The sequence below is a fragment of the Mesorhizobium sp. RCC_202 genome, assembly GCF_041355295.1.
Lineage (GTDB): Bacteria > Pseudomonadota > Alphaproteobacteria > Rhizobiales > Rhizobiaceae > Mesorhizobium.
This window is the reverse complement of sequence record NZ_JBFUPO010000012.1, coordinates 108,776-165,065: the sequence shown is the minus strand read 5'-3', so window position 1 is coordinate 165,065 and position 56,290 is coordinate 108,776. Positions and strand designations below refer to the sequence as shown.

Genomic DNA, 56,290 nt, shown 5'->3' with positions numbered 1-56,290 from the left:
CGGGTCGAACGGCGATAGCGTCACGCCATCGGTGTAATCGTCGACATTGTTGTTGAAGTAGGCGGCCTTGAGCCGCAGTGCGTCGCCGGCCTCGACGATGTCGTTCTGCTTGTAGTTGATGCCGAACTCGACGGTCTTGCCGGTTTCGGGCTTGAGGTTCGGGTTGGGCAGGAACGGGAAACTGACGCCTGCCGGATGGTTGCCGCTGATCAGCGTCTCGGTCAGCGAAGGCGACCGGTAGCCCTCGGCATAGGTGCCGTAGAACTGCAGGCCGGCGAGGCCGGCGCTTTCGAAGGGCGAGACGCCGACGGTGATGCGCGGCGACACCCGGTCGCCGGAGGTTTCGTGCGTGTCATCCTTCAGGCTGTAATTGTCGTAGCGCAGGCCGGTGACGAGCTCGAGCCATTCCCAGGTCAGCTTGTCCTGGACGTAGCCGCCGGAGACGTTGCGCTTGCCGCCGGGCGTATAGAAGCTGTCGCCACCGGCCGTGCCGCCGGTGTCTACATTGTCGCCGACCCAGTCGCCGCCATAGGTCAATTCATGGGCGATGCCGGCGGTCTCGAAGCGCGAGGTATTCCAGATGTCGATGCCCGTCGTACCGACGTCGAAGGTGGAGGTCGAACCCGGTGGAAGCGCGACGGGCAGGCCGGTCACGGGATCGAAGCGGTTCTGCGGGACAAGCGTCGTCAGGCCGAGCTCGGTTCTGTTGTAGGAGGCGTTGATGTGGAGGTCGAGCCAGCTCTTGGCTTCGTCGGCGATGTTGTAGCGGGCGGTGAACGTGTTCGACTTCAAGTCCGCGTCGTTCGCCGGCACGCCGCCGCTGGTTTCGGTCCAGCCGTCTTTCGAACCGACCCAGCCAAGCTTCAGGTCGCTGTTTTCGCTCGGGCGGATCGTGGTCTTGAGCAGGCCGCTCAGCACGTCGAAACCGGTGCCGGCAACCGTGTCGCCATTGCCGTTTTTGTAGTTGTCGTAGTCGCGATAGACGATGTTGCCGAGAACGTCCCAATTGTCGTTGATCTTGTAGGCGCCGGTGGCGCTGGTGGTCCAGCCCTTGCCATTGCTCTCATAGCGCCCGGTCAGCGAGCCGGCCCATGTCTCGCCCGGCTTGAGGAAGTCCTCGGCGTCCTTGGTGTCGAAGAAGACGACGCCGCCAATGGCGCCGGAGCCATAGGTGTTGGCGACCGGGCCGCGGATCACGTCGACGGACTTGATCAGTTCGGGATCGACATAGAAGGTCGACTGCGTGCCGTGGTCCGAGCGCTGGAAGTCCTGCCTGGCACCGTCGACGATGACGGCGACGCGGCCGAAATCCTGCAGGCCTCGGATGTTGATGCTGGAGCTGACGCGGCGGGCGTCGGCCTGCACCGTGACACCTGGAACACCCAGCAGCATCTCGTTCGGCGTCGTCGCCATGCGCCGATCGAGCTGTTCCTGCCCGACATGGCTGGCTGAGGCCAGCGACTGGATCGCGCTTTCGCCGGTGCGGCTGATGATGAGAATCTTGTCGAGCAGGGTGACGTTGCCGGAAGGCTTCTCGTCGGTTTTCTTTTTCTGACCAGCATGCTGGCTGTTTGCCGGCTGCGCAGCCTGCTGTGCTTTTGCCGCTGGCGCGCCAAGAGCGACTGCCGCCGAACCGGCCATCAAGACGGCCATTGCCTTTGCCAACGATCGGAAGCCCGGGCCTACGCTATCGTCGCCCGTCCGTCCCCAAGTCACCAACCCCATGCCCCAACTCCAATTTCCAGGCTCGCAGCTGGCTGGCCGGGGGCTCGCTCGCATTTTTGATCGTGTCCGGCGTCTTAAATGTTGACTCATTTAGTCCGGTAATGCACTGACTAGTAAACATGATCATTCTAGTCAAGAAATGAATCGGCATTTACGTGAGGTCCGGCCACATGGCCGGCATAGGAAAGGGACCGACCCGATGAACACGCACAATCCCAACGATTTCCGCTATCGCGTTCGCCGTCCGGAAGACACGCAACTGCGTTACGAACGGGTGCCGCTGGCAGTGCGTACGCTCTCCAGCAACACGCTGTTCCAGGGCGAGCATGAGATCGGCATCGAGCATCACGGCGCCCTCTACCGCCTGAAGATCACCCGCCAGGGCAAACTGATCCTCAACAAGTGAGAGTCAGCAGGCGCTAGACGAGCAGACATCAGGCATTACAGGTGAGCGATATGGATGAGCGCGTGAGGCTGTCGCCGGAGGACATCCGGCGAGCGCGGGAAGACAATCCGCAAATGCGGGAGCGCGATCTCTCGGTGGAATTGGGCATTTCCGAAGCGGAGCTGGTCGCGGCGCATTGCGGCTTTGGCGTGGTGCGCGTCGAGCCGCGCGTCAACGACCTTTTGACCGGCCTCGAAGCAGTCGGCGAGGTGATGGCGCTGACACGCAACGAAAGCGCCGTGCATGAAAAGATCGGCGTCTACGACAAGGTCGTCACCGGCAACCACAACGCCATGGTTTTAGGCGAAAACATCGACCTGCGCATCTTCCCGAAGGTCTGGGCGCATGGCTTTGCCGTCGAGAAGCGCGACGGCGGCGAGATCCGCCGCAGCCTGCAGTTCTTCGATGCCGCGGGCGAGGCTGTGCACAAGGTGCATCTGCGGCCGGCGTCCAATCTCTATGCCTATCAGAAGCTGGTCGCGAGCCTCGAATCGTCGAACCAGGAACCGACCGTCGCGGTCTTCCCAAGTGCGGCCGATGGAGAGGGCGAAGGCCAGGGTTCGATTGCCTCGATCGACGATTTGCGCGACCGCTGGAGCCGCATGACCGACGTGCATCAGTTCTTCGGCATGCTGAAGACGCTGAAGCTCAGCCACCGCGAAGCAGTGCGCATGGTCGGCCAGGACTACGCCTGGCCGCTCGACAACGACGCCGTCGGCGCCATGTTCCGCCACGCTGCCGAAGGCGAGATGCCGATCATGTGCTTCGTGGGAAATCGCGGCTGCATCCAGATCCATTCCGGCCCGATCAAGGCGGTCAAGCCGATGGGGCCGTGGATCAACGTGCTCGACGAGACCTTCCACCTTCATCTCAGAACCGATCACATCCACGAGGTCTGGGCGGTGCGCAAACCGACCAAGGACGGCCATGTCACCTCGCTCGAGGTCTATGACGCCGATGGCGGCATGATCATCCAGTTCTTCGGAAAGCGCCACGAAGGCGAGAGCGAGCGCGAGGACTGGCGTTTTCTCGCCGAGAACCTGCCAAGCCCGACCGCTGCATAAGGTAAGACCCAATGCGTGTCCTATTCGACTTTCGCCCGGCGCTTGCGCCGTTGTTCGGCGTTCTCTTCGCTTTCACCGCGTTGCCCGCCGGCGCCAATGAAGGAACGGCCGTCTTTGCCGACACCTCGCGGATCGCTTCGATCGGCGGCTCGATCACCGAGGTCGTCTATGCGCTGGGGCAGGAGGGCCATCTCGTCGCCCGGGATTCGACCAGCACCTATCCGCAAGCCGCGCTGAAGCTGCCCGATGTCGGCTATATGCGCGCGCTGTCGCCGGAAGGCGTGCTGTCGGTCAATCCGTCTGGAATCCTCGCGTTGCATGGCAGCGGCCCGCGCGAAGCGATCGATGTGCTGAAGAAATCGAGCGTGCCCTTCATCGAAGTGCCCGAGCATTACAGCCATGAAGGCATCCTCGAAAAGATCCGCGTCGTCGGCAAGGCGCTTGACGTCGCCGCCAAGGCCGAGAAGCTCGCGACCGAGATGGATGCGAAGCTGACCGCGGTGGAAAAGCAGACGGCCTCGATCAAGGAGCGCAAGCGCATCCTGTTCGTGCTGTCGACGCAGGGCGGCAAGATCCTTGCCGCCGGCAGCGACAGCGCCGCCGACGGCATCATCAAGCTCGCCGGCGCGGTCAACGCGGTCGAGGGCTTCTCCGGCTACAAGTCGATGACGGACGAGGCGATCGCCACCGCCAGACCGGACGTCCTCCTGACCATGAAGAACGCCGGCCCGCCGATCTCCGAGGACGAGCTGTTCGCCAACCCGGCGATCGCCTCGACAGCGGCGGGCGCCGCCCGCAAGGTGATCACCATGGACGGCGGCTATCTGCTCGGCTTCGGCCCGCGTACCGCTGAAGCGGTCCACGATCTCGCCGTCTCGTTGTACGGCAACCAGGTTACGGACTGAGCGGCGATGGCCGAACAGTCTGTTGTTGGTGCCGCGGGCCGTGTGATGGCAGCCGATGGCGACCGCTCGACACGAGCAAGGTTTGTCATCCTGCTTCTATGCCTGGCGTTGGCGCTGTCCGTTTTGCTGTCGCTGACGTCGGGCGCTTCCGATGCCTCGGCCGTGCGCGTCATCCGCGACTGGTTCACCGGCGCCATGCCGGCGGATGCCGCACTTGCAGCGCGCGACCGGCTGATCGTCTATGACATCCGCATGCCGCGCGTCCTGCTCGGCGTGCTGATCGGCGCCGCGCTCGCTGTTTGCGGCGCGGTCATGCAGGGGCTGTTCCGTAATCCGCTTGCCGATCCCGGCCTGATCGGCGTTTCCGCCGGCTCGAGCCTAGGCGCGGTGGCGATCATCGTGCTCGGCACGACCTGGCTTGCGCCGGTCACGCTTGTGCTGGGCACGCTTGCGCTGCCGTTGGCCGCCTTCATTGGTGGTCTTGCGGTGACCTTCCTGCTCTATGCCATTGCGACACGGCAGGGCCAGACATCGGTCGCCACCATGCTGCTTGCCGGCATCGCCATCAGCGCTTTGGCCATGGCGCTGACCGGCGTCCTCATCTTCATGGCCGACGACCGGCAGTTGCGCGACCTGACGTTCTGGCAGCTCGGCTCGCTGGCCGGCGCGACATGGCCGAAGATCGCCACCGTCGGCCCGGTGATCGTGCTGGCATTGTCGGCGATGCCGTTCCTGTCGCGCGGCCTCAACGCGCTGGCGCTCGGCGAGGCGACCGCCGCCCATCTCGGCATTCCAGTGCAGCGGCTGAAATACACGGCCATCGTCGGCGTGTCGGCGGCGGTCGGCGCATCGGTCGCCGTCAGCGGCGGCATCGGCTTCATCGGCATCGTCGTGCCGCATGTCCTGCGGCTGGCAATCGGCCCGGACAATCGCTATTTGCTGCCGGCATCGGCCTTGCTCGGCGCCTCGATGCTGCTCCTCGCCGACGCCGTCGCCCGTACCATCGTAGCGCCGGCCGAGCTGCCGATCGGCATCGTCACCGCTGTCGCCGGCGCGCCGTTTTTCCTGTGGATCCTGCTGCGCAAGCGCGGCGTCGTCGATTTGTGAGGTGCCGATGATCGAAGCACGCGACATCTCGGTGGCGCTCGGCGGCAAGCGGATCGTGTCGCATGTCGATTTCGCCGCGCGTCCCGGTGAGGTCTCGGCCATTGTCGGGCCGAACGGCTCCGGCAAGACGACCTTGCTCAAGGCGCTGACCGGCGAGCTTTCCTATACCGGTACCGTGACGCTCAACGGCCGCGATCTGTCGGCCATGAAGCCGGTGGAGGCCGCGACGCTGCGCGCGGTGCTGCCGCAATCGACGATACTGTCCTTTCCGTTCACCGTGCGCGAGATCGTGCGGCTCGGGCTGATCGGCGGACGCGCCGGCGTGCTGCCCGGCGAGGATCAGCGCCTGCCGGAGCGGGCGCTGGCGCGGGTCGATCTCGACGGCTTTGCCGGCCGCTTCTACCAGGAACTGTCAGGCGGCGAGCAGCAGCGCGTGCAGCTTGCCCGCGTGCTTTGCCAGGTGTGGGCGCCGGTGCTGGAGGGGAGGCCGCGCTATCTTTTCCTCGACGAGCCGGTGTCCAGCCTCGACGTCAAGCACCAGCTGATCATCATGAACATCGCCCGCGACTTTGCCCGGCGCGGCGGCGGCGTGGTGGCGATCCTGCACGACCTCAATCTGACGGCCATGTATGCCGACCGGATTTTTGTGCTGCGTAACGGCGAGCTTGCCGCTGACGGCTCCCCGGCGGACGTACTGAATGACGAGCTGATCGAAAAGGTGTTCGACTGCCGGCTTAAGGTCGGCGCGCTGCCGTCAGGAAATGTGCCGTTCGTACTGCCGCAATCGGCCGCGTAGGCTTGGCGGCGAGCACGGTTTCCCGCCTTCGTCATCCACGGGCGAAGCGGACGCGGAGACCCGAGGATCCATGCCGTGACATCGGCCGAAGAATGCAGCGATCCAGAACGAGCGCTGGCGCCGACGCGGCTGGTTCTGGCTCGCCGCGGCGCTCGAACGTCACGGAATGGATTCTAGGGTCTGCGCTGCGTCGCTGCGCTCCTTGCTCCGCCCTAGAATGATGAAATCGAGGGTGGCGACGCACCCTGGGAACCCGGGAAGTTATGGGCGACGGCGTTCTCGAGAATCAAGCGCCGGGGCTCGATCAAGCCGCCGGGGCGCGCTGTTCCAGGAGGTCGATGCCGAGCAGGTGGCGCACGTTCGGGCGCGCCGCGACGAGATCGGCGATCGTGTAGCGGGACAGCACGGCGAAGAAGGCGTTGAGCGCCTCGCGCAGCGCCGAATTCAAGGCGCAGCTGTCGACCAGCGGGCATTCGGCGGCGTCGTTCTCGAAGCATTCGGCCATGGCGAAGCTCTCTTCGGTCACACGCACGACATCGAACAGATTGATCTGTTCGGCCGGGCGTCCAAGCCGCACGCCGCCGTTGCGGCCGCGCACCGTCTCGACCAGGCGGGCCTCGACCAGCGGCTGCAGGATCTTGAACAGGAACAGTTCCGACACCGAATAGGCGGCGGCGATCTCGGGGATGCGGCTCAGCCGTTCGGTGTTGGCGGCGCAATACATCAGAATGCGCATCGCATAGTTGGTCTGGCGCGTCAGCCGCATGGTATCCTCGCGAAACATTAGCTTGCGGCGAATATGGCCTATAGTTTGGAATAATTCCAGACTACAGCCGCGTAATGCTGAATTTACGCGTCAACTTTTTTCGCCCCAGATATCGGGAAGGCCGGAAACAGCGCCGCTGCCAGCAAATGTGCATTTCGGCAAGGCAGCCCCTAGATAGTCTCGCAAGACAAAGAGGAGCGGCCTGTCCATGTCCCAATCCGCCACGGCCCTGACGCCGGTGCGATTCGATACCGATGCGCAGGCAAAGCTATCGGCGCTGCGGCGCGTCAAATTCATCGCGGGCGCAGCACTCGCTCTTTGCGTTGCCGTGTTTGCGGCGGCAAAGTCCTTCCAGGGCGCCCATCCGTGGCTCGGCTTTGTCGCCGCCTTTGCCGAGGCGGCAACCATCGGCGGTCTGGCCGACTGGTATGCGGTGGTGGCGCTGTTCAGGCGGCCGCTCGGTCTGCCTATACCGCATACCGCCATCATTCCGGAAAACCAGCACCGCATCGCCGACAATCTCGGCCGTTTCATCGAAGCCAACTTCCTGGCCCCGGAGCCGGTCCGCGAAAAGCTCGCCGAGGTCGACTTCGCCGCTCTCGTCGCCGACTGGCTGGGCGACGCCGAACGCGCCGCCGGCCTGTCGCGATTCGTCGCCCGGCTGGTGCCGCAGACGCTGACGGCGGTGGAGCAATCCGGCTTGCGCGATTTCGTAACCAGCCGCATGCTGGAGCAGATCGAGAAGGTGCCGCTGGCGCCGCTCGCGGCCGACCTTCTGTCGGCGCTGACCGACGACCGCCGCCACCAGAAGCTGTTCGATGAATTCACCCGTGTCGTCGGGCGTTTCCTGAACGACGAACAGGCGCTCGAGACGATGCGCGAAAAGATCCGCGAGGAATTGCCCTCGCTGTTCAACCTGTTTCGCGCCGACGCCTATCTGTTGAAGAAGATCGTCGCCTCGGCCGGATCGTTGCTGGAGGAGGTGCGGGCCGATCCGGACCATCCGATGCGCGCCGAATTCGACCGCTTTGCGCTCTCCTTCATCGAAAAACTCAGGAATTCCAAGCAATATGCCAGGCGCGCCGAAAAGCTGAAGCGCGATTTCCTGGCTCGACCCGAGGTGAGGGCGCTGGCCGGCGATGCGTGGGCAAGCCTGCGGCTGTTCATCGAACAGGACGTCAATGCGCCCAAGTCGGTGATCCGCGAGCATCTCGCCAATATGTTCGTCGAAGTCGGCCGGCATCTGGCCGACGACGCCCAGATCAGGGCCGACATGAACCAGGGTTTCGTCGTCGCGCTGGCTTCCTTCGTCGAAAGCCAGAAAAGCGGCGTGTCGACATTCATCGCCGACCAGGTCAAGCGCTGGGATCTGGGTCAACTGACGCGGCTGATCGAGATCAACATCGGCAAGGACCTGCAATATATCCGCTTCAACGGCATGATCATCGGTGGGCTCGCGGGCCTGGCGCTTTATACGGCCGAGCGGCTGTTTCTCGTCAATTGACGTGGATCGACCGTGCACTATTCTCCATCAAGGGCGCCGCATGGCGGCTTAAAGGGAGGCACAGCATGGCAAAACAACCGGATTCCGACTCTTTTCTGGACATGTTCAGCAGGTTCGGCCGCGACCTCAAGCTGCCGAATGTCGACGTTCAGGCGATCCTCGACCATCATCGCAAGAACCTCGAGGCGCTCGAAAAATCGGCCAGGGCAAGTGCGGCCGGCGCGTCCTCGGTGCTGGCGCGGCAGCATGAGATGGTGCAGGACGCCATGCACGAGATCACCCGGATGGCGCAGAACTACCAGGCGCCCGGCAACCCACAGGATGTGATGGGCAAGCAGGCGGAATTTGCGCGCAGATCGTTCGAGACGACCCTGAAGAATGCCAGCGAAGTGGCTGACCTGGTGCGCAAATCCAGCACCGAATCGATCGAGATCCTGCGCGACCGGATCAGGGACGCGATGGCGGAAGTCCGCGCCGGCTACGGGAAGAAATAGCATACCCGGCGTTCCCGGCTCCAAATCGATGTCGAGGCCGACATGCAACCGACCTCAAGCGCCGCGCGTTCTCGGCTTGCCCTAAAAGCATCAACTCTACCGGCGAAAATTGCGGCCGCGAATTGACAGAACCCGGCGCTTCATGATCGGGGATGCAGGCAGGAGTGATGGGAAAGCAGGAATGACGGAAAAACGGCCGAAAACGCCGCCGACCTTCGAACAGTTGCGGGCGATGGCCGGGCACGAGCTCGGCGTCTCCGACTGGACGATTGTCGACCAGCGGCGCATCGACCAGTTCGCCGAATGCACGGGCGATCATCAGTGGATCCATGTCGATACCGAGCGGGCAAGGCGGCAGAGCCCGTTCCGCACTACGATCGCGCATGGCTATCTGACGCTGTCGATCATCGGCGCGCTGGCGCTCGAAATGGGCATCGTGCCGGAAAACACCCAGGCCGCCTTCAACTACGGCTTCGACAAGGTGCGCTTCCTGGCGCCGGTGAGGGCGGGCGCGCGCATTAGGCTGCGCACGACGCTGCTTTCCATGGAGGATCGCGGACCCGGCCAGTATTTGATGCGGGCGGAGAACACCGTCGAGATCGAGGGCGAGCAGAAGCCCGCGCTGACCGCCGAGACGCTGGTGATGTTGTACGAGCGCCGCAAGCGGGCAACCTCATAAGGTCTGCCGATATTCAGGCTCAGGCAGCCTTTCTGCGGGATGAGGCCATCGCATTTTCGACTGCCCGGAAGACGCGTTCGTCTCCGCATTGGGCGGCGTTGAAGCGCATGAAGCGGCCGGCGCTGTGCGACAGGCTGAACGCATTGCCGGGCGCCAGCACGACATTGTCCGAAAGCGCGTGGCGAGCGACTTCCGCCGCGTCGATGCCGTCGGGCAGGCGGCACCACAGGAACATGCCGCTGGGTTGATCGATCCAGGGCAGGATGTCCATGGCCTTCAGCCTGCCGGCTGTTTCGGCCATGGTGCGCGACAGCCGGGCGCGCAACTGCTCGACATGCTTGCGGTAGCTGCCGTCCTTCAGGAGCGTCAGCACAAGCTCCGCCGACAGGCGCGCGCCGCCGAAGGTGGTGGCGATCTTGAGGTCGGTCAGCCCTTCCATCCAGTCACGGGGTGCCGCGATGAAGCCGCAGCGCACCGAGGCCGACAGCGTCTTGGAAAAGGAACCGATATGGACGACGCGTTGCAACCCGTCGAATGCCGCAAGCCGTGGGGCATGGGTGTGCTCGAAATCGGCGAAAATGTCGTCCTCGACGATGGTGAGTTCGGCCTGGTCGGCAAGCTTCAGCAACCGGTGCGCGACGACCGGCGACAGGATGGCGCCGGTCGGGTTGTGGATGCCGGAATTGGTGATGTAGAGGCGTGGCCGGTGCTCGGCTAGCGCCTGCGCGAACAGTTCGATGTCCGGCCCCGAAGGCGTGTAGGGCACGCCGACGACCTTGGCCTGATGGGCGCGCAACAGCGCATGGAAATTGAAATAGCAGGGATCGTCGACCAGCACCGCGTCGCCTGGTTCGAGCAGGAAACGGCACAGGAGGTCGATGGCCTGGGTGCCGCAATCGGTCAGCATGATCTGGTCGGGCGAAACCTCGATGCCATGTTCGGCCATGCGCCGTGCCAGCAACTGGCGCAGTGGCGGCAGACCGAGCGGCGTGCCGTAGTCGGCCAGCGCGGTGTCATCGGCGCGGGCAGTGGTTCGCAGCGCCCGGCGCAAGGCGACTTGCGGCATCCACGAGGCCGGCAGCCAGCCGCAACCGGGTTTCAGCATGTCCTCGCCGGCTTCCAGCGACTGCCGCGACACCCAGAGCGGATCGATCGCCCTGTCGAGGCGCGGGCCGATCTCGGCTAGCGACAGCGGTGCGAGCTGGCCGGCGGCGTAGAAACCGGAGCCCGGGCGCGAGCGGATCGTGCCTTCCGCGGCCAGACGCTCATAGGCTTCGACCACGGTGGATTTCGAAACCTGCAGCGATTTGGCCAAAGCCCGGATCGATGGCAAACGGGCGCCGGGCGTCAGCGCGCGCGCCGCGATGCGTTGGCGGATCGTCGCCATCACGCTTTCGACAAGCGTGCCTGTGTCGCCGTTTTTATAAGCCTGTTCCGTCATCTGTACTGCCCGCAATATCATTACAGTTTTGTAGAATTGTACCCCATTGTCTCTGGCGAAGCCACAGGCCGTGTCCGATAGAGGCCGAAACGATGGAGCCTCGAATGGACAAGACAGCGAGCGGCTGGCTAAACGGTTTCCTTGGCGTGCTGATCTTCAGCGGTTCACTGCCAGCGACGCATGTGGCGGTGGCGGATTTCGATCCGACATTTTTGACCGCGGCCCGCGCGGCGATCGCCGGGCTGCTTGGCCTGGCCATGCTGCTGGTCTTTCGCCAGAAACGGCCGGAGCGCAGTGACCTGGTCTCGTTGGTGGTCGTGGCGCTTGGCGTGGTCGTCGGCTTTCCGCTGCTGACGGCGCTGGCGCTGAAGCATGTCACCACCGCTCATTCCATCATCTTCGTCGGGCTGCTGCCGCTGGCGACCGCGATCTTCGGCGTGTTGCGCGGCGGCGATCGTCCGCGTCCGGCGTTCTGGCTGTTCTCCTGCATCGGCAGTGCCCTGGTCGCGGGCTTTGCCCTGTCGCAAGGCGTGACCGCGTCGCCGCTCGGCGATGGCCTTATGCTCGGCGCCATCATCGTGTGCGGTCTCGGCTATGCAGAAGGGGCGGCACTGTCGCGCAGGCTCGGCGGCTGGCAAGTGATCTGCTGGGCGCTGGTGCTGTCGCTGCCGGTCATGCTGGTGCTGAGTTTTGCGACGCTGCCGCCGACGCTCGCCAATATCGGCTCCGGCGCGTGGATCGGCCTGGCTTACGTCTCGCTGTTCAGCATGCTGATCGGCTTCATCTTCTGGTACCGGGGCCTCGCGCAAGGCGGCATCGCCGCGGTCGGCCAGTTGCAACTGCTGCAGCCTTTCTTCGGCCTGGCGCTAGCGGCGACACTGCTGCACGAGCAGATCAGCCTGATGATGGTGGTCGTCACGCTTGGCGTGGTGGCGTGCGTGCTCGGGGCGAAGAAGTTCGCGCGGTAGGGCCCGCTAGAACTTCGTCACCACCCCAATCCCAATCCCCTCGAAACCGCCCATCGCCATCAGCGCTGCCGGCGCTTCATCGAGGCTGATCCTTTTGCCGACCAGCAGCTCTGGCTTCAGCTTGCCGGTGCGGATCATCTCCATCATCGCGGAATAGCGGTAGGCCTGCATGCCGTGGCTGCCGAGGATTTCGAGCTCGAAGGCGATCACCTTGTCCATAGGCACCTGCGGGCGGGCGTGCTCGCCCAGCATCAGGCCGACCTGAACGTGGCGGCCGCGGCGGCGTAGGTTCGAGATCGAGTTGAACGAGGTGGTCGGGTGTCCGAGCGCGTCCATCGACATATGGGCGCCGCCATTGGTGATCTGCTTGACGGCCTTGACCACGTTCTGCGTTGTCGAGGCGTTGATGGTGGCCACCGCGCCGATCTTTTTGGCGAACTCCAGTTTCTCGTCGGTGAGGTCGATGGCGATCACATTGGCGCCCATGGCGCTGGCGATCATGATGGCCGACAGGCCGACGCCGCCGCAGCCATGCACCGCCACCCATTCGCCGGGCGTCACCCGGCCCTGGTCGACGATGGCGCGGAAGGAGGTGACGAAACGGCAGCCGAGGCTGGCGGCGGTGGCGTATTCCATCTCGTCCGGCAGCCGCACCAGATTGGTGTCGGCGTGCTCGATGCCGACATATTCGGCGAACGAGCCCCAGCCGGTGAAACCCGGTTGCGTCTGGTGTTCGCAGACCTGGTGGTTGCCGGACGTGCATTCGAAGCAGCGGCCGCAGCCGACGGCGAACGGCACGGTGACGCGGTCGCCGGCCTTCCAGCGGCTGACCTGCTTGCCGGCGGCGACGACGACGCCGGCCAGTTCATGGCCGGGCACATGCGGCAAGGTGATGCCGTCGTCATGGCCCATCCAGCCGTGCCAATCGCTGCGACAGAGCCCCGTCGCCTCGACCTTGATGACGACGCCATCGGCGGCGGGTTTCGGGTCGGGCACGGTCTGGATCGTCGGTGTCCCACCGAATTTTTCGAAGACGACGGCTTTCATCGGCAACTCCACCCTTCGCTTTTGGATCAGTGACGATAGCCGATTCCACCGCCGGTTGACCGGAAATCCGTTCTGCCAGCTTGGCCAGATGGATCCCGATGTTCGACGCTAGCCTTGCTGGCCGCGGAAGTCAGCCAGCCTTGTGTCGCCAGGGAAGAGCAGGCGGCCATCCTCGGCATGCACCTCCAGCCGCCGGATCGGCCTGCCGGTTTCGCGGTCGACCATGAAGGTGTAGGGCTCGCCTGGCCTGGAGAAATAGGTCTCGCCCCATTGGCGCAGCGCCACCAGGACATAGAACAGGCCGCGGCCCTTTTCGGTCAGCACATATTCATGATGCGCGCTGCCATCCGGGCCGGGAACGGTTTCGAGGATGCCGTGTGCGATGAGGCCGCGCAGCCGCGCCGACAGGATGTTCTTGGCCACGCCCAGGCTCTTTTGAAATTCACCGAAGCGCCGCATGCCGTCGAAGGCATCGCGCACGATGAGCAGCGACCACCAGTCGCCGATGGCATCGAGCGGCCTGGCGATAAGGCAATCCGCGCTCTGATGACTCGTCCGTTTCACCATGCAATTCGTCCAGGTTTCCGATTTGTGGTTGCAAGATAAAACCTTTTTGTCTACTCGGCAATGGTTTCAAGTTGAAACCGAAACGGAGAACACGATGAACCTGCAACTGCAAAAAGCCGACCTGCAGCCGCCCGAGACGGTGTTGGCGGCGCGGGACAAAGCGGGGTTGTCGCGGTTGACGGTGCTGATCTTTGCCGCCGCCTGCGGCCTGAGTGTCGCCAATGTTTATTTCGCGCATCCGCTGCTCGATGCGATCGCGCATGACTTCGCAATCGATCCCGCTTCGGTCGGCATCGTGGTGACGGCGACGCAGATCGGCTACGCGCTCGGCCTGTTCTTCATCGTGCCGCTCGGCGACCTGCTCGATCGCCGCAAACTGATTGCCGGCCAGGCCGTGCTATCGGCGCTGGCGCTCGTCCTTGTCGGCTTTTCGCCGAATGCCGCGGTGCTTTTGGCCAGCCTGGCGGTGGTCGGCCTGCTTGCCGTGGTCGTGCAGGTGCTGGTTGCCTACGCCGCCGATCTGGCCGTGCCTGCGGAGCGGGGGCGTGCCGTCGGCACCGTCACCAGCGGTGTCATAACAGGCATTCTGCTGGCCCGCTTCCTCTCCGGCCTGGTGGCGGATTTCGCCGGCTGGCGTTCGGTCTATCTCGCCTCCGCCGTGCTGACGCTGGTGATGGCGGCAATCCTGTTTCGCGTGCTGCCGCGCCACGAGGCCAAGCGCGCCCGCACCTCCTATCCACGGCTTCTCGGCTCGGTGCTGCGCCTGTTCGTGGAAGAGCCGCTGCTGCGCGTGCGCGCCGTGCTCGCCATGCTGATCTTCGCCAGTTTCAACGTGCTGTGGGCGCCGCTCGTGCTGCCCCTGGCGGCACCCCCGTTCTCGCTGTCGCATACCGAGATCGGGCTGTTCGGCATGGCCGGCGTCGCCGGCGCGCTCGGTGCGCGCTGGACCGGCGTTCTCGTCGATCGCGGACAGGGGCAACTGGTGACCGGCCTCAGCCTGTTGCTGATGGCCGCCGCCTGGCTGCCGATCGCCTTCATGGGCAAGACGCTCTGGCTGCTGGTGCTCGGCATCGTCATGCTCGACCTTGCCATCCAGGCCGTGCATGTCACCAATCAAAGCCTGATCTTCGCCCGGCGGCCGGATGCCCGCAGCCGGTTGGTCGGTGGCTACATGATCTTTTATTCGCTGGGCAGCGCGCTCGGCTCGATCGCCTCAACCATGATTTTTGGCGCCTGGGGCTGGAGCGGCGTCTGCCTGCTTGGCGCCGGGCTCGGTCTGGTTGCGCTGGCGTTCTGGGCGGTGACGTTGCGGGTGGGGCGCTAGTTATGGCGGAGTATCGAGCAGTGGCTGCCGTTCGCGAAACCATTCATCGGCTTCGGCGTCCCATGGCCAAACCCCGGACGTTGACGGAAAGATAAGCTGCATAATCCGGAAATCTGGCCCGTCATAAAACCATATGTCCCAGCCGAAATGTTCTGGATAGTGACCGGGATGGACCGCGCCGAATTGACAGTCGAAGCCGCCTCCCAGGAAACCCGACGCCCGCTCGCCGATATTGAATCTCTCGCCGCCCCGCACGCGTCGGCAATATTCGTTGACGATGGTCAGCGAAAGCTCCGGCTTGAGCCCGATGACAACCAATTCGGGGACGCCAAAATTGTGTTCGATCCCGACCGAGTAGGCGAAAGGCGGATGCTCATCCTCCTCCAGCACGTAGAGGACGTGGCAGCCGAATTCTTCGATGTCGGCGAGCGTCTTTGCTTCGTCCGCGTCCCTGGCTTCTCTATTCGGCATCGATCTGGTTCTGCGGCGCAGCCTTCTGGAACGCCGGCAGCGCCATGCAGGCGGTGTTGATGCGCGCAATCAGCGGATAGGGCGCCATGTCGACGCCGAAGCGGGCATTGTTGGTGACCTGCGCGGCAAGGCAGATGTCGGCCAGGCCCGGCGCGTCGCCATGGCAGAACGCACCGGTCTCGGGCGACGAGGCCAGAATCTTTTCAAGCGGCTGGAAACCTTCGTTGACCCAATGCCGGAACCAGTTGACGACATCCGCGTCGCCGGCGCCGAACAAGGTGCGCAGCGAGGTCAGCACGCGCAGATTGTTCACCGGATGGATGTCGCAAGCGATCATCTGCGCCAGCATACGGACGCGGGCGCGGCCCAGCGCGTCCTTCGGCAGCAGCGGCGGCTTGGGAGCGATCTCGTCGAGATATTCGATGATCGCCAGCGACTGCGTCAAAAGCCGGCCGTCATCGAGCACCAGCGCCGGCACCAATCCTTGCGGATTGACCGCGAGATAGGCGGGCTCGAGATGCTCGCCATGGCGCAGATGATGCGGCACGTAGGTATAGCTCAGCCCCTTCATCTCCAGCGCGATCCGCACCCGGTAGGAGGTGGAGGAGCGATAGTAGTTGTGAAGGACAAGATCGCTCATCGCCGCGGTTGCCCGATCTTGATTTCGATGGTGCCGATCCCGTCGACGCCGCCGGTGATCGTCTCGCCGTCGTGGACAGCGCCGACGCCGGCCGGCGTGCCGGTGAAGATCAGGTCACCGGGCTGCAGTTCCACTGCCTCGCTGCAGATCGAAACGACATCGGCGACCGGCCAGATCAGCTCGGCAAGGTCGCCATCCTGTTTCAACGCGCCGTTGATGGCGAGCCAGATGCGGCCTTTGTAGGGGTGGCCGGATTTGGTCGCGGGTACCAGCGGGCCGCAAGGCGCGGACTGGTCGAAGGCCTTCGACCAGTCCCAGGGGCGGGCAGCTTTCTTGGCCTGGTCCTGCAGGTCGCGGCGGGTGAGGTCGACGCCGACGCCATAGCCCCAGATGTGAGACAACGCATCCTCGCGCGCGATGCGAGAACCTGTCTTGCCGATCGCCACGACCAGCTCGATCTCGTGGTGCAGGTTCGAAGTCAGCGGCGGGTAGGGGATCTCGGCGCCGCTGTCGACCACCGCGTCGGCGGGCTTGGTGAAGAAGAAGGGCGGGTCGCGCTCGTCATTGCCGAGTTCGCGCGCATGCGCCGCATAGTTGCGGCCGACGCAGAAGATGCGGCGCACGGCAAAGCGTTCCGCTGAACCGGCGATGGCGACCGAGGCGACGGCCGGCGGCGGAAGGACGTAGTCTGTCATCTCGTGTCTCTGTTCGGGGTAGGAATGCGCCCGCACCTTCGACCGATTTCGATGGGTGGGCAAGGCCCGCAAAAACATGCCCTTTCGGCATGAGGGCCGTGTATGCTCGGGCGATGTACTATTTGGCAATAATCTGGACACGGTCGGGAGACTATTCTGTGTGGCGTAAAACCGAACCGAGGGCCGAATCTCAGCAATGACCGCCGTCAGCGATCGCGCCCGCTTCCTGATCATCGATGATCACCCGCTGTTTCGCGAGGCGCTGCACAGCGCCGTGCAGATGGCTTATCCCGATGTCGACACCGTCGAGGCACGCTCGATCGCCGAGGCGCTGGAGTTGCTTTCGGGTGGGAAACCGTTCGACCTCGCGCTGCTCGATCTCTCCATGCCCGACGTGCATGGCTTCGAGGGCCTGCTGCAGCTCAGAACCCGACATCCGCGGCTGCCGGTGGTGATCGTGTCGGGCTATGAGGAGCCGAAGATCATTTCCGAGGCGCTGTCCTATGGTGCGGCCGGCTTCATCCCGAAATCGGCAAGGAAAAGCGATCTCGCCGCCGCCATCCGCTCGGTGATGGATGGCGCCGTCTATGTGCCGGAAAACTACGAAGGCCAGCCGCCCGATCCCGACAGCACCGACCGCGCCGACATGGTGCAGCGCCTGGCCAAGCTCACGCCGCAGCAGCTGCGCGTGCTGCAGATGCTGAGGCAAGGCATGCTCAACAAGCAGATCGCCTACGAGCTGCAGGTGGGCGAGACCACGGTCAAGGCGCATGTCTCGGAGATCTTGCGCAAGCTCAACGTGTACAGCCGCACGCAAGCCGTGATCGAGGTGTCGAAGCTGGACAGTGTGGAGCTGTTCAGGGATCCGGCGGGGTTTTGAGGGCAGGCCACTTTCAATCCATTTTGCGCACCGAGGATAGGCGAATTCCTGACAAAAGCGCTGCGACTTCCGACTGACGCTTGGTGTCAGTCTTCTGCATGACGGATTTCGTGTGGGTTCGGACGGTCTCGTACCCTAACTCCAACGCCTCGGCGATCTCTTTTGGCCCAAGGCCGCGCGCAAGTTGCGTGGCGACAATGGCTTCCTGGGCCGTGAGGGCGAATAAGAGTTGCAGGACCTTGCCGGTAGGAACTGGACGATCCTCAAGGTCGGTGATCACGGCGACGGCGACGGAATGCGAAAAGATTTCCGCTGGCATGCCGCGTAGGCGCTGTGCCCTTATGATCAACGGCCTTCTTCCCGGTCGGGACAGGCGGACCGGGGATGACGCCGCGGAATCGGCGATCGCAGGCGACTGCAGGACCGCCTTGATGTGGCCACGCAATGCGGTGCTCTCTTCGGGCCAGCGCGATGTCAGTTCCCCCTGAAGAAGCCGGATGTCTTGATCAAGCAGGCCCTCAGACAGTTTATTCAGACGTGTGACCCGTCCATGTCTGTCGTAAAAGGCGCAGGCTATATCCGCCATGTCGAAGGCGTTGCTCATGGCGTCGAGGCGCTCCAAAGAAACACCTCGCATGATGTCAGCCGCCAGCGACAGCCGGCTACGCATTCGAACCAGAACGCGCTCCTCTTCACGATCGAAGGGCCCATCCCGTATCGTGCGTTGCAGGCCAAGCGACAGCAAAGTGTCACCGGTTGTGAAGCCCACCATGGCGGAATATCGGAATCCGAAACGGCCCAGGAAATCATTGTAGTAGGCCGATCTGCGAAAATCCTCTTCGGACGAAATGTCGTGCTCTACCGCGACGCCTTTCTTAAGAACATGCGGCACACACCCGAAGCGAATGTCCTGAAGATACCATCCCTCTCGAAAATAGGCCTCGAATCCTTCATGCAAACTCGGCGTCGCAGGCACCCCGGGAGAGAATTTGCCCCGCAAGGGAAGTATATGCGCGCCGAAGGATCCGGTCGCCTCGCAGATTCTCTCCAGGACTGCACTCCAACGCTCTGGCGCCAGCGCCGCCTCAAGCACCTGATCAAGGGCATCATCGAGCCGGAGAGGGTCTATTTGCAAGACAATCACTTCAATCTGGCAGGGTGTCGCCGCGACTTATATTTGAACACACTGGTTAAGCGTTAGGAAGGGCTAAACATCACCCAATTGGGTGATGCGTGGTCCAACGTCCCAGATAAAACTGCCCATGTGAGATCAGATCGCATGGCGGCTGTCTCCAGACAGACTTTGCATCAATCGCATTGCGAAGGGGGTAGTCATGAGGGTCTTGGGATACGCTGCGGCAATAGCACTCCTTACACACACGGCCGCATGGGCGGATAGTTGCTCGGATTTTGATCAGAAAGTTACCAGGCAGTTTGCGGGCCCGATTGCGGCTGCAACAACCGCCTGCCAGAAGACAGCTTTGCTTATTAAAGAAATGAACGTCGCACTGCACGCTCCGTCCGAATGCCTGAACGACACAGACAGAGCCACGCTAAAAGCCGGGATCAGGCAATCAAAACAATCTTTCCGCGATCAGAACTGCGGAAACTAGAACCGGTGACGTTGCGCCGCGACGGTCAAGGTGCCCCATCTTCGTTTCTCGGACACTAAGCATGATGTGCGAAGGCAGGTTTTCTATGAAAATGGTCGTTCTCTTTACTTCATGGCTAATCTCAATCCTCTGTTGCGAAACTGCTTCCGCGCAGGACAGAATGAACCCGGGTGAAGGTCTCTTGTATGTATATCATCGTTGCGACGATGGTACGGTGACGACGAAACCTCACAATGACGGTTCGACGACCTGGGTTTGCAGATCGCGTGTGCCGCTCCATTCGTTCGCATGCACGCTCACTCCAGACAGTCCTGGTGGGAATGGCAGGCTCGATTGCGTCACCGATATAGACTGACATCACAATGGGCTTTCAGCGGCACAAGACACCTACTCCTGCGAACCAGAATACCGCCGGCTCCGCGGCAATCGAATTTCATCACCGCGGTAGTGCACGATTGCTGAGGTTCGCATAGCTCAAGATAGCTGAGAAAACGAGATGATAAGACCGCTTCTCTGGACAGCCATTTTGATCGCCAGCAGTACGAGCGCGACGCTTGGCCAGACGTCAACGTATCTCGGACCTTGCAATGGGGCAGTTAAAGATTCGAGCGGCAATTCGATTTCCTGTCAGGGTGAACGGCCCGAATGCTTTAGCGATGGATCGTGTACCTGCTCAGCCGACGCACAATGCGAATCGAATGATTCCGGGTCGGACGGCGGAAGTGACGACGGTGGAGGAAACTCGGACGACAATTAGGACGTGCTTCGCGCCCAGCTGGCAACAGTTGATGACAAGGCGCCAGACCAGCTAAAGTTGCCGGAAGGTGCTCACGTGAAGAACGTCGCTCTGTTGCCCATAATATTCGTTTCCGCTTTCGGTTGTGGATCTGTTTCTGGCTGCACACAAGAAGAGATGAACCAGTCTGCAGCCCTTCTTGCTATAGCGAGTTCCACTCAACAAAAAAATCCCGCTGAAGCTCGGCGGCTGCGAAACGTGGCGCTGCAATTCTCCAAGCAAGCCGATCAAGCCAGGGCCACTCAACGTATCCTTGATCGCAATCGACCTTCCGACTGTATAAGATCAACGCTTGAAGACGATGTCTACGAGAATACATGCAACGTTTCAGTGAATATTGGATACTACGCCTTCTTCGGAGATTCATTTAGCCCAACATCCTGGTCTATGTCGCCCGGAAAACTTAAGCTAGGGGCTGGTGCGAACGAGTATCCATACATCGTAGCGTGTTTCGAGAAATTGCGTACCGTCGCATACGCAACTGGCCAAAATGAATCAAACGGCAAAAAATTCGACTCACACTACTACGTTTGTGACAGCACGGGCGAGAACGACCAGTTGCACCCCTAGCGTCATCGCGGTCGATCACAGCCGAGTAGGCCAAAGTCGCCAAGTTTAGTGGTCATGGTTCATCACAGCTAAGTGGTTGAATTTATTGGTGAGTGCGACGGGATTCGAACCCATGACCTACTGATTAAAAGTCAGTCGCTCTACCGGCTGAGCTACGCGCTCCCGAACTACGGTGACGGTGCACTATTTTGTGCGGATCCCTAAGCCAGCAGATGCGCCAGCAGCGCCCGCAGTTGCGCTGGTTTCAGCGGCTTGCGCATCAGTTCGATGCCGGCGGCCCGCGCCGCCTTGGCGACGGCTTCGGAGCCGTCGGCGGTGACGATCAGCGCCGGCACCGGCCTGCCGAGATAATCGCGCACTTCGGCGATTGTCGCGGTGCCAAGGTCGCCGCCGTCGAGATGCTGGTCGGCGATGATGATGTCGGGCACCCAGGCGGTGTCACCAAGCAAGTCGAGCGCGTCGTCGGTCGAGGTCGCGGCGCGCACCAGGCACTGCCAGCGTTCCAGCAGCGAGGTCATGGCGCCCAGCACATCGAGGTCGTTTTCGACCAGCAGCACTTTGGTGCCGAACAGGCCGTAACCGCGCGGTCGCTCCATGTCGGCCAGGCTTGCCGCCTGTTCGGCCGACGCGCCCATGCCGATCGGCACGTCGATGTGGAAGATCGTGCCGCGCCCGACCTTCGAGGAAAAGGTCACGGGATGGCCGAGCGCCGCCGCCATGCGGCGCACGATGGCAAGGCCGAGCCCCAATCCGCCGCCGGCAAGCCCCGCATCGGCAAGCGCCGAACTGCCACGGTGGAACTCCTCGAACACCGCCTCGCGCTGGTCCTCGGGGATGCCGCAGCCGGTGTCGGCGACGTCGATGCGGATGGTGTCGCCGCGATGCCTGGTGCCGACCAGCACGCCGCCGGAGCGGGTGTAGCGCAGCGCGTTGGACAGGATGTTCTGCAGGATGCGGCGGAGCAGTGTGCGGTCCGAGCGCACGACGACATTGACCGGCCGGAATTTGAGCGACAGCCCCTTCTTTTCCGCCTCGGGCAGGAAATCGGAGCGCAGCGAGGAAAACAGCGTCTCCAGGCTGACGTCGCCGATCTCCGGCTGCACGACGCCGGCGTCGAGCTTGGAGATGTCGAGCAGTGTGCGCAGCAGGTCTTCCATCGTCTCCAGCGAGCGCTCGACCTGGCGCACGAGTTTCTTGCCTTCCTCGCTGGTCTGCACTTCGGCGAGCGCCGAGACCGACAGATGCGCGGCGTTGAGCGGCTGCAATACGTCGTGGCTGGCGGCGGCGAGGAACCTGGTCTTGGACAGGTTGGCAAGCTCGGCCGTTTCCTTGGCGGCGACGAGTTCGATGTTCGACTGCTCGAGGCGGCGTAAGGTGGAGTGCAGTTCCTCGGTGCGGTTGCGCACCCGGTTCTCCAGCGAGATCGCGGTCTGGAACAGCGAGAAGGCGTTGCCCTGCTGGTCCATCGAGCGCTCGACCCGGCTGACCAGGGCGGCGTTGATCTTCTTCAGCTTGTCGAGGTCGTTTATGTCGCGAAGCGGCATGATTACTCAGCCGCCTGGCGCTCGCCGAAGGCGATGCCGGTGAAAGTCTGGTTGAGATGCATCGAGCGGTATTGCTCGCCATAGGTGCCGAAGCCGATGACATTGTTGGTCCGATAGAGCTCGGAGATGTCGCGGAAAACCTGGCGGTTGCGCGCGTCGAGCCGGCGCAGCACGCAGTCGAAGCCGAGGATCATGTCGATGCCGCCGAGCTTGCGTTCGACATCGGCAAGGGCGACGCGCGTCGCCTCGACCATGTTCTTCGGTTGGGCGATGGAAAGAACCACGCCGTCGTCGATCGCGCAGAAAAACGATAGCGAGCCGTCGGGATGCATGCGCTGGATCGAGCGGCAGTAATATTCGCCGCCGACCTTCACCACGACGGGGTGGGAAGCAAAGCTCAGCGGCGTCAGCGTCTGCGGCACGATGCCGACGGAGGCCGCATATTCCTCCGCGGCGTTGGTGGCGTTGAACTCGCGCACGATGCGACGGTCCGGATCGGACGCCGTCACCACGAGTTTCTCGTCGGTCGGAATGAAATTGTCGGTCTTGAAGACGTGGAAGGGGATCTCGGTCGCGACCAGCACGATGATGGCGCTGTCGGAAGCGACCTTGCCGTTGGCGATCAACCTGGTCGTCTCGAATTTCAGGTCGTCGCCAGCCGAGCCGCCAATCAGCGGAATGTCGTCCAGCCCCCAGTGGATCGCCGAGGTCACCGCTTCCTCGGCGTGGGACAGCCCGTCGATGAAGCAGAGCGCGAATATGCCCTTGGATCGATCGTGGCCGACGCGGCCACGCAGCAGGCGCCGAAGCGCCGCGACCTCGCCGGTGATCCTGTCCATGCCCGACGAGGACAGGTTTTCGACCATGGTGCTGACGATCGAGAACGATGCCGAGGGCAGGAGCAGGGCAACGATATGGCCTTCCTCCAGCCCTTGCGGCGTGATTTCGCCGGCGGTCGAGCAGCCGGCATAGGCAAGCGAAGGCGCATGCAGTTTTAGCGCGCGCGAAAGACCGTCCGCCTCGACGAGGCTTTGTGAGAAGAACAAAAGCGCGAAGCCGGCATCGACTGTTGCAGCTTCGGCGGCGATTGCCTGGGCAAAGGCGTTCGGGTCGGGCTCATCGGTGGTGAGCGCCGAAAGGCCTGATGCGTAGCGTGTGCTCGAACTGGCCAGTTGCCTTCTCCGCAATTCCTCCCACGCTCATTATGCGTGTCTTTTCTTGGGCATGTCAGGCACGCCTTGCGTCAAGGGCATCTTTGTCCCCAATGCCAGATTTGGCAATGGCCCTGCGCCGTGCCGCACAGCATTCAGGATGGCCGAAAGTACAAGGGGCGGAGCGCTGGCAGCGCTGTTTTGCCCGTTGTACGGTACCCTAATAACGCACTGCCGAAGCACAAGCACGGCATCGGCAATGACCAAGGTTGATACCCAGGGAGGTTGCATGTCGGACGTGTCGTTGACTGTGAACGGAAGGCGGGTCAGCGGGAACGCCGAGGACCGAACGCTGCTGGTGCATTTCCTCAGGGAACATCTTGGCCTTACCGGAACCCATGTCGGCTGCGATACCTCGCAATGCGGCGCCTGCGTCGTGCATGTCGATGGCAGGGCGGTGAAGTCCTGCTCGATGCTTGCCGTGCAGGCTTCGGGGTCGACCGTCGTCACCATCGAAGGCCTGTCCAACGGCACTGAGCTGCATCCGGTGCAGGCGGCTTTCAAGGAGCATCACGGGCTGCAATGCGGCTTCTGCACGCCGGGCATGATCATGACGGCGACCGACATGATATCGCGTCACCCCGAGGGCCTCGACGAGGCGACCGTGCGCGCCGAACTTGAAGGCAATATCTGCCGCTGCACCGGCTACCACAACATCGTCAAGGCGATCCTGGCGGCATCGCAGACGATGTCGAAAGGGGCCAAGGGCAAAGCGAAACAGGCGGCCTGAGGGCCGAGTAAGTAGTCAGTAGTGGGTAGTCAGTCTGAAAAGGCTGCTCATCCTGCTCACTACTTCCCTACTCACTATTTCGGGAGGAATTTCCATGGGTATCGAAGGCGTCGGCGCTCGCGTGGCGCGCAAGGAAGACAAGCGGTTCATCACCGGCGGCGGGCGTTATGTCGACGACATGGTGGTTCCCGGCATGAAGCATGCCGTGTTCGTGCGCAGCCCGCACGCGCATGCGCAGATCAAGAAGATCGACGTGAAGAAGGCGCAAGCCATGCCCGGCGTCGTCGGCGTGCTCACCGGCAAGGAGCTCAAGGCCGACGGCATCGGCAATCTGATCTGCGGCTGGATGATCCATTCCAAGGACGGCTCGCCGATGAAGATGGGCGCCTGGTCGCCGCTGGCCGTCGACAAGGTGCGCTATGTCGGCGACGCCGTCGTCATCGTGGTCGCCGACACCAAGGGCCAGGCACGCGACGCGGCAGAAGCGGTCGAGATCACCTATAAGGAACTGAAGGCCGTGGTCGAGGCCACAAAGGCGCTTCAAGCCGGTGCGCCTCAGGTCCATGCCGAGGCCGAGAACAACCTCATCTTCGACTGGGAGATCGGCGACGCCAAGGCAACCGATGCGGCGATCAAGGCGGCCGCGCATGTCACGCGCATGAAGATCGTCAACAACCGGCTGGTGCCGAACGCCATGGAGCCGCGCGCCGCGCTTGGCCATTACGACAAGGCGGAGGACCATTACACCTGCTGGACGACGTCGCAGAACCCGCATGTCGCGCGGCTGGTGATGAGCGCCTTCTACAATGTCGCGCCGGAAAACAAGCTCAGGGTGATCGCGCCCGATGTCGGCGGCGGCTTCGGCTCGAAAATCTACATCTATCCGGAAGAGATCGTCTGCCTGTGGGCGTCGAAGAAGACCGGCGTTCCGGTCAAATGGGTCGCCGACCGCACGGAAAGTTTCCTCACCGACGCGCATGGCCGCGACCATGTCTCGACGGTCGAGATGGCCTTCGACAAGAACAACCGCATCACGGGCTTGAAGGTCGACACAATAGCCAATCTTGGCGCCTACATGTCGCTGTTCTCGTCCTGCGTGCCGACCTATCTCTACGCCACGCTGCTGTCGGGGCAGTACGACATCCCGGCGATCCACGCCAATGTGCGCACCGTCTACACCAACACCGCGCCCGTCGACGCCTATCGCGGGGCAGGGCGGCCGGAAGCGACCTATCTCCTGGAGCGCACGATGGAGACGGCCGCGCGCGAGCTTCGCGTGTCGCCGGCCGAGCTTCGGCGCAAGAACTTCATCACCTCGTTCCCGCATCAGACACCGGTGATACTGGCCTACGACGCCGGCGACTATGCCGCCTCGCTCGACGCGGCGATGAAGGCCTCCGACTATGCAGGCTTCGCCAGCCGCAAGGCGGAGGCTGCCAGGAGAGGCAAGCTGCGCGGCATCGGCATGAGCAACTATATCGAAGCCTGCGGCCTCGCGCCGTCGTCGGCGGTAGGCTCCCTCGGCGCCGGCGTCGGGCTTTGGGAATCGGCCGAGGTGCGCGTCAACGCCGTCGGCACGATCGAGGTGCTGACGGGTTCGCACAGCCACGGCCAGGGCCATGAGACGACCTTCGCGCAACTGGTCACGGAGCGCTTCGGCGTGCCGATCGATTCTGTCTCGATCGTCCATGGCGACACCGACAAGGTGCAGATGGGCATGGGCACCTACGGCTCGCGCTCGGGCGCCGTCGGCATGTCGGCCATCGTCAAGGCGCTCGACAAGGTCGAGGCCAAGGCCAAGAAGATCGCCGCGCATCTGCTAGAGGCGGACGAGGGCGACATCGTCATCGAGAATGGCGAGGTCAAGGTCGCCGGCACCGACAAGAGCCTGCCGTGGTTCCAGGTGGCGCTTGCCTCCTACACCGCGCATAACTTGCCTGCAGGCATGGAGCCGGGCCTGAAGGAAACCGCCTTCTACGATCCGTCCAACTTCACCTTTCCGGCCGGCTGCTACATCTGCGAGGTCGAGATCGATCCGGAAACCGGAACAACCGAGATCGTCCAGTTCGTCGCGGCGGACGATTTCGGCAACATCATCAATCCGATGATCGTCGAAGGGCAGGTGCATGGCGGTATCGCGCAAGGCATCGGCCAGGCATTGCTCGAAGGCACGCATTACGATGCGAGCGGGCAGCTGCTGACAGCAAGCTACATGGATTACACCATGCCGCGCGCCGGCGACCTGCCATCGTTCAAGATCTCGACGTCGAACACGCCGTGCCCCGGCAATCCGCTCGGCATCAAGGGCTGCGGCGAGGCCGGTGCCATCGGCTCGCCGCCGGCGGTCATCAACGCCATCACCGATGCGCTCGGCATCGTCGACATCGCCATGCCGGCATCGCCGTCGACGGTGTGGGCGGCGATCCAGGCCGCGAAGCATTGATCAGCGAATAGCGAATAGGGAGTAGCGAATAGGGAAAAGCGCAGTGCGAAGGGACATTCCCTACTCACTATTCGCTACTCACTATTCGCTTTTTCCCGAAGGGAGAAAGACATGTACGCAGTCAATTATCATCGCGCCACTTCCCTCGCCGATGCCGCCAGGCAATTGAAGACCGGCGACGCCAAGCTGCTCTCGGGCGGCATGACGCTGATCCCGGCCATGAGGACGCGGCTCGCGGCGCCTTCGGATTTGGTCGACGTCTCGCGGCTGAAGGATCTGCAGGGCGTCAAAGTGTCGGGCAAGACCGTCACCATCGGTGCGGCCACGACGCATTACGATGTCGCCGCCGACGAAAAACTGAAAAAGGCCTGCCCGGCGCTTGCCCACATGGCTTCCTTGATCGGGGATCCGGCGGTGCGCCACAAGGGCACGATCGGTGGCTCCGTCGCCAACAACGATCCGGCAGCCGACTATCCGGCGGCACTGCTGGCGCTCGGAGCAACGGTTATCACCAACAAGCGCGAGATCGCGGCGGACAAGTTCTTCAAGGGTCTGTTCGAGACGGCGCTGAAGGATGGCGAGATCATCACCGCGGTGACCTTCACCGCGCCGGCCAAGGCGGCCTACCAGAAATTCCGCAACCCCGCGTCACGCTACGCGATCGTCGGCGTGTTCGTGGCCAAGGGCAAGGATGGGGTGAGAGCCGCTGTTACCGGCGCCGGTGAAGATGGCGTCTTCCGCTCGAGGGAGGTCGAGGCCGCGCTGTCCAGGACTTTCGACGCTTCGGCGCTCGACGGCCTGAAAATACCGGCAAAAGGTCTGATGAGCGACCTCCATGCCTCGGCTGACTATCGGGCCAATCTGATCGCGGTGATGGCCAAGCGCGCGGTGGCCGCCGCCAACGCCTGACAGCATCCTGGCAGACGGTAAAAAGGGGGCCACTTGGCCCCTTTTGTTTTTTGCCCCCTTTGGAGCAATTTCAGGAAAGTGCGAGCGGCTATTCATCAGTAATGGCTAAAAAATGGCTAGCTAATTTAGAGAGCCTCACCGCGAAACGGTGAACCGTTCCAGACTAGTCGCCCAATTGTCGGTGGCATCGCCCGGTGGGAGGCAGCTCTTTGTTTCGAGCAAACCCTGCCAACTGCTTTCACGAAACTGTCAGTTCCAAAATCTCGCACTTGCACAAATTGATATTGCACTGCAATATGGTGACGGGTGGGAAATGCGATCCGGGTTCGAGCAGCTCGCTGCCGCTTGCGCCTTTTCGCGTCTCCAGTGCGAAAGGATCGGCATGTCCGAGATCTCCGCGACCCATATGGTTCTTCCCAGGTCGGCCGCCGAAAGCGCGCACAGGGCGAGGCTCGGCTATCTGGACGGCTGGCGCGGCCTGTCGATCGCCCTGGTGCTGATCGGCCACTTCTTCCCGGTGCCGGGCATCAATCTCGGCGTGCTCGGCGTCGAGTTCTTCTTCGTGCTCAGCGGCCGCTTGATGGGCGAGATCCTGTTCATCGAGCGTTTTCCGCTGAAAAAATTCTTCAAGCGCCGCTTCTCGCGCATCTATCCGGCGCTGCTGGTGTTCGTGATCGCCGCCATGATCGGGCTTTCGGGAACGTTCATCGCCTTCAAATGGAAGGCGGCGCTGACGGCGCTGACATTCACCTATAACTATGCCGGCATTCTGATCAATCGTGCCGGCGCGCTCGACCATATCTGGTCGCTTTGCGTCGAGGAACATGCCTACATCATCCTGGCGCTGATCAGCGTGCTGGTAACCGGGCGGGCGAATGTCGTGCGGCTTCTCCTGGCGCTTTCGTTGCTGGCGATGGCCAACGGCGCGATTTCCTACTGGGTGCTCGGCATGGATTACGAGCACAGCTACTGGCGCACCGACGTGCATATCGCATCGATCCTGCTGTCGGCTTCGATCTGCCTGCTGAAGGCCGATGGCCACCTGCCAGCATTCCTTAGGAGCCAGCATGTCGCGCTTTTAGCGGCAGTGGCCGGGGTTCTGCTGTTCCTCAACCCGGTGCCGACGCCGCTGCATTACATCCTCGCCGTGCCGCTGCTGGCGCTCGCCGTCAACGCGCTCGATTTCGCGGGCGGCTATTTGACCGGTTTGCTGTCGTCGCGACCGATGGTGATGCTCGGCTTGTGGTCCTATTCGCTCTATCTGTGGCAGCAGCCCTTCTACAAATTCGTCGATGAGCGGGGCAGCGCGGCGATCCCGATGTTGGCCGCGGTCTTTGCCTGCGCGCTTTGCAGCTACTACATCGTCGAAAAGCCCGCGCGCGCCTGGCTGAACCGCAACTGGTGATCAAGTGGCTCCTGCCGCCTTCTGCGCGGCCAGATAGCGGCGAAGCCCGGCTTCGCCACGCGGCGTCGTCCAGCGATGGTTCCAGGCAAAGGCGGGCCTGAGCAGCGGGGCGAAGAATTTCAGGACCGGCCTTTCGACCGTGACCTGCCAGACGAGATCGACATGCGTGCCTGATCCGGACGGCGACAGCTCGGCCCGCCACAGCCCGTCGAAATCGCCAAAAGTCTTCACCACCACCAGACGACCCGGTTCGAGCTCGGCCGCCTCGACAATGAAGTTCAGCTCGTAGGGCAGGGCGCCGCGAGCGCGTGCCCTGGCGCGCGCGCCGACCACGCCTTTGCCCTTTTCGTCGAGCGGCTCGATGTCCTTATAGGCATCGCCCCACCACAGCGGCAGCAACCGGGCGTCCGACAATACATCCCAGACTTCCTGAGGTGTTCCCTCGGGGATCTCCCAGCTTTCGTCGAAGCGAAAGACATTGCTCGGCATGCTGCGCTCCCGGCTAGAGGAGCACTTACTTTAGCTTTTGCTTGTTTTCGTGGCCAGTGGCGAGGGCACGGCTCAGTCCGCGATCGGCTTGGCCCAGTAGCGCACCGATTTCTCGCCGCCATGGATGATGGCTTCGCCAACTTCGCCGAAGCCAAGGGCGGTGTGGAAGGCATCCGACGTCGGATTGGGCGGATCGGCGTTGACCTCGCAGGTGAGGGTCGCGTGGCCAGCGCGCCGCGCCTCTTCGAACAGGTCCTCATACAGCCGACGGGCATGGCCGCGGCCACGCGCCTCGGCGGCGACGACGACGCGATCGACATAGACGAAGCGCGAATAGCGCTCGCGGAACCAGAGGAAATTCGGGCTGTCATAGCGGGCGTCCTGGTCGAAGCACAGGATGAAGGCTTCGAGCGCGCCGATGCGGCGCGCGTAGAAGGCTTCCTTGAGGAGGAACGACAGACGATCCGCTTCTAGCCAGGACAGTTCCGCCGCGTGTTGGTTGTTGAGCACGAGGATGACCGCCTCGTCGGCAAGCGAGACGCGCTCGATCGGCAGTCGTTCTTTGGCCATCGTCTCAGCCATCAGGCCCTCGCGGCCGCGATCGTTGCCGCCACCAGCGCCCTGTCGGTCACGGTGTTGCGGTATTCGCGATCGAGATCGGTGCCGCCCATGCCGACCTGCGGGTTGCGGTAGCGCATGGCGCTCGGCATGTCGGCAAGCGCGGCGAAATGCATCTCGCTCAATCCGGTCAGCCTGCGCACCTCGCCGATGTTGTCGGGCGCCAGGCCGCCGCAACCGAGGATGATGATGCGATCGCCGGCGCGGCGCACGAGCTCAGCCAGGAGTTCCGCGCCTTCCAGCGCGGTGTCGCGCTGGCCGCTGGTCAGCACACGGCCGACCTTGCAGCGGATCAGCGCCTCGAGCGCCTCGGCCGGGTCGCGCGTCATGTCGAAGGCGCGATGGCAGGTGACGTTGAGCGGGCCGGCGGCCTGGACGAGCGCGCTCATGCGCGCCTCGTCGATGGCGCCGTCGGCGGTCAGGCAGCCGACGACAACACCGGCTACCCCGAGCTCGCGAAGCGCGCCGACGTCGGCAAGCATCGAGCGATATTCGGCTTCGCTGTAAAGAAAATCACCGCCGCGCGGGCGCACGATGACATGGAAGGGGATGGTCGCGCCCTCGAGCGATGCCCGCACCGTGCCCAGGCTCGGCGTGATGCCGCCTTCGACAAGGCTGGCGCAGAGCTCGACGCGATCGGCGCCGGCGGCCTGCGCGGCAAGCAGCCCGTCAACGCCTTCGACGCAGATTTCGATTAGCGGCGGATGAGATTTCTTGGTCAAGGGGCAATCCAGTTCACGATGTCGCCCAGCCCTAGCATTGAGATGCCAGGCGCGAAAGCACGAACGCTACCTCTATTTGGACCAGCCGCGCGATTCTCCGCTTGACAGTCTCATAACCTAATAGTTATGAGTTATCCCATAGCTGTAGGGTTATCGATGGCGCGCCAGAGCGCGGTCGCGACAAGAGGAGCAAGCCATGACGCAAACCAAATCAATCGTCGTCGAACGGCTAATACCGCATCCGGCGGAAAAGATATGGCGGGCGCTGACCGTGCCGGAGCTGGTCGCTGAGTGGCTCATGCGCAATGATTTTGCGGCGCAGGTCGGGCACCGCTTCAGCTTCCGGGCGGCTCCGGTGCCTGGCTGGTCCGGCGTGACAAATTGCGTCGTCTTGAAGGTCGAGGCCCCCCGCCTGCTGGCCTACAGCTGGGGGGATGGGAGCGAATCTGACAGCGGGCTGAAAACCGTGGTCACATGGTCACTTACGCCCGAAGGCGCTGCGACCCGGGTGCGGATGGAGCAGTCGGGATTCCGGCCCGTCGACGAGCCTGGGTATGTCGGCATGGGCAATGGATGGCCGCGCATACTCGAGCAGCTCGAGCGAGTGGCCGCAGGGCAAGGCTGACACCGGACCAAAAGGAGACGGACCATGGAAGCAAGATTGAAGAACCCGGTGATGCTGATGCCGGGCGCGCTGCAAGCGCTGCTGGCGCTGGACAAGTCGACCGAGGCCGGCGAGGTGCCCTATGTCACGCGCAAGCTCATCCATCTGCGCGCCAGCCAGATCAACGCCTGCAGTGTTTGCGTCGACATGCATGCGCGGGAGTTGAAGAAAGCCGGCGAGAAAGACGAGCGGATCTTCGCGGTGGCGGCCTGGCGCGAGACGCCATACTTCACCGCGCCCGAGCGCGCGGCGCTCGCGCTGGCAGAAGCCGCGACGCGCCTGGCCGACCGTTCGGATGCTGTGCCGGACGATGTCTGGGACGAGGCCGCCCGCCACTATGACGACAAGGCGCTGGCCGCGCTGGTGATCCAGATCGCGCTGATCAACGCCTTCAACCGCCTGAACGCCACCACCCGCCAGCCTGTGGGCGCATGGGGCTGAACGAATTGTCGGCCGTCTGCCTCCAGGCTGCTGACAATTGTTTGCCGGCTATCATTGCTTCAGAATGGTGTTCTTGGCGCCTTGTTCGACCTGGTCGATCACCAAAAGCTTGACCGGATCGGCGCCGATGTTGGTAGCCTGGTGCCATTGGCCGATCATCTCGATGATGAAGTCGCCTGATTTGTAGATGTTGCTGGCGCCGGTCTCGATATTGGTGACCCTGAGCGTGCCTTGCTCGACATAGGCGTAACGCGGGAACGGGTGCTTGTGCACCGGCAAGGTTGCGCCGGGCGCGATCTGGTAGGACGAGACCTGGACCTCGACATTCTTCTGCGGCAGCGTGATCGGCTGGCCGGAAGCGGTCGTCGTCTTCGATGCCAGTGGAGTGACGACGACCGGTGTGTTGCTTGTGTCCAGCGCATTGGCCGCGGTCGCATAAACGGTGGCTACCAGCAGCAGCATCGATGCCGAGATGTTTCGCATGGGTCCCTCCAGTTTGCCGAACCATCGCCTGACGCAAATCGATGCGCAACCATCCTTTTGCAACGCGCTGATTTTCTCGTGTTACCGCCAAAGCCTTGCCCGGAAGAGAAGGGCCCGGACATGCCCGGGCCTCGGCATTTGCATTGTCGCCTCGGCTGGCCGACGCGCTGTATCGCCGAGCGCCGGCGATCAGGGAATCATACCAAGAGGCGATCCAGCGCGATTGCGGATCAGCTGGGGGCCTTGCCGCCGTTCTTTTTGCAAGCCGAGCGGAACTTCTCTCGATCCTTGCCGTGAAGATTTTTTTGATCCGCCAGCGTCGAGCATTGTTTCGAGATCGCGGTCTTTTCGGGCGTCATGGCGGTTTTAGGCTTCTTCGTGGTTGGCGCCGCGGTGGTTGTCGCGGAGGGGGTTGTCGTTGCGGTCGCCGTCGCCGCGAGAGCTCCGGTGATGACAAATCCCGCGAGGGCGAAAGAGCCAAGAAGACGTGCTGCGGCTTTCATTGCGAACTCCGTTGTTCGAGCCCCCCGGGAGGGAAGCTAACACCGGACTGAAGTTCCATCATGCCAGGCCGCGCCGGCGGCGGACACTTTGTCGTTACCTTGAAACCGTATTTTGTCGCAGGACTGTCTATCCTATCGTTTGGCTGCGCCCCGGCTTTGGTGAGCGCAGCAACAGGGCCAATGGCACAAGCAGCGCTGTCGCTATTGCGCAATAAAAGAAGACATCGACATAGGCGAGCAACGAAGCCTGTCTGCCGATCTCTTCACCGATCCAGCCAACGGCCTGCTGGCGCGCTTGCACCAGCGGCGAACCTTCGGCGACGAAATGGTCGGTCACCTGGCGAAGCGTCTGTTGATAGGCTTCGCTCGATTGCGCGGTGTGGCCGACCAGTACCGATTGGTGGAGCTGGGCGTTCTGGGCGATGACAGTGTTGGACAACGACACGCCGATGCTGCCGCCGATATTGCGGGCGACATTGATCAGCGATGAGGCCTGGTCGGTCTTTTGCGGCGGCAGGCCGACATAGGCAGCGGTTGAAATCGGAATGAACAGGAGCGGCAGGCCGATCATCAGGAAGACGCGGGCATAGGCGAAGAAGCTGAAGCTTGCGTCGGGCGTCAGCGAGGTCATGTGCCACAGCGCCACCGCAACGACCGACATGCCCATCATGATGAGATAACGCGGCTGAACCACGCTGCCGGCAAAGCCCGAGACCGGCATCAACAACAACATGGCGATGCCGCCGGGCATCATCGACAGGCCGGACAGCGTGGCCGTGTAGGCGAAGGTCGTCTGCTGCAACTGCGGCAGCAACTGTGTGGTGCTGAACAGCACCGCGCCGACGGCCATCATGACCACGAACGACATGCCGAACTGCCGCGTGAAGAGCAGCCTGATGTCGACAATAGGTTCGCGCCGGGTCCATTCCCAGGGAACCAGCAGGAGGAAGGATACAGCCGAGATCACGGCGAAGGTGATGATGAAGGTCGACGAGAACCAGTCATTGCGCTGGCCTTCGTCGAGAAAGACCTCGAGACAGCCGAGCGCCAGCGCCACCAGGATGAAGCCGATCCAGTCGACCTTCAGGCCTCTGCGCAACCGCTCCCGGCGTTCGCGTTCGAGGATCTCGGGCTCGACCACCAGCCACTGCACAAGCGTCAGCGACAGGATGCCGAACGGCACGTTGATGAAGAAGATCCAATGCCAGGAGAAATTGTCGGTGAGCCAGCCGCCGAGAGTAGGCCCGACGGTCGGCGCGACGATGACGGCGATGCCATAAAGCGCGAAGGCCTGGGAACGCTTCTCGGGCGGAAACGTGTCGGCCAGGATCGATTGCTCGCTCGGCGCCATGCCGCCACCGCCGAGCCCTTGCAGAATGCGGAAGGCGATCAGCGTCGGAAGGTTGGGCGCCAGGCCGCACAACAACGACGCCAGCGTGAAGGTCGCCACGCAGATCATGTAGTAGCGCTTGCGGCCGATGACGCCGGTCAGCCAGCCGCTGACCGGGATGATGATGGAGTTGGCGACGAGATAGGTGGTTATCACCCAGGTGCTTTCGTCCATCCCCGCCGCCAGGCTGCCCGCGATATTGCGCAGCGCGACATTGGCGATCGAGGTGTCGAGCACCAGCATGAAGGTAGCGATGGAGACGACGATCGCGATGAGCCAGGGATTGCGGTCGCCGGCCGCCGACCGGCTTTCGTTACCCCGGGTTGCTGCGGCATCGCTCATCTTACCTTGACCGACGGCACCACCGACATGCCGGGGCCGAGATAGACATCGGGCGGCGGGTCGAACACGATTTTCACCGGCACGCGCTGCACCACCTTGACGAAATTGCCGGTGGCGTTCTCGGCCGGAAGCAGGCTGAAGGCGGTGCCGCTGCCGGCCTGAACGCTGTCGATATGGCCGTGGAAGGTCTTTTCGGGATAGGCGTCGATGGTGATGTCGACCGGCTGTCCAGGCCGCATCAGGTCCAGCTGCGTCTCCTTGAAGTTCGCACTCACCCAGACATCCTTGGGCACGAACATCATCAGGACCTGGCCGGGCTGCGCATAGGTGCCTTTGGCTGCGCTGATACTGGTCGCATGCCCTGCAACCGGAGCCACGAGGGTGGTGCGCGTAAGCGTTGTCTTCGCCTGATCATCGGTGGCCTGCGCCTGTTGCAATTGCGCTCGAGCGCTTTTTGTCTGCGCCGCCAACACGGTGAGCTGGCTTTTTGCCGCCTCGACATTGGCCGAGGCGGTGTCGAGGGCGGCCTGGTCCTGGCGCAAGGTCGATGCGGCCTGATCGGCCTGCTGCTGTGTCGCTGTGCCCTTGGCCAGCAGCTCGCGGTTGCGCTGGTCCTCGGCTTTGGCGAATTCGAGCGCGGCCTGCGCCTGCGCGACCTGCTTCTGCGCGGCATCGATCTTGGCATTCTGCGCCTCGGTCTGCGCCTGGACGTTGGCGATCCCGGCCTGCGCCACCGCCACGCCGGCCTCTGCCTGTTTCAGCGAAGCCTGGTAGTCGCTGTCATCGATGCGAAGCAGGACAGCGCCCGCCTCTACAGGCTGGTTATCGGTGACGGCGACGTCGGTGATGCGGCCGGAAATTTCGGCGCCCACCGTTACGGTGCGCGCGTCGATGAAGGCATCGTCGGTCCATTCATACTGGCGCGCATCGAGCCACCAGACCACGCCGCCGGCGATGGCGGCCAAAAGCACGACAGCGACGGCACCGGTGGCGATGGGGTGGCGCCTGACGATACCAAGTCTGCTTTCGCCGGCACCTTTTTCGTCAGCGTCAGCGCTCTGATCCGGCTGCTCACCGCTATCGGGCGCCCGGTCGGGTGCCCCGCGCTCATGCTCGTCGGATTCGATCTTGCGTTCCGGTTTGTCGGATTTAGCGTCCAAGGCAATCGTCCCAGCAGTCTTTACTGCCCCGCAGGCAAATCAACGGACGCTTCCCACAAAGGTTCCTGGTGCTAGCTGCCGCAGCTTCCGTGCCACATTCTGCATAATCCGCGCGCGGCGAGCAGATGAGCAGCAACCAAGCCGCAAGGCTGGCTGTCACAAGCGTGGCGATCATTCCGATGAAATCGCCTCGCCGCCATCTCCAAACCCGCTGGCGAGGCCAATCCCAGTGAAGGCACCCATAGTCAGGCTGGGTCTGCCGCGGTTAAGCTAACCACGATCAGCTTGGGTCTCTTCTGTTCGGGGAGAATGTTGTCGGACATCGTCCACCAATGCCAGGAAGAGACAGTTTCTTGGCGCCGCATCGATCGGCCAGCACAGCATGCAGCGACAGCGGCACTGTTGGCGTACATCCAAACGCCAGCCGCATTGTCCTCCTCCGGTGTGGGTTCTTGATCGTCAGGAAAGCCGCGTCCCAGCCCTCGCGCGCGAACATTCCACCCGCCGCCTGAGACGCAGGGATTCCGGCTGCTGCAAAGCCGGCAGCGGCTGCGGTTTCATTTCTTGGTGAGAAAGGCCTTACAAGCCGGTGTGACTTCGCTGAGGTGCTGTTTAAGGCAGCCTTGCGCCTTAATTTCATTGGCCATGTGGCACACTCGCACCGCATCCGCCCTGCAGGGTGTCTTGGTAGCATCTTTCGCCAAAGCGGCGTCGGTGACGAAGAGCGATATACAAGCCAAAAGCGCTAGTTGCAGCGATTTTCGATTTTGCATGATTGTTCCCCCTTGTTGAAATTGTGCGCACAAGCGTCCGCTTCTGTTCAACTCCGGCCCACCAGCGCTTATATCAGCATCTCCTAAAGTTATTATTTGTGCAAGTGGCGGCCTTTGTTCTTGTGAATTCCCCGTCGGACATGGTCCCGAAAGGTACAGAGCGCAGAAGATATATCCGGTTATTATTCAGGACAATCACATCGAAGAAGATGCGATCGATCCGACGTACGAGTTTACAGAAAACGATGAGCGATCCATACCAACCCAACGCCAACGATTGATCCACCGACTGGGATCACGGAGCCCTACGGCATCCCTGCGGACATCAACGCTCGCACCTGGCCGCTATCGGTCGAGAAGCGCCCGGACGATCACCCGTGCGCGACATGATGAAAGTGGATTGCGACCTTGAGGACACTGGCGACGATGAGCCTGGGGCGACGAGGAGCCGTGCCCGGACATAGCCGGAGTGCACGTCATGTGGCCTGACGATCTTGCCTCGCAGGGAGTGCTGGTGGGGCGGGCTTTGAGCGAGATAGGCGAACGGGTCATCTTCCCCGATACGTTTGTGCAGGGCGTTGGCCGTATCGAGGAAGTCTCGCCGAGGCTCTTAGGTAAAACGCATCCGCCGATGAACTGACAGTCAATCCACGTTGACCATTGGCCCGCCGCTGAAAGGTGGCGGCCTCCACTTGTTTGGATTAAGACCGACTGACGTCCCAAAGCGCCGCGCATAAGTCCAGGGTACTTTGCTGGCTTATCATGGTTGCCGTAACGTAAGCATGGCACGTTCATTTCGGATGTGCAGGGTGAGGGCGTTTTCATGAGACTCGTTATCTTTGGTGCAGCAATCGTGCTGGCCGTCACTGGCGCTGCCGTTGCGAAAGAGAAGAAGGCAACCGTCGCGCAGGCTGCAGACGCGTGCTCTGCAAGCCATCTCAAGGCAAGCAAGCCGAAACCAAAGCTGGACTGCAAATCGACCGGCACAGTTGCGCTACCGTCGGACGCTTCCGAAAATATGGCGGAGCCGCAGTTGGGCTATGGCTCCAGTCCATGGTTCGTGCCGTCCAGCCTTTAAAGCGACCTGCAGCTTAGATCTGCTCGGCCCTTTGATGGTTGCGAGGGCCCGCGTGGCCGGCCTGGCACGGTTGAAATTTCCACCCGGTGGGAGAATGGCTCGCTGCCTCCCGGCGGGGGCGGGTGCTCGGGTCTTTCGGATTTCGTCCAAGGCAATCGCCCCAGCAATCGGCGCCCGCCAGGCATTTCAAAGGAGTTTTCCCGCAAAGGTTCCTGGTCGTTGAATGGCTGCGGGTGCTTCACGTCCGCGTCTTGCCGGACCTGTACTGCGCCGTCCGCGTCCAAGGGTTCGGCCGGAATGCCGAGCGGACGAAACAGGTCAGCAAGTTTAACGGAAGATTTCGGAAGCTTTCCTGCGGCCAGAGGGTAGGCCAATTGCCGGAGCGCGCCGACGGTGGGGTCAGGTCTGTTGGTCACGGTTGCGGAGACGGCTGAGGCTGCGAAGCCACCTGTTTGGTCAATTGGTCAACTTTGCGCCGGGCGTTTTCGAGGTTCTTCTGCCAGCGCTCGTTGGTCGGATCCTTCTTGGCAAGCTTCTGTCGAACCGTCAGTTCCTTCTGAAACTGGGCCAGGGCGCTGGGAAAATCCTTCGCTTTTTCGTAGGCGCTGCCAAGATGGGAGTAGCTAGGCCCGAGATTAGTCAGCCAGGTAGCATTTTCTCTGTCCTCTTCCGAGAGCTCTTCGAGCATCGAAATCGCGGCGGAAAATTCCTTCATCGCGTCATCGAGATCGTGCGGGTCGCGTCGTTGGCTCCATCTTGTGACCAGGACATCCCCCTTGGCACGATGACCGTTGGCCAAATTGGACTGCACGACATTGTTGTTGGGAGCCTGCTTCAGCAAGTCCTCCTGCATCGAGATCGCCTCGGAATAGGTGGCAATTGCGCCGTCCATGTCCGGTGGGGATTCATAGGTTAAGGCATTCGCCATCTTGATCACCGTCGACGGCACATAGGCCTGCCAAGTGATATTGCGTGTATCGACCGCCGCTGATTTTTTTGCGATCTCGAGCGCGGTGCGGAATTGAGCTAGGGCGCCTTTGATATCTTTCTGATATTGCAGCGTTTCGCCGATCTTGTTGTGGATGAAGGCAAGCTCGAACAGGCGATCACCTTGCTCCGGGGTTGCGGCAACCAGCTTTTCAGCAACCGTCTGTGCTGCGCGATAGTCTGCCAGAGAAAGCGAAATGTTCTCTGGGTTAATTTTGATTGACAGTCGTGCGTCGGCCAATCGAAATAAGCTGTTGTATGAAAGTAATTGCCAATCATTTCTTTGTGGATAAAAATTAACTAATCGCATTGCGAGTTTATTAGCGGAATTGGCTTGATTAAAAGCCTCATAGTAATCTCCTATTACGACTGAAATATCAGAATTTACAGAAAGGATATCTGACTTTACGCTATCGACTTCCTGCTTTCCGTCAGGAACCTCGTTCATAATCGCTTCACTCCAAGCGATCACATCCTTCGCCCCGGTCACAGATATGTCGCCACGGTTGAGGCTATCGCGGACCGATCTCGCCGCCTTGCCAAGAGATTGCAGCAGCGCGACCATGGCGTTCTGCCTTGCCTGCTCCTTCTGCTGGGAAATGACAACAGCGCCAACGCCCATAAAAACAAGCAATGTGCCCATGCCGATCGCGGCGATAGTTGCCAATCGACCACGACGTCGGCTTTTCTCTTCCTCCTTCTGCTTCTGTTTCAGCCTTTCGGCGGCAGTCCTGCTGTCCTCAAGAAATTGTTCGACGCGCTCGTGACCTCCGCCGTGGCGTTTGGCCCAGGCGGCGGGGCGCGGACTTTCATTCCACCAATTCCAGTAGCGATCGACCTGGTCGGAGGACAGCAACGCGTGTTTCGTATCGTCGTCACTGGCAATCGCAAGAAGTGCCCGGTAGCGCTGGCCGTCGCGATATTCCTCCCTGAGCCAGCCGATCGGCCTTGCGTCACCGCGCTCGCCGGTCGCGCCTTGCACTCCGCTGACACGCTCCCAGTGCCGCAGCAGTGCCTCATGACCGACATCGATCCGGGTTTCGGGCTCAAGCGTCGCGGTTTCAGCCGGCGAGGGCGTCAGGAAGGAGCAGTCGTCGGCTCTGAAGCGGTCGAGTATGCCGCGCAGCGTATCGCCGTCTATCGCCGTTTCCGCCTCCAATTGCCGGAAAGATAGTACCCTGCGCGTCGCGCGGCCGTCCCGGTCGAGTTCCGACAAAGCCCGGAACACGCGTGCGACAAGCGGCTCCATGCCTGGCAATTCCTTGCTCAGGATTTCGTCGGCATGCTGCGACAGCGCGCCCGCCATGCCGTGAACCTGCTCGTAATCCACGAGCGCGATGTGGCCGACGGACGGCTGCGTGTCTGGCGCGCTCTCATCGGAATGCGGGGCTCTTGTGCGTTCCCAAAGCCGCAGAAGGCAGTGCTGCAGAACAGGCAACTGGTTCTGCTCGTCGCCGCTGTCGTTCAACAACTGCTCGACGAGTGACGCCTCGATCGTCGCTCCGGCGGCCGCGACAGGTCTGGTTATCACTTCGCTCCGTTGATCACGCGTAAGGGATGGCACCAGGAATTGCGCCGCGCTCACCGCCTCGGGCAGACCTTGAAAGCGTGCGCAATCGCCGATGAAGTCGGAACGCATGGTCAGGATTATGTGGATCCGCGTCGTCGGGCTGCGGCTCGCTTCCAGCAGGAGCTGGACGAAATGCGCCGCCTCGTCACGCTGCCTGGCTTCCCCCTCGGGCGCCAGCCCGCTGGCTGCTCCGGCGCTTGCGAAGCGGAAGATCTCCTCGAACTGGTCGACCAGCAGTACGATCGACTTGCCCTCGGTCTGATCCATCTCGCCGACCGCCTTGGCGACGCCGTAGCTCGACGCGCGCAAATGATAGGCGATAAGCTCGGCGCGCGTCGCCGCGATGGCCGGATCGTCGGTGGTCGACAATTTTTCGGACAGGCGTAAGAGGGCGCGGGTCAGCGCTTGCAGCGGCATGCCGGCCGGCCGCATGCCGACCCAAGGCCACAGCGGGCTGCCGCTCTGATCGGTCTCTTCGGCCAGAAGCGGCAGCAGCCCGGCGCGCACCAGCGAGGATTTCCCGCTCCCCGAATTGCCGATGACGGCGACGAACCGGCTGAGGTTGAGCAGCCTGTAGAGCGCGGATATTTGCGCATCGCGGCCGAAGAAGAAGGGCCTGTCAAGCGGACCGAAGGGCCGAAGGCCTGGAAAAGGCTGGTCGTTGGAAAGGACAAATACTCCCGCCGCTGCCATTGCTCTATTGGATGGCGATCAGCGGATTGAGATCGTCTGGCTGCAGGTTCGGCCGCGAGTTCAGATCGAGAACGACGTCAATCTCGTCTTTCGAGACCAGATCAGCAAACATCTCTTTCGGCCTGCCGGGGGGCGGCCCGGCCACCACGCCGCGACGAGTAAAAGCTCTCGCGCGCCCCAGCTGCTTCCAGTCCCCCAGCTCGTTCGACATCATCTTGACCCAGGTGTCCGAGCCGGATGCCCAATATACGATGGCTGAATCGCAGTCGCGCAGATATTTGCGGTGCATATGGGCCTGTTCCGGATCGGAATTGTCCAGGGCCAGCCAGTGCAGGGAGACGTCCCTGGCCTTCAGGAGCCTGGCAAAGTCGTAGAAAGCCTCCTGATCCTCGGGCTTGTAATATGCGTAGACCTGCCCGCCAGCCTGCTTGGTGTCGCTGGCTCGGTTTGGCGTGGCTGCCTTTGACAGCCTCTGCTTGACGAGCTCGACGAACTTGCTCAGCGTATCGCCGTCGACGGTGTCCGAGGAGAGGAAACTGTCGAATCTCCCGAGCACTTCGATCGGATTGCGGGGCTCCGTGTTTGGCGTGTCCATAATTTTGGGCGCCCAGACAAGACGCTTGAATCGGGATCCTTCACCGCCATCGGCGGCAGCTGCTGATCTGGCGGCGGCGCAGGCCAGCTGAAGTTTGACGATCGGCTCGCTGTCGTCCGGCTGAAATCCCCGCTTTTCTCCCAGCAGGTGGATGGACATGTCGGCGCTGGCAAGCGCGTCCTCCACGAATGCAGTTGCCGTGGAGTCGTTTGGAATCTCTTGAAGTGGGTCGGGGACGACCGTGTGACCGGCCTCGGTCAGTTCGGTGACCATCCGGTCATACGCGACGCGCATGTCCGCGGCCGGCTTGGCCACATAGATCGCCTTGACGTTCTTCGTCAGCGTGGCCGGCCGCGCCCCCTGCGGCTCTTGGTCGTTTTGCCGCCTGCCAAGCAGACGTAATCTCTTGGTCAGTTCGCGGACCCGACCGAAGTAGCGCTGGTCGTAGTCGCCCCGAACGAAGAATTCCTCCTCGTCATCTTCCGTCTCGCCGCGAGCGTAGAACATATAGCCCGTTTGTCCCATGAGCAGGGACGGTCGGCGGTCTTCCGCGACGAACCCCTTTCCCACGACGACTATCCGATGTCGGAGATTGTCGCCTTCGTACTTCCATCGGTCGGCGAAAGCCTTCAACTCCTTTCGGCAGTATTCGCTCTTCATCCAGTTCGGCGAAAGGATTGCCAGGAAGACCGAAGATCGCGAAATCGCGTCTGCGATGACCTGGTCGAACTGATCGCCGTGCGCGACTTCCCTGGTGTCGCGCCATATCTTTATATCCTCGTCCTCGGCGTACTTGTTGCGCAGGTCAAAGTTCAACGATTTGTAGAGTGCAGTGACGAAGCCTGGTTTATCTGGCCTCTCTGGAGGCGCCTCATCATCCCTGCGCGCGTAGGACATGAATATTTGAGTTTGACTGTCCGACATCGAGTCCCGCCCATCCCGATTGACCCATTCGGCTAGAAGTATAAACCTACGCTTAGGACCAGGGAAGCGTCAAGTAGATGCAAGCGATCAAGAGTGGGAGAAGAATGGGGGCAAGTTTAACAATAATACCGCAAACAGTTTTGTTTGTCCTTGTATCGTTCTTCAGTCTGGAAGCGGCCGCCGGGGAAGGCGGAACAGTCGTGCCGTCGCGATCGAAGTTCGCGACATTCCTCGCTCAGCTTTGGCCGGACGCCGAGGCGAAGGGTGTCACCCGGAGCACCTTTGAGCAGGCGTTCTCCGGGGTTGTCCCGGACCCGAAGGTGATCGAGCTCATCGACAAGCAACCTGAATACGGGCTGCCGGCCGGCAAATACATCGGATCGGTAGCTTCGAAGGCGAGGGCAGATGTGGGTAGCGCGGAGGCGTCGCGGCAGGCGGAACTTCTCGGTCGCATCGAGACGCGGTTTGCCGTGGACCGCTGGACGCTGCTTGCCGTGTGGGGCATCGAGAGCAATTATGGCGCGGCGGCACTGCGATGGGACGTCGTGCGATCCATCGCCACGCTCGCTGCCGCGGGCTATCGCGCGCCCTATTTTCGCAACGAGCTTTTGCTGGCGCTCCAGATTATCCAGGCCGGCGGCATCCAGCGGCAGAACATGAAGGGCTCCTGGGCGGGGGCGATGGGCCAACCCCAGTTCATGCCGAGCGCGTTCCTGGATTATGCCGTTGACCTTTCAGGCGACGACCGCCGCGATATCTGGAACAATGTTCCCGACACCCTCGGCTCGACGGCCAACTTCCTTCAGCACATGGGTTGGAAGCGGGGCCTCGTTTGGGGATATGAAGTTACCGTTCCTGGACAGTTCGACTATCGGCAGAGCCGCGGGACGTTTGCGCAGTGGGCCGGCCTCGGGCTGAAGCGCGCCGACGGCGGGGCAATGTCCGGCGACGGCGTTGCAATCCTGTTCTTCCCGAGTGGCGCGACAGGGCCGGCATTTCTGGTCACCGACAACTTCCTGGTGCTCAAGCGCTACAACAATTCCGACCTCTACGCGCTGGCGGTCGGGCAGCTCGCAAACCGGATCGAAGGACTAGGCGCATTTCACGCGGCCTGGCCCGCCGATGACGTGCAGCTCTCACGCACCCAACGCATCGCCCTGCAGCACAAGCTTGCTGAACTGGGTTATCCCGTTCGCGAATTCCAGGGGCATATCGACTTCGATCTTCGGGATGCCATCCGCGACATGCAGGCGAAGCTGGGCATGATCCCGGACGGATTTCCGACCCTGCAATTCCTCGAGAAGCTTGATGTTGCCGTGCAATGATCGTGTTGAATTGTCGACTGCGTCACCCGCGCTTTGGCGCAGAAGGCCGAGCGGCGCGCAGCAATAAGCGAAGCTACAGGAAAAATTTGGCTCCCCGGGCCGGATTCGAACCAGCGACCAACCGGTTAACAGCCGGTTGCTCTACCACTGAGCTACCGGGGAACGTTGGCTCTCATGTGAGTGGCGGAGCCTATAGCAAACCCGTTTCCGCTTTGCAAAGAAGCATTTCACAATTCTGCGGAGTTTTTTCGGGCGGCAATTTGTAGCAATTTCGCCCAAGCGTTCTCATATCAGCCATCTGTGATCCTATCGGGAACAAGAGGCCGCTACGCCGCTTTTGCCTTTGGACGGGTTCGATCGCGGGAACAGGAACAGGTTTAGGGAATGACGGCAACCGACGACAACAGCGCACCGGCGCGCAAGATTTCGATCTTCGGCCGCGAGTTCACCATGCCCCGTTCGCGCGGCTTGAGGATCGCGATCGGCGTGCTGCTGACCATCGGCGGCATCCTCGGCTTTCTGCCGATTCTCGGCTTCTGGATGATTCCCATCGGTCTCCTGGTGTTGTCCTACGAATTCGCGCTGGTGCGGCGTCACCGGCGCCGCTTCGTCATCTGGTGGGAACGCCGGCGCCGGCCGAACTAAGGGGACCCGCTCGCGCGGCACCACGGGGTTCCTGCTCGATCCGCCAAAACGGATTGGTAATCACCACTTTATTCGCTCGCGCGGGAAAGCGCGGGGAATGCCGCGGGGGCGCTTGACGACCTTTCAGCACCAACATAATGAGTTCGCTCGGAACGCCGGGAGTATTACGAGGCCTCGTGGCGGAGTGGTTACGCAGAGGACTGCAAATCCTTGCACCCCGGTTCGATTCCGGGCGAGGCCTCCAGATGCCCGGGCTCCAGCGCTATAGCGCCGGAGCGGAGGTTCCAGTCGAACAGAGCCGCGCCCCCGATTTGGCTGGCAGATCGGGCGCGGAGAGCGGATTGGTTGGGACATGAGCGCTGATTTCTCCGAACGCCGCCTGAAAATGGTCGATGGCCAGGTCCGCACCACCGACGTCACCAGCGCGCCGCTTATCGACGCCATGCTGTCGGTGCCGCGCGAGATCTTCGTCGATGCCGGACAGCGCGACCTTGCCTATATCGACGAGGACATCCGCATCTCGGACGGCGCCAATGGCGCCGCCGCGCGCTACCTGATGGAGCCGTCGCCGTTCGCCAAGCTGCTGCAGCTGGCCGAGATCGATGCGAGCGATTCGGTGCTCGATGTCGGCTGCGGCACCGGCTACTCGGCCGCTATTCTGTCGCAACTTGCGCGTTCCGTCGTTGCGCTGGAGAGCGATTCGGCGCTGGCGGAGGCCGCGAAGTCCGCGCTTTCAGGTCTTGGCTGCCAGAACGTCACGGTGATCACTGGGCCGCTGCCGCAGGGGCAGGCAGCCAAGGGGCCTTACAACGTCATCTTCATCGGCGGCAGCGTCGAGGAAGTGCCGGCGGCATTGCTCGATCAGCTTGCCGAAGACGGACGCCTGGTTGCAGTCGAAGGGCAAGGCAACTCTGGCGTGGCCCGCCTGTTTTTTAAGGCGGGGGGGGTTGTAACCGGAAGACGCGCCTTTAATGCGGCAATTAAGCCACTACCGGGCTTCGAACGCATCCACGCGTTTGAATTCTGAGCGATTTTGCCTTGCAGCGAAGGCTCTGGCATGATCGTTTTCGCCTGAACAATCGTTGCTGATTGCTTAACGGGCATCTCCGGAAGGCTGTCAGCGGGGGAACGATAAAAACAACGCGGCGCCGGCTGATCCGTAAGGATGGGCTGACGTGGCGTGGTTCCCATGCAAAACGAATGAGGGATATAACGTGCCGCCAGTACGTAAAACCATGTTAGCAGCTATGCTGGTTTCCGCGACCGCGCTGTCGCCGCTAGCCGCATCCGCCGAAACCATCACGGGCGCGCTCGCCAAGGCCTATCAATACAATTCACAGCTGAATTCGGCGCGCGCCGGCGTGCGGGTTACCGACGAGGGTGTCGCCATCGCCAAGTCGGGCTGGCGCCCGACAGTCACCGGCTCGGGCACCATCGATTACACCAACACGCATGGCTTCGGCACCACGCGCAGAATAACCACGGGCAGCTTCGGTGTGCAGATCAACCAGACGCTGTTCGACGGCTTTCAGACCAGGAACAACGTCGCTGCCGCCGAATCGCAGGTGAAGGCTTCGGTCGAAAGCCTGCGCAACACCGAAGAGAACATCCTGTTCAATGCGGCAAGCGCCTATATGGACGTGATTCGCGATCGCCAGATCGCCGTGCTGACCGAACAGAACCTGCAGTTCCTGACCGAGCAGGCGCGCGCCGCGCGGTCGCGCTTCGAGGTCGGCGAAGGCACCCGCACCGATGTTGCCCAGGCCGATGCCTCGCGGGCGACGGCTGTGGCGCAGCTCAGCGCCGCTCGCGCAACGGCTTTGGCGAGCGCCGCCACCTATCACCAGATCGTCGGCGATGAGCCGGGCAAGCTGAAAGCGGCCTCGCCACTGGGCAGGCTTTTGCCGTCGGGCCTCGATTCGGCCCTGGCCGTGGCCTCGGCCGAGCATCCGGCCATTCTTGCGACACAGCACCTCGTCGACGCCGCGGCCTTCACGGTGAAATCCTCGGAAGGCGCCCTGCTGCCGCAGCTTACTGCCTCCGCGGGCATTTCGGACAACTATAGCCACACCGTTCCCAGTTCCGTCAGCAACCCCAACGGCTCGTCGACCTCAGCCGATATCGGCGCCACGCTGACCATTCCGATCTATTCGGGCGGCCGGACCTCGGCCATCGTGCGGCAGAACAAGGAATCGTTGAGCGAAGCTCGCATCCAGGTCGATGTCAGTCGTGACCAGGTGCGCCAGGCTCTTGTCACGGCATGGACGCAATACACCTCCGCGCGCGAAAGCGTGGATGCCAACACGCAGGTGATCGCCGCCGCGCAACTGGCGCTGAACGGCGTCATCGAGGAACGCAATGTCGGCCAGCGCACCACGCTTGACGTTTTGAACGCGCAGGCTGCTGTGATCACAGCAAAGATCAACCAGGCCAGCTCCGAACACGACGTTGTGGTGGCAAGCTATGCCATCCTGTCGGCCATGGGCCGCCTGTCGGTCGATCGGCTCGGCCTGGGGGTCACGAAGTACAAGCCCGAAGAGCATTACAACGCCGTCAAGGACAAGTGGATCGGACTGCGTACGCCAGACGGTCGCTGATTTCCGGGGCCAGGTTTTCACAAACGCCGCGTATCCGATGGATGCGCGGCGTTTGTCTTGTTGATGAGCGCGGTTCGACGCCATCTGAAGCGGTTCGAAGTCGCCGACCCCAACCGTCACACACTTTTGCGGGATCTGCTCTAATCTGTTGAAATCCAATGCGTCTCCATATTGGGGATTCTCGGATGGCGATCGGTCGGTTACCCTAGTCGCACTGATTCGAATTCCGGTCCGGGCGGGAGCGGAATTCCGCAACGGGTCACAAGGGCGGCGGATGTGACGATGGCGACGGCAAGCAGCGCGCAGCGCGAACCTTCCATGGAAGAGATCCTGGCTTCGATCCGTAGGATCATCGAAGACAGCGACACCGGTCGCAAGCAGCCCGATACCGCTGAATTGCGCCAGGATCTGGAGCCGAGCGTGGTTGCGGCCCCTGTGGTCGAGGTCGACGCCTTCCGCTCGGAACTTCATGCCGACACCGAGCCGCGCAAGCCGGTAACCTTGGCGGACGTTCAGGCCCAGCTTGCAGCCACCGATCCGGCTGAGGCGCGTGCTGAGATTCGCCCGGAGCCAGCGAAGGCGGCGCCAGCGCCGACGACCTTGGCCGAAGTCGGCGCGAGGAGTGCGATTGAGTCCGGCGCGCCGACTGCAGTCGGCAAGCCCGTCCCGGCAAACACACCACAAACCGCCGAGACCATCGTCGCCGACTGGCGGCGCGAGATCGCGGCCGCGGGCGGCGGCACGGTTACCGCCAAGCCGACGGTTCGCGCGCCGGAGCCAGTTGCGAAAGCAGAGACCCCAAAAGAGGAGGCGAGGCCGGCGGTTGAAATTGCGGCCACGCAGCCCAGCACGCCCCCCGCGGCTGCCCCAGAGACGCAGGCGGTCCGACCGGCGATCGTTTCGGAGCATACGGGGCGGCAGGTGGCTGCCGCCTTCGGCGAGCTGTCGGATGCGTTTGCCAGCCGCGGCAAGAAGAGCTTCGACGAGATGGCCGAGGAGATGCTGCGACCGATGCTGCAGGACTGGCTAGACAACAATCTGCCGACCCTGGTGGAGCGGCTGGTGCGCGAAGAGATCGAGCGCGTCGCGCGCGGCGCGCAGTAACTACAAAGCGCGACAAACCGCAACAGCGGAACCAATGCGGCAGGCGCGAAAGGCGGTCACAGGACAGCCTTTTTCCTCCGATATTTTGCCTGATGGGCCGGGCGCTGACCTACAGCTATCGATTGCGGTCGATGGTTCCGATGCTGACCGATGAAGAGTATCGGGAGGTCGTCGGCGACCCTGCAACTCTATATTTTCAGGTCAAGAGGTTTGTTTCCCAGCACGGCTGGTCGACGGAAATGAAGCATCCGGCGGCCGATCGTTTTCGCCAACGGACCGGCGTTACACTTCATCATAGTTTCTGGCTCCTGCATGTCCGCCGCTCGGACTACGGTCCTGACTGCCCGTCCTGCGGAAAGCCTTACCGGACACCAAGGGCCAAGTTTTGCGCCGAATGTGGGAATGGCCTCCCGTTGAAATGAACAAGGCCGCGCCTATTTGCAGGTGACGACCCGAGGCAGCCCTTGCGGTTGACTTGGCCAAGACCTTCCGATTTACACCGAACCGATAAAAATCCCGACAGCGCGGACCGTTTTCCCATGCTTGAAAAGACCTACGACGCCAAGACCGTCGAGCCGAAGATCGCCAAAGTCTGGGAAGAGGCGGACGCCTTTCGGGCCGGCGCGGGCGCGGAGGAGGGGGCAGAGGCCTTCACCGTGGTCATCCCACCGCCGAATGTCACCGGCTCGCTGCATATGGGCCACGCGCTCAACAACACGCTGCAGGACATCCTCGTGCGCTTCGAGCGCATGCGCGGCAAGAACGTGCTGTGGCAGCCCGGCATGGACCATGCCGGCATCGCCACGCAGATGGTGGTCGAGCGCCAGCTGATGGAAAAGCAGATCCATCGCCGCGACCTGACGCGCGAACAGTTCATCGAGAAAGTCTGGGAGTGGAAGGCGGAATCCGGCGGATCGATCCTCAACCAGCTGAAGCGTCTGGGCGCTTCAGCCGACTGGTCACGCGAACGCTTCACCATGGACGAGGGCCTGTCCAAGGCGGTGCTGGAGGTCTTCGTAAGCCTCTACAAGGAAGGCTTGATCTACAAGGACAAGCGCCTTGTGAATTGGGATCCGAAGCTGCTGACCGCTATTTCCGACCTCGAGGTCGAGCAGCATGAGGTCAACGGCAATCTCTGGCACTTCCGCTACCCGATCGAAGGCGAGGTGTTCGATCCGGAGAATCCGAAGACATTCATCGTCGTGGCCACGACGCGTCCCGAGACGATGCTTGGCGATACGGCGGTGGCCGTCAATCCGGATGACGAGCGATACCGGCATCTGGTCGGGAAAAATGTCGTGCTGCCGATCGTCGGTCGCAAAATACCGATCGTGGCGGATGAGTATTCCGATCCGGAGAAGGGCTCCGGCGCGGTCAAGATCACGCCCGCGCATGACTTCAACGATTTCGAGGTCGGCAAGCGCCACAAGCTGCCGGCGATCAACATCCTGACGGTCGAGGCCGCGGTCAAGCTCAAGGACAATGAGGACTTCCTCGCGGGCCTCGATGTGACGCCGGAACGTCAGACTGTCTGGGACGAGCTAGACGGGCTCGACCGGTTCGTCGCGCGCAAGAAGATCGTCGAGCTTATGGAAGCAGGCGGCTTCCTCGACAAGGTCGAGCCGCATCGCCATGCCGTGCCGCATGGCGACCGCGGCGGCGTGCCGATCGAGCCGTTCCTGACCGAGCAATGGTATGCCAATGCCGCGGAGCTGGCCAAGCCGGCGATCGCCTCGGTGCGCGAGGGGCGTACCAACTTCGTGCCGAAGAATTGGGAAAAGACCTATTTCGACTGGATGGAGAACATCCAGCCCTGGTGCATTTCGCGCCAGCTCTGGTGGGGCCACCAAATCCCGGCCTGGTATGGGCCGGACGGGCGCGTCTTCGTCGAAAAGACCGAGGAAGAGGCGCTGGCTGCGGCCGTCGAATATTATCTGGCGCTGGAAGGCCCATGGAAGGCCTGGGTCGAGGACAAGCTCGAGAATTTCAAGCCGGGAGAAATTCTCACCCGCGACGAGGACGTGCTCGACACCTGGTTCTCGTCAGCCCTTTGGCCATTCTCGACGCTGGGCTGGCCCGATCACACGCCGGAGCTCAAGACCTACTACCAGACCGACGTGCTGGTCACCGGCTTCGACATCATCTTCTTCTGGGTTGCCCGGATGATGATGATGGGCCTGCATTTCATGCATGAGGAACCATTCCACACCGTCTATGTGCACGCGCTGGTGCGCGACAAGAACGGGCAGAAGATGTCGAAGTCGAAAGGCAACGTCATCGACCCGCTCGACCTGATCGATGAGTATGGCGCCGACGCGCTGCGCTTCACGCTGACGGTCATGGCGGCGCAGGGGCGCGACGTGAAGCTCGACCCGGCGCGTATCGCCGGCTACCGCAATTTCGGCACCAAGCTGTGGAACGCGACGCGTTTTGCCGAGATGAACGAGGTGGCGCGCAATGACGAGGTCTGGCTGAACGATGCAAAACTCGCGGTCAATCGCTGGATCCTGACGGAACTGACGCGGGCGGCGCGCGCGATCACAGAGGGCATCACCAGCTACCGGTTCAACGAGGCGGCAGGTGCTGCCTACCGCTTCGTCTGGAACCTGTTCTGCGACTGGTATCTGGAGCTCCTGAAGCCGGTGTTCATGGGCACGGACGAGGCCGCCAAGGCCGAAAGCCGGGCTTGCGTCGCCTTCGTGCTCGACGAGATCTACAAGCTCCTGCATCCGATGATGCCGTTCATGACCGAGGAATTGTGGGCCGCAACCGCGGGCGAGGGCAGGGAGCGCGAAACGCTGCTGTGCCACGCCGCCTGGCCGTCGCCCGACTTCGAGGATGACGAGGCTGCCGCCGACATCAACTGGCTGGTCGAGCTTGTCTCGGGCATCAGGTCCGTGCGTTCGGAAATGAACGTGCCTCCGGCGGCGATCGCGCCGTTGGTTTTGGTCGGCGTCAACGCGGTGACGCGTCAGCGGCTGGCCAGGGAGGAGTCGGCGATCAAGCGGCTGGCGCGGGTCGGCGAGATTTCGCTTGCCGATGCGGCACCGAAGGGCTCGGCGCAGATTGTGGTCAACGAGGCGACGGTCTGCCTGCCGCTCGGCAGCTTGATCGATCTCCAGGCGGAGGCCGCGCGGCTGCAGAAGGAACTGGCCAAGGTGACCGAGGAAATCGCGCGGCTGCACAAGAAGCTTTCGAACGAAAAGTTCGTCGCCAGCGCGCCGGCCGAGATCGTCGAGGCGGAGCGTGAAAAGCTCAACGAATATCGCGCGGCCCAGGAGAAGCTTTCGGTGGCTTTGACGAGGGTTCGCGACGCCAGCTGAGCGGCAAGATTCGCCGCTTGCCGGAGGCCTGTTTCCGCTAAGTCAGCTGCCTCCAAAACAGGCATGCCGTTGCGTTAATTTTGACGTAAAGGGAAACTTTGCGCCCCATTGTTGCCATAATGTAACAATGGGGCCCTACACCCACCAAAAACAGCTGTTTTGGCACCGTTTTGACCGCTTTTTTCTGATTTTTTGGGCCACTTAATGCCGACTGGGGCTATTTGAGCGGCTAGGTCGGCGCCAGTCACCGTGGCGAAAATGCGCGTTGTCAAGGTGTACATGTACAACTTTTGAAATCGTTGTTGCGTCCTTAACCCGAATTGGTTCTAGCTTGAGCCACGTGTATTTCGGGGAGGGAATTCCATGAATATTCTGCGTCTCAAAGCACTGTTCGGGGCAGGGTGTTTTTCGCTGGCCCTGGTCGGTGCCGCGATGCACCCTGCGCATGCCGGCGGTCTCGAGCGCGGCGGTTATGACATCGATCTGCTTTTCGATCCGGCGCCGGTCGCGACCGAAGCGGAGGCGACCTATGTCATGCCGGATCGCAAGTACAAGAATGCCAAGGGTCCTTTTGGGGCAGATTTGGGCCTAGGCACGTCGGCCGACGGGGCCGAAGACTATTGGGTTCCGCGCATCGGCGTTAAGGCCCAGGTCGTCCCGGGCATCGACTGCATGGTCGACTATTCGCAGCCTTGGGGCGCTCATGTCGCGCCCGGTTTGTGGAACGGCGCGATTTCAAACATCGAAACCGACATCAAGAGCGATAACTACGCGGGCACCTGTTCGTACAAGATGGATGCGGGCAAAGGTCAGCTTCGCTTTATCGGCGGTGTTTTCTACCAGAAGGTCTACGGCTTCAAGGAAAGTCTAGTGGGTTTCAACCCATTTGGGCCATCACCGACTGGCCGCGTCGATCTGACGAGCAGCGGGTGGGGCTGGCGAGCTGGCGTTGCCTATGAAATCCCGGACATCGCCCTCCGAGCTAGCTTGGTGTATAATTCGAAGGTCAAGTTGGACAATATTGAGGGCTCACTCGACTTGTCCAGTGTCGGCGGCGGTATCAAACCAATTTTTGGTACCACGCAGTACATGCCGGATGTTGTGGAATTCAAGTTGCAGTCGGGCATTGCACCGGGCTGGCTTGCTTTTGGTTCGGTAAAATGGACCAATTGGAGCGTTCTGCAGAGTGTTCCGATCTGCTATGTCGGTACCGCCAGCGCTGACTGCTTTACTGGGGGTCCGCTCTCTGGTTCGCATCAAGTGACCTCACTCGACTTGATGTATCGGGATGGCTGGACGGTCACGGGTGGCATCGGTCATAAGTTCAATGATCAGTGGAGCGCAGCCGGGCAGATCAGCTGGGATCAGGGTACCTCGCACGGCTACGGCTCGCAGACCGATACGTGGACCCTCGGAGGCGGTGTCGCTTATACGCCGCAACCCAATATCGAGATCCGTCTGGCAGGTGCGATTGGCGTGCTGACCAGCGGCCACTCCGGTATCGTCAATGGCGAAAACGGGTTTCAAGCGGGTACCGACGCTAGCTACGATTTCGGCAACGATCTCGTCACCGCGATCTCGGGTGGAATCAAGATCAAGTTCTAAGTTTCTGAAAATTCGAGAAAAAGGCCGGGCAATGCCCGGCCTTTTTTGTTGTCCGGCCGACGGCCCGACCTGGCGTTCCGGCGCGATGTTGCAGATTCGCTTCACAACCTGCGCCTCATGCGATTGTGACGTTTTGGCAACAGTTTATGAACAACCCCCGCGCTAAAAGACTTGCCGAGGGAACTGCCCATTTCCCGCCATAAACCCGGAGCACCCGAGATATGTCCCGGGACGCGTGTCAGGTTGGCGCGGCGATGGGACCGGCCGCGGGGTGTGCGGCAAGGACGATGATGGACGCCAAGGTAATCTCCAAGGCCAAGCTGCCGAGCCGCTACGTGACCGTTGGTCCGGCGCGCGCGCCACATCGTTCGTATCTCTATGCCATGGGACTTTCGGCCACCGAGATCGCGCAGCCGCTCGTCGGCGTCGCCAGCTGCTGGAACGAGGCGGCGCCCTGCAACATCTCGCTGATGCGCCAGGCGCAGGTGGTGAAGAAGGGCGTGGCGGCCGCCAACGGCACGCCGCGCGAATTCTGCACCATCACCGTCACCGATGGCATCGCCATGGGCCACCAGGGCATGAAGTCGTCGCTGGTGTCGCGCGAGGTGATCGCCGATTCGGTCGAGCTCACCATGCGCGGCCATTGCTATGACGCGCTGGTCGGGCTCGCCGGCTGCGACAAGTCGCTGCCCGGCATGATGATGGCGATGGTGCGGCTCAACGTGCCGTCGGTCTTCATCTATGGCGGCTCGATCCTGCCCGGCAGCTATCGCGGCCGGCAGATCACTGTCCAGGACGTGTTCGAGGCGGTCGGCCAGCATTCGGTGGGCACCATCAGCGATGCCGACCTGCTTGAGATCGAGCAGGCGGCGTGTCCGTCGGCCGGCTCCTGCGGCGCCCAGTTCACCGCCAACACCATGGCGACCGTCGCCGAGGCGATCGGCTTGGCGTTGCCCTATTCCTGCGGCGCGCCGGCGCCATACGAGATGCGCGACCGTTTCAATTTCGCCTCCGGCGAAAAGGTCATGGAACTGATCGCGAAAAACATCCGGCCGCGCGACATCGTCACGCTGAAGGCGCTGGAGAATGCCGCGACGGTGGTGTCGGCCACCGGCGGCTCGACCAATGCCGCATTGCATCTGCCGGCGATCGCGCACGAGGCCGGCATCAAGTTCGACCTCTTCGACGTGGCCGCGATTTTCGAGAAGACGCCCTACATCGCCGATCTCAAGCCCGGCGGCAAATATGTCGCCAAGGACATGTTCGAGGCAGGCGGCATTCCGCTGTTGATGAAGACCTTGCTCGATCATGGCTATCTGCATGGCGACTGCTTGACGGTTACTGGCCGCACTTTGGCCGAAAACATGGAACATGTTGCTTGGAATGACAGCCAGGATGTTGTGCGTCCCGCCAATCGGCCAATCACCAAGACAGGCGGCGTTGTGGGCTTGAAGGGCAACCTTGCTCCCGAAGGCGCGATCGTGAAGGTCGCCGGCATGTCGGACCTTCAATTCTCCGGTCCGGCGCGTTGTTTCGATTCGGAAGAGGAGTGCTTCGAAGCGGTCACGCAGCGCAAGTACCAGGAGGGCGAGGTTCTCGTCATCCGCTACGAAGGGCCGCGCGGCGGTCCGGGCATGCGCGAGATGCTGTCGACGACGGCGGCACTTTACGGCCAGGGCATGGGCGGCAAGGTGGCGCTGATCACCGACGGACGCTTCTCCGGGGCGACGCGCGGCTTCTGCATCGGCCATGTCGGGCCTGAGGCTGCTGTCGGCGGGCCGATCGGGCTGATCCGGGATGGCGACGTGATCTCGATCGATGCGGTTAAAGGCACGATCGAGGTGGCGCTGTCGGACGCCGAGCTGGCGGCCCGGGCAAAGAATTGGACGGCGCGCGGGACCGACTATCAGTCCGGCGCGATCTGGAAATATGCGCAAACGGTGGGTTCGGCGCGCGATGGCGCGGTCACCCATCCGGGCGCGGCCAAAGAAACGCACTGCTATGCGGACATCTGAGGTGTTGAGGTCAACTGTCTTTTCGGCACTGGTCGCCTTTGCGACCTTGGGCGCCGTCGGGCAGGCCATGGCCTTCGACGACAAGGTGTTCGACGACAAGACCGGCGTGAAGCCGAAGTCTTCGCCTTGGGAAGTCTTCCAGTTCGGCTTTTCTGCCTATAAGAGCGGCCATAAGGACCAGGCGGTCGAGGCGTACAAATACGCTGCCGAGAACGGCCAGATCGGCGCCACCTGGAAGCTTGCGCGCATGTATGCCGAAGGCGACGGCGTGGCGCGCGACGACTATGCCGCCTTCAAGTTCTTCTCCGAGATCGTCGACCAGGACGTCGAACCGGGCTCGCCGGAAGAGAGCTATGTTTCGGACGCGCTGGTGGCGCTTGGCGACTATCTGCGCAAGGGCATCCCCGGCAGTCCGGTGGAGGAAAACGAAGTCGCCGCGCAGGAATATTACATGCGCGCCGCCGCCAATTACCGCAATCCGAACGCCCAGTTCGAGGTCGGCCGGATGTTCCTGAAGGGCGAGGGCGGCGTGAAGGCCAGCGTCAAGCAGGCCGGCCGCTGGCTGCAGCTGGCAGCCGAGAAGGGCCATGCCGGCGCGCAGGCGACGCTTGGCAATCTGCTGTTCCAGAGCGGCAAGGTCGTGCGCGGCCTGGCGATGATGACGGCCGCACTTGAGCGGGCTCCGCCGGCCGACCAGACGTGGATCCGCAGCATGCAGGAAGATGCCTTCGCCGCCGCTGGCGAGGCCGACCGCCGCACGGCGATCTCGCTTGCCGATGACATCCTGACCAAGGGCAACAACGGCGACCAGTAGGCCCGGTTGTTAGTCTTCCCCTCAATCAGTTTTCCGTCGGCTCCGTCGGCGCAGTGGTGGGCGCCGGCGTCATCGACGTCGGATGCGGTTTCGGCGCCTCGCCGGGGCATTCGTCCTTGATCTTGGTCCAGGACGTGCTGTTGAGAACCATGTCGCAGCGGGCAAAGTGGCTTTGGTCGGCAACCATCAGGCAGGCCATCTCACCGACATTGAACGACTTGCCATTGGCCAGACAAGTCGGCGCCGCAAGCAGCGGCGCCGGCGCGGTGAACGCCAACGCAAGCCCGAGCGGCCAGGAATGAATTCGGATCGCCATGAAAGCCCCACAACATGCGCATGGAACGCGCGATTTGTGGCGATATCAGGATCAGAGTCCGGTCACGCTCCGGCCGGCTGCAGGCTGAGCTCGATGGCGACCGGCACGTGGTCGGAGGGTTTTTCCCACGCGCGCACATGCTTTTCGACCGAGGCCGACGAGAAGCGGTTGGCCGCTTCCGGCGACAGCAGGAGATGGTCGATGCGGATGCCGTTGTTCTTCTGCCAGGCGCCGGCCTGGTAGTCCCAGAAGGTGTAGACATCGGGCGAATCGGTGACGGCGCGCACCGCTTCGGTGAAGCCGAGATTCAACAGCCGGCGGAAGGCCTGCCGCGTCTGCGGCTGGAACAGCGCGTCGCCCAGCCAGTTGTCAGGA

51 protein-coding genes and 3 tRNA genes (2 of these 54 cut by a window edge) are annotated in these 56,290 nt (G+C 62.3%); 29 read left to right on the top strand and 25 right to left on the bottom strand.

Annotated elements, in window-relative coordinates; genetic code table 11:
* A protein-coding gene (locus tag AB6802_RS25325; protein WP_371012923.1) for a TonB-dependent hemoglobin/transferrin/lactoferrin family receptor crosses the window boundary here: on the bottom strand, positions 1–1,725 show its 5' portion. Its footprint begins 486 nt before the window's first position; 1,725 of the gene's 2,211 nt are visible here — the first part of the coding sequence; the start codon lies at positions 1,723–1,725; its stop codon lies off the left edge, out of view.
* A gap of 199 nt (positions 1,726–1,924) precedes the next feature.
* Between AB6802_RS25325 and hemP the strand changes: the two genes are divergently transcribed.
* From hemP to AB6802_RS25300, 5 genes are read left to right on the top strand one after another with little or no spacing between them, the layout of a single operon-like run.
* The gene (gene hemP / locus AB6802_RS25320; RefSeq protein ID WP_371012922.1) at positions 1,925–2,131 is read left to right on the top strand and encodes a hemin uptake protein HemP; all 207 of its coding nucleotides are present in this window, start codon (positions 1,925–1,927) and stop codon (positions 2,129–2,131) included.
* A gap of 50 nt (positions 2,132–2,181) precedes the next feature.
* Positions 2,182–3,234, top strand: a complete 1,053-nt coding sequence (locus AB6802_RS25315) for a hemin-degrading factor (RefSeq protein ID WP_371012921.1) — start codon at positions 2,182–2,184, stop codon at positions 3,232–3,234.
* Positions 3,235–3,245: 11 nt separating this feature from the next.
* Positions 3,246–4,139: a hemin ABC transporter substrate-binding protein gene (locus AB6802_RS25310; RefSeq protein ID WP_371012920.1), complete on the top strand. Its 894-nt coding sequence runs from the start codon at positions 3,246–3,248 to the stop codon at positions 4,137–4,139.
* A gap of 6 nt (positions 4,140–4,145) precedes the next feature.
* Positions 4,146–5,246 carry a FecCD family ABC transporter permease gene (locus AB6802_RS25305; RefSeq protein ID WP_371012919.1) on the top strand — a complete coding sequence of 367 codons (1,101 nt, stop codon included), beginning with the start codon at positions 4,146–4,148 and terminating at the stop codon, positions 5,244–5,246.
* A gap of 7 nt (positions 5,247–5,253) precedes the next feature.
* A complete protein-coding gene (locus AB6802_RS25300) occupies positions 5,254–6,042 on the top strand; it encodes a heme ABC transporter ATP-binding protein (protein WP_371012918.1) in 789 nt (262 codons plus the stop codon).
* 304 nt (positions 6,043–6,346) lie between these two features.
* Here the strand turns inward: AB6802_RS25300 and rirA are convergent, their stop codons facing one another.
* Complete coding sequence (rirA, locus tag AB6802_RS25295; protein ID WP_371012917.1) at positions 6,347–6,808, bottom strand: iron-responsive transcriptional regulator RirA; 462 nt, start codon at positions 6,806–6,808, stop codon at positions 6,347–6,349.
* Positions 6,809–7,016: 208 nt separating this feature from the next.
* Here rirA and AB6802_RS25290 point away from each other — a divergent pair, with 208 nt between their 5' ends.
* From AB6802_RS25290 to AB6802_RS25280, 3 genes are all read left to right on the top strand, one after another.
* Entirely contained in the window at positions 7,017–8,312 is a 1,296-nt protein-coding gene (locus AB6802_RS25290) for a DUF445 domain-containing protein (protein ID WP_371012916.1), read from the top strand.
* 65 nt (positions 8,313–8,377) lie between these two features.
* The gene (locus AB6802_RS25285) at positions 8,378–8,806 is read left to right on the top strand and encodes a phasin family protein (protein WP_371012915.1); all 429 of its coding nucleotides are present in this window, start codon (positions 8,378–8,380) and stop codon (positions 8,804–8,806) included.
* Between the two features lie 181 nt (positions 8,807–8,987).
* The gene (locus AB6802_RS25280; protein ID WP_371012914.1) at positions 8,988–9,485 is read left to right on the top strand and encodes a MaoC family dehydratase; all 498 of its coding nucleotides are present in this window, start codon (positions 8,988–8,990) and stop codon (positions 9,483–9,485) included.
* A 19-nt stretch (positions 9,486–9,504) separates the two neighbouring features.
* Here the strand turns inward: AB6802_RS25280 and AB6802_RS25275 are convergent, their stop codons facing one another.
* Entirely contained in the window at positions 9,505–10,926 is a 1,422-nt protein-coding gene (locus AB6802_RS25275; protein WP_371012913.1) for a PLP-dependent aminotransferase family protein, read from the bottom strand.
* 104 nt (positions 10,927–11,030) lie between these two features.
* Between AB6802_RS25275 and AB6802_RS25270 the strand changes: the two genes are divergently transcribed.
* Entirely contained in the window at positions 11,031–11,894 is an 864-nt protein-coding gene (locus AB6802_RS25270; RefSeq protein ID WP_371012912.1) for a DMT family transporter, read from the top strand.
* A 6-nt stretch (positions 11,895–11,900) separates the two neighbouring features.
* On the opposite strand, the gene AB6802_RS25265 is transcribed toward AB6802_RS25270, so the two are convergent.
* Together AB6802_RS25265 and AB6802_RS25260 are read right to left on the bottom strand one after the other, a co-directional pair.
* Positions 11,901–12,941: a zinc-dependent alcohol dehydrogenase family protein gene (locus AB6802_RS25265; protein WP_371012911.1), complete on the bottom strand. Its 1,041-nt coding sequence runs from the start codon at positions 12,939–12,941 to the stop codon at positions 11,901–11,903.
* Between the two features lie 108 nt (positions 12,942–13,049).
* Positions 13,050–13,508 carry a winged helix-turn-helix transcriptional regulator gene (locus AB6802_RS25260; RefSeq protein WP_371012910.1) on the bottom strand — a complete coding sequence of 153 codons (459 nt, stop codon included), beginning with the start codon at positions 13,506–13,508 and terminating at the stop codon, positions 13,050–13,052.
* A 94-nt stretch (positions 13,509–13,602) separates the two neighbouring features.
* On the opposite strand from AB6802_RS25260, the gene AB6802_RS25255 reads away from it, so the two are divergent.
* A complete protein-coding gene (locus AB6802_RS25255; protein ID WP_371012909.1) occupies positions 13,603–14,832 on the top strand; it encodes an MFS transporter in 1,230 nt (409 codons plus the stop codon).
* Here the strand turns inward: AB6802_RS25255 and AB6802_RS25250 are convergent, their stop codons facing one another.
* Genes AB6802_RS25250 through AB6802_RS25240 form a run of 3 tightly spaced genes read right to left on the bottom strand, consistent with a single transcriptional unit; the run spans position 14,833 to position 16,638 of the window.
* Entirely contained in the window at positions 14,833–15,303 is a 471-nt protein-coding gene (locus AB6802_RS25250; protein WP_371012908.1) for a DUF4262 domain-containing protein, read from the bottom strand.
* Entirely contained in the window at positions 15,293–15,943 is a 651-nt protein-coding gene (gene maiA / locus AB6802_RS25245; RefSeq protein WP_371012907.1) for a maleylacetoacetate isomerase, read from the bottom strand. The genes AB6802_RS25250 and maiA overlap by 11 nt, the downstream gene beginning before the upstream one ends.
* The gene (locus tag AB6802_RS25240) at positions 15,940–16,638 is read right to left on the bottom strand and encodes a fumarylacetoacetate hydrolase family protein (RefSeq protein WP_371012906.1); all 699 of its coding nucleotides are present in this window, start codon (positions 16,636–16,638) and stop codon (positions 15,940–15,942) included. Before AB6802_RS25240 ends, maiA begins: the two co-directional genes overlap by 4 nt.
* A gap of 196 nt (positions 16,639–16,834) precedes the next feature.
* On the opposite strand from AB6802_RS25240, the gene AB6802_RS25235 reads away from it, so the two are divergent.
* Positions 16,835–17,518: a response regulator gene (locus tag AB6802_RS25235; RefSeq protein WP_371012905.1), complete on the top strand. Its 684-nt coding sequence runs from the start codon at positions 16,835–16,837 to the stop codon at positions 17,516–17,518.
* A 13-nt stretch (positions 17,519–17,531) separates the two neighbouring features.
* Here AB6802_RS25235 and AB6802_RS25230 read toward each other — a convergent pair whose 3' ends face one another.
* The gene (locus AB6802_RS25230) at positions 17,532–18,662 is read right to left on the bottom strand and encodes a helix-turn-helix transcriptional regulator (protein ID WP_371012904.1); all 1,131 of its coding nucleotides are present in this window, start codon (positions 18,660–18,662) and stop codon (positions 17,532–17,534) included.
* Positions 18,663–19,891: 1,229 nt separating this feature from the next.
* Here AB6802_RS25230 and AB6802_RS25225 point away from each other — a divergent pair.
* Positions 19,892–20,497, top strand: coding sequence for a hypothetical protein (locus tag AB6802_RS25225; protein WP_371012903.1), 606 nt, complete (start codon positions 19,892–19,894; stop codon positions 20,495–20,497).
* Positions 20,498–20,583: 86 nt separating this feature from the next.
* Here the strand turns inward: AB6802_RS25225 and AB6802_RS25220 are convergent.
* From AB6802_RS25220 to AB6802_RS25210, 3 genes are all read right to left on the bottom strand, one after another.
* Positions 20,584–20,659: transfer RNA gene (locus AB6802_RS25220), tRNA-Lys, on the bottom strand.
* Between the two features lie 38 nt (positions 20,660–20,697).
* Positions 20,698–22,041 carry a hybrid sensor histidine kinase/response regulator gene (locus AB6802_RS25215; protein WP_371012902.1) on the bottom strand — a complete coding sequence of 448 codons (1,344 nt, stop codon included), beginning with the start codon at positions 22,039–22,041 and terminating at the stop codon, positions 20,698–20,700.
* 2 nt (positions 22,042–22,043) lie between these two features.
* A complete protein-coding gene (locus AB6802_RS25210; protein ID WP_371012901.1) occupies positions 22,044–23,228 on the bottom strand; it encodes an FIST N-terminal domain-containing protein in 1,185 nt (394 codons plus the stop codon).
* 253 nt (positions 23,229–23,481) lie between these two features.
* Between AB6802_RS25210 and AB6802_RS25205 the strand changes: the two genes are divergently transcribed.
* The 4 genes from AB6802_RS25205 to AB6802_RS25190 all read left to right on the top strand — a co-directional run bounded on the left by AB6802_RS25205 (position 23,482) and on the right by AB6802_RS25190 (position 28,739).
* Positions 23,482–23,982: a (2Fe-2S)-binding protein gene (locus AB6802_RS25205; RefSeq protein WP_371012900.1), complete on the top strand. Its 501-nt coding sequence runs from the start codon at positions 23,482–23,484 to the stop codon at positions 23,980–23,982.
* A 94-nt stretch (positions 23,983–24,076) separates the two neighbouring features.
* Entirely contained in the window at positions 24,077–26,425 is a 2,349-nt protein-coding gene (locus AB6802_RS25200; protein ID WP_371012899.1) for a xanthine dehydrogenase family protein molybdopterin-binding subunit, read from the top strand.
* 111 nt (positions 26,426–26,536) lie between these two features.
* Positions 26,537–27,334: a xanthine dehydrogenase family protein subunit M gene (locus AB6802_RS25195; RefSeq protein ID WP_371012898.1), complete on the top strand. Its 798-nt coding sequence runs from the start codon at positions 26,537–26,539 to the stop codon at positions 27,332–27,334.
* A 382-nt stretch (positions 27,335–27,716) separates the two neighbouring features.
* Positions 27,717–28,739: an acyltransferase family protein gene (locus tag AB6802_RS25190; protein WP_371012897.1), complete on the top strand. Its 1,023-nt coding sequence runs from the start codon at positions 27,717–27,719 to the stop codon at positions 28,737–28,739.
* Here the strand turns inward: AB6802_RS25190 and AB6802_RS25185 are convergent, their stop codons facing one another.
* From AB6802_RS25185 to AB6802_RS25175, 3 genes are all read right to left on the bottom strand, one after another.
* Positions 28,740–29,228: an SRPBCC family protein gene (locus AB6802_RS25185; RefSeq protein ID WP_371012896.1), complete on the bottom strand. Its 489-nt coding sequence runs from the start codon at positions 29,226–29,228 to the stop codon at positions 28,740–28,742.
* Between the two features lie 72 nt (positions 29,229–29,300).
* Positions 29,301–29,810, bottom strand: coding sequence for a GNAT family N-acetyltransferase (locus tag AB6802_RS25180; RefSeq protein WP_371012895.1), 510 nt, complete (start codon positions 29,808–29,810; stop codon positions 29,301–29,303).
* The gene (locus tag AB6802_RS25175; protein ID WP_371012894.1) at positions 29,810–30,568 is read right to left on the bottom strand and encodes a copper homeostasis protein CutC; all 759 of its coding nucleotides are present in this window, start codon (positions 30,566–30,568) and stop codon (positions 29,810–29,812) included. Before AB6802_RS25175 ends, AB6802_RS25180 begins: the two co-directional genes overlap by 1 nt.
* 196 nt (positions 30,569–30,764) lie before the next feature.
* On the opposite strand from AB6802_RS25175, the gene AB6802_RS25170 reads away from it, so the two are divergent.
* Both AB6802_RS25170 and AB6802_RS25165 read left to right on the top strand, forming a co-directional pair.
* Entirely contained in the window at positions 30,765–31,193 is a 429-nt protein-coding gene (locus AB6802_RS25170; protein ID WP_371012893.1) for an SRPBCC domain-containing protein, read from the top strand.
* Positions 31,194–31,217: 24 nt separating this feature from the next.
* The gene (locus AB6802_RS25165) at positions 31,218–31,673 is read left to right on the top strand and encodes a carboxymuconolactone decarboxylase family protein (protein ID WP_371012892.1); all 456 of its coding nucleotides are present in this window, start codon (positions 31,218–31,220) and stop codon (positions 31,671–31,673) included.
* A gap of 51 nt (positions 31,674–31,724) precedes the next feature.
* Here the strand turns inward: AB6802_RS25165 and AB6802_RS25160 are convergent, their stop codons facing one another.
* The 5 genes from AB6802_RS25160 to AB6802_RS25140 all read right to left on the bottom strand — a co-directional run bounded on the left by AB6802_RS25160 (position 31,725) and on the right by AB6802_RS25140 (position 36,324).
* Entirely contained in the window at positions 31,725–32,156 is a 432-nt protein-coding gene (locus AB6802_RS25160) for a cupin domain-containing protein (RefSeq protein ID WP_371012891.1), read from the bottom strand.
* A gap of 230 nt (positions 32,157–32,386) precedes the next feature.
* Entirely contained in the window at positions 32,387–32,659 is a 273-nt protein-coding gene (locus AB6802_RS25155) for a hypothetical protein (protein ID WP_371012890.1), read from the bottom strand.
* A 127-nt stretch (positions 32,660–32,786) separates the two neighbouring features.
* Entirely contained in the window at positions 32,787–34,391 is a 1,605-nt protein-coding gene (locus AB6802_RS25150; RefSeq protein WP_371012889.1) for a DHA2 family efflux MFS transporter permease subunit, read from the bottom strand.
* A complete protein-coding gene (locus tag AB6802_RS25145) occupies positions 34,388–35,551 on the bottom strand; it encodes an HlyD family secretion protein (protein WP_371012888.1) in 1,164 nt (387 codons plus the stop codon). The genes AB6802_RS25150 and AB6802_RS25145 overlap by 4 nt, the downstream gene beginning before the upstream one ends.
* A 557-nt stretch (positions 35,552–36,108) precedes the next feature.
* Entirely contained in the window at positions 36,109–36,324 is a 216-nt protein-coding gene (locus tag AB6802_RS25140) for a hypothetical protein (protein ID WP_371012887.1), read from the bottom strand.
* A gap of 478 nt (positions 36,325–36,802) precedes the next feature.
* On the opposite strand from AB6802_RS25140, the gene AB6802_RS25135 reads away from it, so the two are divergent.
* Positions 36,803–36,964: a hypothetical protein gene (locus AB6802_RS25135; protein WP_371012886.1), complete on the top strand. Its 162-nt coding sequence runs from the start codon at positions 36,803–36,805 to the stop codon at positions 36,962–36,964.
* 850 nt (positions 36,965–37,814) lie between these two features.
* On the opposite strand, the gene AB6802_RS25130 is transcribed toward AB6802_RS25135, so the two are convergent.
* On the bottom strand, positions 37,815–40,652 hold the full coding sequence (locus tag AB6802_RS25130; protein WP_371012885.1) for an AAA family ATPase: 2,838 nt from the start codon (positions 40,650–40,652) through the stop codon (positions 37,815–37,817).
* A gap of 4 nt (positions 40,653–40,656) precedes the next feature.
* Entirely contained in the window at positions 40,657–42,171 is a 1,515-nt protein-coding gene (locus tag AB6802_RS25125; protein WP_371012884.1) for a toll/interleukin-1 receptor domain-containing protein, read from the bottom strand.
* A gap of 77 nt (positions 42,172–42,248) precedes the next feature.
* Between AB6802_RS25125 and AB6802_RS25120 the strand changes: the two genes are divergently transcribed.
* Positions 42,249–43,496, top strand: coding sequence for a lytic murein transglycosylase (locus tag AB6802_RS25120; RefSeq protein ID WP_371012883.1), 1,248 nt, complete (start codon positions 42,249–42,251; stop codon positions 43,494–43,496).
* Between the two features lie 87 nt (positions 43,497–43,583).
* Here the strand turns inward: AB6802_RS25120 and AB6802_RS25115 are convergent.
* A tRNA-Asn gene (locus AB6802_RS25115) sits at positions 43,584–43,658 on the bottom strand.
* Positions 43,659–43,880: 222 nt separating this feature from the next.
* Here AB6802_RS25115 and AB6802_RS25110 point away from each other — a divergent pair.
* The 9 genes from AB6802_RS25110 to AB6802_RS25070 all read left to right on the top strand — a co-directional run bounded on the left by AB6802_RS25110 (position 43,881) and on the right by AB6802_RS25070 (position 55,599).
* A complete protein-coding gene (locus AB6802_RS25110; protein WP_371012882.1) occupies positions 43,881–44,141 on the top strand; it encodes a hypothetical protein in 261 nt (86 codons plus the stop codon).
* Positions 44,142–44,311: 170 nt separating this feature from the next.
* Positions 44,312–44,385: transfer RNA gene (locus AB6802_RS25105), tRNA-Cys, on the top strand.
* Positions 44,386–44,493: 108 nt separating this feature from the next.
* Positions 44,494–45,168 (top strand): protein-L-isoaspartate O-methyltransferase, encoded by a 675-nt coding sequence (locus tag AB6802_RS25100; RefSeq protein WP_371012881.1) that lies wholly within the window; start codon positions 44,494–44,496, stop codon positions 45,166–45,168.
* A 187-nt stretch (positions 45,169–45,355) separates the two neighbouring features.
* The gene (locus tag AB6802_RS25095) at positions 45,356–46,738 is read left to right on the top strand and encodes a TolC family outer membrane protein (protein ID WP_371012880.1); all 1,383 of its coding nucleotides are present in this window, start codon (positions 45,356–45,358) and stop codon (positions 46,736–46,738) included.
* Between the two features lie 282 nt (positions 46,739–47,020).
* Positions 47,021–47,842 carry a DUF2497 domain-containing protein gene (locus AB6802_RS25090; protein WP_371012879.1) on the top strand — a complete coding sequence of 274 codons (822 nt, stop codon included), beginning with the start codon at positions 47,021–47,023 and terminating at the stop codon, positions 47,840–47,842.
* A gap of 539 nt (positions 47,843–48,381) precedes the next feature.
* Positions 48,382–51,165: a valine--tRNA ligase gene (locus AB6802_RS25085; protein WP_371012878.1), complete on the top strand. Its 2,784-nt coding sequence runs from the start codon at positions 48,382–48,384 to the stop codon at positions 51,163–51,165.
* A 363-nt stretch (positions 51,166–51,528) separates the two neighbouring features.
* Positions 51,529–52,770 carry an outer membrane protein transport protein gene (locus AB6802_RS25080; RefSeq protein ID WP_371012877.1) on the top strand — a complete coding sequence of 414 codons (1,242 nt, stop codon included), beginning with the start codon at positions 51,529–51,531 and terminating at the stop codon, positions 52,768–52,770.
* Positions 52,771–53,060: 290 nt separating this feature from the next.
* Positions 53,061–54,785, top strand: coding sequence for a dihydroxy-acid dehydratase (gene ilvD / locus AB6802_RS25075; RefSeq protein ID WP_371012876.1), 1,725 nt, complete (start codon positions 53,061–53,063; stop codon positions 54,783–54,785).
* Positions 54,772–55,599, top strand: coding sequence for a tetratricopeptide repeat protein (locus AB6802_RS25070; RefSeq protein ID WP_371012875.1), 828 nt, complete (start codon positions 54,772–54,774; stop codon positions 55,597–55,599). Before ilvD ends, AB6802_RS25070 begins: the two co-directional genes overlap by 14 nt.
* A 25-nt stretch (positions 55,600–55,624) precedes the next feature.
* On the opposite strand, the gene AB6802_RS25065 is transcribed toward AB6802_RS25070, so the two are convergent.
* Positions 55,625–55,915, bottom strand: coding sequence for a hypothetical protein (locus AB6802_RS25065; protein ID WP_371012874.1), 291 nt, complete (start codon positions 55,913–55,915; stop codon positions 55,625–55,627).
* A 62-nt stretch (positions 55,916–55,977) separates the two neighbouring features.
* Positions 55,978–56,290, bottom strand: the 3' portion of a protein-coding gene (gene xth / locus AB6802_RS25060; protein WP_371012873.1) for an exodeoxyribonuclease III. 488 nt of this gene lie beyond the right edge of the window; only the last 313 of its 801 coding nucleotides appear in the window; its start codon lies off the right edge, out of view; its stop codon occupies positions 55,978–55,980.

What these genes read in the sequence shown, in the direction of transcription:
- hemP (WP_371012922.1), top strand. Translation starts at nt 1,925, where the DNA reads ATGAACACGCACAATCCCAACGATTTCCGCTATCGCGTTCGCCGTCCG.
- AB6802_RS25315 (WP_371012921.1), top strand. Translation starts at nt 2,182, where the DNA reads ATGGATGAGCGCGTGAGGCTGTCGCCGGAGGACATCCGGCGAGCGCGG.
- AB6802_RS25310 (WP_371012920.1), top strand. Translation starts at nt 3,246, where the DNA reads ATGCGTGTCCTATTCGACTTTCGCCCGGCGCTTGCGCCGTTGTTCGGC.
- AB6802_RS25305 (WP_371012919.1), top strand. Translation starts at nt 4,146, where the DNA reads ATGGCCGAACAGTCTGTTGTTGGTGCCGCGGGCCGTGTGATGGCAGCC.
- AB6802_RS25300 (WP_371012918.1), top strand. Translation starts at nt 5,254, where the DNA reads ATGATCGAAGCACGCGACATCTCGGTGGCGCTCGGCGGCAAGCGGATC.
- rirA (WP_371012917.1), bottom strand. Translation starts at nt 6,808, where the DNA reads ATGCGGCTGACGCGCCAGACCAACTATGCGATGCGCATTCTGATGTAT.
- AB6802_RS25290 (WP_371012916.1), top strand. Translation starts at nt 7,017, where the DNA reads ATGTCCCAATCCGCCACGGCCCTGACGCCGGTGCGATTCGATACCGAT.
- AB6802_RS25285 (WP_371012915.1), top strand. Translation starts at nt 8,378, where the DNA reads ATGGCAAAACAACCGGATTCCGACTCTTTTCTGGACATGTTCAGCAGG.
- AB6802_RS25280 (WP_371012914.1), top strand. Translation starts at nt 8,988, where the DNA reads ATGACGGAAAAACGGCCGAAAACGCCGCCGACCTTCGAACAGTTGCGG.
- AB6802_RS25275 (WP_371012913.1), bottom strand. Translation starts at nt 10,926, where the DNA reads ATGACGGAACAGGCTTATAAAAACGGCGACACAGGCACGCTTGTCGAA.
- AB6802_RS25270 (WP_371012912.1), top strand. Translation starts at nt 11,031, where the DNA reads ATGGACAAGACAGCGAGCGGCTGGCTAAACGGTTTCCTTGGCGTGCTG.
- AB6802_RS25265 (WP_371012911.1), bottom strand. Translation starts at nt 12,941, where the DNA reads ATGAAAGCCGTCGTCTTCGAAAAATTCGGTGGGACACCGACGATCCAG.
- AB6802_RS25260 (WP_371012910.1), bottom strand. Translation starts at nt 13,508, where the DNA reads ATGGTGAAACGGACGAGTCATCAGAGCGCGGATTGCCTTATCGCCAGG.
- AB6802_RS25255 (WP_371012909.1), top strand. Translation starts at nt 13,603, where the DNA reads ATGAACCTGCAACTGCAAAAAGCCGACCTGCAGCCGCCCGAGACGGTG.
- AB6802_RS25250 (WP_371012908.1), bottom strand. Translation starts at nt 15,303, where the DNA reads ATGCCGAATAGAGAAGCCAGGGACGCGGACGAAGCAAAGACGCTCGCC.
- maiA (WP_371012907.1), bottom strand. Translation starts at nt 15,943, where the DNA reads ATGAGCGATCTTGTCCTTCACAACTACTATCGCTCCTCCACCTCCTAC.
- AB6802_RS25240 (WP_371012906.1), bottom strand. Translation starts at nt 16,638, where the DNA reads ATGACAGACTACGTCCTTCCGCCGCCGGCCGTCGCCTCGGTCGCCATC.
- AB6802_RS25235 (WP_371012905.1), top strand. Translation starts at nt 16,835, where the DNA reads ATGACCGCCGTCAGCGATCGCGCCCGCTTCCTGATCATCGATGATCAC.
- AB6802_RS25215 (WP_371012902.1), bottom strand. Translation starts at nt 22,041, where the DNA reads ATGCCGCTTCGCGACATAAACGACCTCGACAAGCTGAAGAAGATCAAC.
- AB6802_RS25205 (WP_371012900.1), top strand. Translation starts at nt 23,482, where the DNA reads ATGTCGGACGTGTCGTTGACTGTGAACGGAAGGCGGGTCAGCGGGAAC.
- AB6802_RS25200 (WP_371012899.1), top strand. Translation starts at nt 24,077, where the DNA reads ATGGGTATCGAAGGCGTCGGCGCTCGCGTGGCGCGCAAGGAAGACAAG.
- AB6802_RS25195 (WP_371012898.1), top strand. Translation starts at nt 26,537, where the DNA reads ATGTACGCAGTCAATTATCATCGCGCCACTTCCCTCGCCGATGCCGCC.
- AB6802_RS25190 (WP_371012897.1), top strand. Translation starts at nt 27,717, where the DNA reads ATGTCCGAGATCTCCGCGACCCATATGGTTCTTCCCAGGTCGGCCGCC.
- AB6802_RS25185 (WP_371012896.1), bottom strand. Translation starts at nt 29,228, where the DNA reads ATGCCGAGCAATGTCTTTCGCTTCGACGAAAGCTGGGAGATCCCCGAG.
- AB6802_RS25180 (WP_371012895.1), bottom strand. Translation starts at nt 29,810, where the DNA reads ATGGCTGAGACGATGGCCAAAGAACGACTGCCGATCGAGCGCGTCTCG.
- AB6802_RS25170 (WP_371012893.1), top strand. Translation starts at nt 30,765, where the DNA reads ATGACGCAAACCAAATCAATCGTCGTCGAACGGCTAATACCGCATCCG.
- AB6802_RS25165 (WP_371012892.1), top strand. Translation starts at nt 31,218, where the DNA reads ATGGAAGCAAGATTGAAGAACCCGGTGATGCTGATGCCGGGCGCGCTG.
- AB6802_RS25160 (WP_371012891.1), bottom strand. Translation starts at nt 32,156, where the DNA reads ATGCGAAACATCTCGGCATCGATGCTGCTGCTGGTAGCCACCGTTTAT.
- AB6802_RS25155 (WP_371012890.1), bottom strand. Translation starts at nt 32,659, where the DNA reads ATGAAAGCCGCAGCACGTCTTCTTGGCTCTTTCGCCCTCGCGGGATTT.
- AB6802_RS25150 (WP_371012889.1), bottom strand. Translation starts at nt 34,391, where the DNA reads ATGAGCGATGCCGCAGCAACCCGGGGTAACGAAAGCCGGTCGGCGGCC.
- AB6802_RS25140 (WP_371012887.1), bottom strand. Translation starts at nt 36,324, where the DNA reads ATGCAAAATCGAAAATCGCTGCAACTAGCGCTTTTGGCTTGTATATCG.
- AB6802_RS25135 (WP_371012886.1), top strand. Translation starts at nt 36,803, where the DNA reads ATGTGGCCTGACGATCTTGCCTCGCAGGGAGTGCTGGTGGGGCGGGCT.
- AB6802_RS25130 (WP_371012885.1), bottom strand. Translation starts at nt 40,652, where the DNA reads ATGGCAGCGGCGGGAGTATTTGTCCTTTCCAACGACCAGCCTTTTCCA.
- AB6802_RS25125 (WP_371012884.1), bottom strand. Translation starts at nt 42,171, where the DNA reads ATGTCGGACAGTCAAACTCAAATATTCATGTCCTACGCGCGCAGGGAT.
- AB6802_RS25120 (WP_371012883.1), top strand. Translation starts at nt 42,249, where the DNA reads ATGCAAGCGATCAAGAGTGGGAGAAGAATGGGGGCAAGTTTAACAATA.
- AB6802_RS25110 (WP_371012882.1), top strand. Translation starts at nt 43,881, where the DNA reads ATGACGGCAACCGACGACAACAGCGCACCGGCGCGCAAGATTTCGATC.
- AB6802_RS25100 (WP_371012881.1), top strand. Translation starts at nt 44,494, where the DNA reads ATGAGCGCTGATTTCTCCGAACGCCGCCTGAAAATGGTCGATGGCCAG.
- AB6802_RS25090 (WP_371012879.1), top strand. Translation starts at nt 47,021, where the DNA reads ATGGCGACGGCAAGCAGCGCGCAGCGCGAACCTTCCATGGAAGAGATC.
- AB6802_RS25085 (WP_371012878.1), top strand. Translation starts at nt 48,382, where the DNA reads ATGCTTGAAAAGACCTACGACGCCAAGACCGTCGAGCCGAAGATCGCC.
- AB6802_RS25080 (WP_371012877.1), top strand. Translation starts at nt 51,529, where the DNA reads ATGAATATTCTGCGTCTCAAAGCACTGTTCGGGGCAGGGTGTTTTTCG.
- ilvD (WP_371012876.1), top strand. Translation starts at nt 53,061, where the DNA reads ATGGACGCCAAGGTAATCTCCAAGGCCAAGCTGCCGAGCCGCTACGTG.
- AB6802_RS25070 (WP_371012875.1), top strand. Translation starts at nt 54,772, where the DNA reads ATGCGGACATCTGAGGTGTTGAGGTCAACTGTCTTTTCGGCACTGGTC.
- AB6802_RS25065 (WP_371012874.1), bottom strand. Translation starts at nt 55,915, where the DNA reads ATGGCGATCCGAATTCATTCCTGGCCGCTCGGGCTTGCGTTGGCGTTC.